This is a genomic window from Streptomyces omiyaensis, assembly GCF_014650895.1.
Taxonomy (GTDB): Bacteria; Actinomycetota; Actinomycetes; order Streptomycetales; family Streptomycetaceae; genus Streptomyces; species Streptomyces omiyaensis.
Map to the genome: position 1 here is coordinate 1 of NZ_BMVV01000011.1, position 53,297 is coordinate 53,297.

Sequence of the window (53,297 nt, forward strand, 5' to 3'; positions counted from 1 at the left end):
CCCCCCCCCCCCCCCCCCCCCCCCCCTCGTCACGATCGATCCGAGGAGCCCGGCGTGCCACTGCGCCGCGGAACGAACCCCGGCAGACGACGGCGAGCTCCCTTCCCGTGGAACCGGAGCGGGCGCCCCTCCGCGCGCTCCGGGGCGAGCCTCGCACGTCGACGCGCCGGACGCCCCGAACACCTGGCAGTCGGCGCGGGAGGTGGCGCGGGCGGCGTGACCTTCGTGCCGGGCGGTTCTCCGCCCCCTTCCGCGACGGCGGCGAACCGCCCGCCGGCACGGCGTCACCACCATCGGATCCCGATCGTGCCGGGGTCACCGCGAGGCGCGGCTCACCGGGGCGGCAGCCGGTCGGGAAGGGCGTGCGCGAGCAGGAACTCGGTCGCGCCCGCGATGGCCTCCGCGTAGCTGCCGTGGACCGGCGCGGACTCCGTCTCCTGCTGGTCCGCGGCGGTGGCGGTGTACCACCAGCCGTCGGACTCGGCGTCGTGGTGCACGACGGCCGTGCCGCCCGCGTAGTGGAGCGGGATGGACTCGCTGGCCGACTTCCTGACCACCGCGTGGGGCCACTTGAGCCGGGCCGACTGCCGCTTGATGCCGCCCCAGGCCGCCCCGAGCTGCGCGTAGTTCGCCCCGCTGCGCCCGGCGACGGTGGCGGCGGACTCGGCCAGCCGGTCGACGGACAGCTTGGCCTCGTACAGGGCCCGCAGCAGCGCCAGCTGCACGTCGGGCGCCGCCATCAGCACGGGGTCGAAGGACTTGCCGGCGTCCCGGTAGGCCAGCAGGCGGGTCGAGATCCCCTCCGCCAGCACGCGCACCGCGTCGTGCACCCGCTCGTCCATCGTGAAGCCGTCGTCCTGGGTGGGCTCGCGCCAGGGCGGCTCCACCAGGTTCGAGACGGCGGTCCAGAAGTCGTCGTCGCCCTTGTCGGGCGTGGGAACACGTGCCACGTCACTCATGCGACAACCATAACTGTCACAGATGAAGAGCGACAGTTTTTTCTGTCGAAGGAGTGTCGGCTCGGCGCCCTGGCCGGAACCGGGGCCGACGACGGGGCCGGGGCCGGGCGTGGAGGGGAGGCGCGGTCTGCGACGATGCGGGGCATGGACGAAGCGGTCATCCCGGTGCTCCGGGTGAGGGAAGCGGCGGTGGCCGTCGCCTGGTACGAGCGGCTCGGATTCGCCGAGCGGTGGGTGCACCGGTTCGAACCGGGGTTCCCCGCCTTCGTGGAGGTGGCGCGCGGGGACGTCCGCCTGTTCCTGTCGGAGCACGAGGGCGACGCCCGGCCCGACACCCTGGTCTACCTGCGCGTACGCGACGTCGACGCCGTCGCGGCCGAGTTCGGCGTGACGGTGGAGGAGGCTCCGTGGGCCCGCGAGGTCGAGCTGCGCGATCCCGACGGGAACCGGATCCGGGCCGGCACGCCCACGGACTGACCCGCGGACGCGCCGGGGAGCGCTCCCTCTCCGGTTCCCGCACGCGCGGGCGGGCTCAGGCGGGCGTCGTCCCGGCGACCGTCAGCCGGTCGAACGCGCCGGCCTTCGCCTGCGCCACCAGGTCGGCGAACTGGTCCTCGCTCATCTGGACCCGCTGCCCGAAGTCGTCGGTGATGCGCACCCTCCTGTCCTCCGGGGCGTCGGCGTCCACGAACAGCTGCGGGCATCCGCAGTCGCACTTTCCGCAGAAGGTCGCGATCGGTTCCGGACTCGTGTCGGGCATCGGGGCCACCTCGTCTCGTCGGGGCTCGGACCGTTCCGGCAGTGGTGCACTGCCCAGCCGCCCCGGCGCGTCAAACGCCCCGCCCTCCCGCGTGCTCACGCGCTCACGCGCCGGAAGGGGTGCCCTCGCCGTCCCGCTCCCCGGCCAGGATCGTCCGCAGCGCGGCGAGATCGGCCGCCTCGCTGCGGCGGAGCCTTCCGCGCCCGTCCGCGTCGAGGTCCGCGGGCCGGACCACCACGAGCCGCAGCCCGTGCGCCGGGATCTCGCTCTCCCGCCGCGCGTCGTACAGGGCGCGCTGCTCGCCCCGGTGCACCCCGCTGACCGTGAGCCGGTCCGGCTTGTCGAAGTGCGGCACCGGCCGGTCGTGCTGGAGCTCGCGGTACTCGACGACCAGACCGCGACCGGGCCAGTAGGCGTCGACCGGCAGCCGGACCCGCCGTCCGCTCGCCCCGGCGTCCCCGAGAAGCCAGTCGAACCGGTGCTGCCGCAAAGCCACTTCGCCCAGCACCCGGTCGCACAGCCCGACCACGTACGCCTCGTCGCTGTCGTCCCTCGTTCCCATGACCCCGCATCATGCCCCCTCCGGGCGGGGCGCCGTAGGATCCGGGGCATGAGCCTCCCCCGTACCCCCGTCGAGATGAACGAGACCGTGCGCCGCCTGCTCGACGCGCCCCTTCCGGCGGTCCTGGGCACCCTCAACCCCGACGGGGCGCCGCAGAGTTCGGTGGTCTGGGTGAGCCGCGACGGGGACGAGGTGCTGATCTCCACCGAGCGGGGGCGGCGCAAGGAGCGGAACGTGCTCCGCGACCCCCGGGTGAGCCTGACCGTCTTCGACCTCTCCGATCCCGAGCTGTACGTCGAGATCCGCGGCACCGCGGCCGTCACCGAGGACACCGGCCGGGCGGTGGCCGTCCGGATCGCCGAGGAGTACCTGGGTCCGGGTGCCGGCACGGACTACCTGGAGGCCCCGGCGGAGCGGGTCCGCGTGGTCCTCCGCGTCACCCCGAGGAAGATCCTCGGCCGCGCCGCCGGGACCACCGGACCGTAGAGGTCCCCGAAGGCCCCCGGAGGCTCCGGGAGTGTCCGTCGCCCCCCTCCGGTGCGCGGCGGGTCGCGGACGTCCGCGTCCTGCGCGGGGCGGGGGCCCGGTGTGGGACGGTGAGGGCATGCCGGTTCCCGTGATCCTCGACTGCGACCCCGGGCACGACGACGCCTTCGCCATCATGCTGGCCGCCGCGCACCCCGGGATCGACCTCCTCGCCGTCACCACCGTGGCGGGCAACCAGACCCTGGAGAAGACCACGCTCAACGCCCGCCGGGTGTGCGCGGCGGCCGGGATCCGGGGCGTGCCGGTCGCCGCCGGCCGGGACCGTCCCCTGCGCGGTCCGCGCAGGACCGCCGCGGACATCCACGGCGACTCCGGCCTGGACGGGCCCGGCTTCGGCGCGGACGAGCCGGACGTGCCGCAGGATCCGCGCGACGCCCTCACCCTGGCCCGCGACGTGCTCCTCGCGCACCCGGTGCCGGTGACGCTGGTGCCGACCGGGCCGCTCACCAACATCGCGGCCCTCCTGCTCGCCCACCCGGAGCTCGCCGGACACATCGAACGGATCGTGCTGATGGGCGGGTCGACGGAGCGGGGCAACACGACGCCCGCGGCCGAGTTCAACATCCTGTGCGATCCGGAGGCGGCGGACGTCGTCTTCCGCAGCGGCCTGCCGGTGACGATGCTCGGCCTCAACGTGACCCACCAGGTGCGGGCCACCCCCGACGTCGTCGCCCGGATCGCCGCGCTCGGGACCCCGCTCGGCGCGCTCTGCGTCGACCTCCTCACCTACTTCGCCTCCACGTACCGCGAGGTGTTCGGCTTCGACGCTCCTCCGCTGCACGATCCGCTGACCGTCGCCCACCTGATCGACCCTTCGCTGGTCGGCCTGGTCAGGGCGGCGGTGGCGGTCGAGCTGGACGGCACGCACACCCGGGGCGCGACCGTCGTGGACCTGCACGGGGTGACGGGCCTGCCGGCCGACGTCGAGGTGGGCGTGGACGTCGACACCGGCCGCTTCTGGGACCTGATCGTGGAGGCCGTACGGACCCTGGGCGGCCCTCCGGGCACCTGAGCCCGGATTCCCGCCCGTCCCCGCCCGCCCCGCAGCTCCGCCCCCGCGCTCCGCCCGCCCCCTGGCCGTCCCGTCAGGCCCGGCCCGCGGCCTTCTGGCTGCGGCGGGAGAGGGAGTCGACGACCACGGCGGCCAGCAGGACCGCACCGGTGATCATGAACTGGACGGCGTTGCTGACGCCCATGATGTTCATGCCGGACTGGATCGAGCCGATGACGAGGGCGCCGAGCAGCGCGGACCAGACCGTGCCGCGCCCGCCGAAGAGGCTCGTGCCGCCGATGACGGCGGCCGCGATCACGTTCATGAGGAGGTTGCCGCCGCCGGAGGTCTGGCTGGCGGACTGGATCTGTCCGGCGAGGAAGAGGCCGCCGACGGCCGCCATGGTGCCGGAGATCGTGAAGACGCTCATGCGGACGAAGGCCACGCTGATGCCGGCCCGCCGGGCACCTTCGATGTTGCCGCCGACGGCGAAGATCCGGCGCCCGTAGCCGGTGCGCCGCAGGACGAAGTCCAGGACCACCAGCACCAGCAGGAAGATCAGCAGCGCGAGCGGCAGTCCCTGGTACCGGTTGAGGACGACGGCCGCGGCGAAGGCGATCGCCGCGAGGACGACGGTCCGCAGCACGATCTCGGCGATCGGCCGGTACGGCACCCGCGCGGCGCGGCGCCGGCGGGCGTCGAGCAGCGAGGCGAGCAGGAAGAGCCCGACGCCCACCGCCGCGGCCGCGTAGGCGGCGACGGGGCTCTCGAAGACGGTGGAGTAGAGCTCGGAGACGATGCTGTCGCCGGGGATGTTGACCGTGCCGCTGGTGCCCAGCACCTGGAGCATCAGCCCGTTCCAGGCGAGGTTGCCCGCCAGGGTGACGACGAAGGCGGGCACGCCCACCTTGGCGAAGAAGAAGCCGTGGAGGAGACCGACGGCCGCTCCCCCGGCGAGGGCGACGAGCAGCGCCAGCCATTCGTTCATGCCGTTGATGACGTTCAGCACGGCGAAGATCGCCGCGCACAGTCCGCTGACGGAGCCGACGGACAGGTCGATCTCGCCGAGCAGCAGGACGAAGACGATGCCGACGGCGATCATGCCGGTGCCGACGATCTGCTGGCTGAGGTCGGACAGGTTCTGGGCGGACAGGAAGGCGCTGTCGAGGCTGCCGAAGACCGTCCAGATGACGACGACGGCGATGACGACGGGCAGCGAGCCGAGTTCGCCGCTGCGCAGCTTGCGCCGGAACTCTCCGGCGTACCCGCGGAAGCCCTCCTCGCGGACGATCAGCCGGCTGTCGACGGCGGGCACCGACTCGGGTGCCGGTTCCTGGGCGGCCGCGTCGCCGGTGCCCGGCCCGCCGGGCCTGTCGTCGCGGTCCCTGGCGCCCCTCATGGCGTCTCCTCCCCGCTCGCCTCCCGCTGCTCGCGCTTGCGGGCCTGGCGCCGGGTCACGGCGCTGTCGGTGGCTCCGGTGATGGCGGAGATGATCTCCTCGGTGGTGGTGGCGCGCTTGTCGAAGAACCCGTTGTTGCGGCCGAGCCGCAGCACCGCGATCCGGTCGGCGACCGCCATCACGTCCACCATGTTGTGGCTGATCAGGATGGTGCCGAGCCCGTGCTCGCGGAGCCGTTCGACGAGGTCGAGGACTTCGGCGGTCTGTTCCACGCCCAGGGCGGCGGTCGGCTCGTCCAGGATGACGATCCGCGGTTCGCCGATCAGCGAGCGGGCGATGGCCACGGTCTGCCGCTGGCCGCCGGAGAGCGAGGCGACGGGGATCCGCACCGACGGGATCCGGATGGAGAGCGTGTCGAGCAGTTCGCGGGACCGCTGCTCCATGCGGACCTCGTCGAGCACGCCGAACCGGCGCAGCTCCCGGCCGAGGAAGAGGTTGCCGACGACGTCGAGGTTGTCGCAGAGCGCGAGGTCCTGGTAGACGGTGGCGATGCCCAGGTTCTGGGCGTCGTGGGGCCGGTTGATGGAGACCGGCCGGCCCTGCCACTCGATGACGCCGTCGTCCGGCGGGTTGACCCCCGCGATCGCCTTGACGGCGGTCGACTTGCCGGCGCCGTTGTCGCCGACGAGGGCGACGACCTCACCGGCGTGGACCTCCAGCTCGAAGTCCGACAGGGCCTGGACCGCGCCGAACCTCTTGGACACCCCCCGCAGGCTGAGCACAGGTGCATCCGTCACCTTCGACCGCCTCCTCGGCGGGAGCGGGCGGTACGGGTCGGGTCACGCGGGTGGCGTCACTCCAGCCCGGCTTCCTTGCAGGCGTCGGCGTAGGCCGGCGTGCAGATCTCCTGGACGGTGTACAGCCCGTCCTTGACGACCGTGTCCTTGATGTTCTCCTTGTCCACCACGACCGGGGTGAGCAGCGTGGCCGGGACCTTCTGGCCGCTGCCGCTGGTGACGGTGGTGGGGGTCAGGTCCTCGGGGAGCGGCTTGCCCTGGGCGAGGTTCACGGCCATGGTGGCGGCGATGTCCGCCTCGGGCTTGTAGGGCTTCTCGATGGTGATGGTCTGCGTGCCGAGCAGGATCCGCTGGATGGCGTCGAGCTGGGCGTCCTGGCCGGTCAGCGGCACGTTCATGCCCGCCGCTTCGAGGGCGGTGGCGATGCCGGCGGCGAGTCCGTCGTTGGCCGAGTAGACGCCGACGATGTTCCCCTTGCCGAGGGCGCTGATGGCGCCGGACATCTGCTGGTTGGCGTTGTTCGGGTCCCAGTTGGGGGTGTCGTACTCCTTGCCGATCTTCACCTTGCCGTCGAGGACGGAGTGGGCGCCGGCCTTGAACTCGGCCGCGTTCGGGTCGGTGGGCGAGCCGTTGTGCATGACGATCTGGCCGCTCTCCGCCTTGTCGCCGAGGGCGTCGAGCAGCGCCTTGCCCTGGAGCTCGCCGACCTTGCGGTTGTCGTACGAGACGTAGGCGTCGACCGGGCCCTGGGCGAGGCGGTCGTAGGCCACGATCTTCACGCCGGCCTTGTTCGCCTTCTCCACGGAGGACTGGATCGACTTCGCGTCCACGGCGTCCAGGATGAGCACCTGGTCGCCCTTGGCGAGCGCCGTGTTGACCTGCTGCTGCTGGGTGGTCGCGCTCTCGGCCGCGTTGTAGTAGTCGATCTGGGCGTCGGGGACGAGCTCCTTGATCTTCTGCTCGATGTACGGCCGGTCGAACTTCTCGTACCGCGTCGTCTTGCTCTCCGGCAGCAGCAGTCCGATCTTGACGTCCTGTCTCGCCTGCCCGGGCGACGCGCCCGTCGTCGTCGCCACCACGCCCAGGGAGAGGGCCACGGTCGAGGCCACCGCTATCGCGCCTCGCAATGTACGGGTCATGGAAGGCTCCTTTCGCGCGCCCCGCCCCACCCGCGCGCTTCGGGGTCGCGCGGGCCGCGGGCGCACCCTAGGCCTATCTCGACACTAGACCCGGGACGCGGAGCGGACCATTCACACCGGACCCCCACCTCGCGGGGGCACGCCGATTCCGCAGGTCGGAGGCGGTGAGGACGCCCTGCGCACAGCGGCCGGGCCGACCGGGCGCGGGGGTCAGGCCTCGCGCCGCGCGTCGATCTCGGCGACGAGGCCCTCGATGAGCGTCCCGATCTCGTCGCGGATGGGCCGGACGGCTTCGACCCCCTGGCCGGCCGGGTCCTCCAGGACCCAGTCGAGGTAGGTCTTGCCGGGGAAGTAGGGGCAGGCGTCGCCGCAGCCCATGGTGATGATGTAGTCCGACGCCTGGGCGGCCTCGACGGTGAGGACCTTCGGCCGCTGGTCGGAGATGTCGATGCCGAGCTCGGCCATGGCGGCGACGGCGGCCGGGTTGACCCGGTCGCCCGGGAGGGAGCCGGCGGACCGGACCTCGACGCGGTCGCCCGCGAGGTGCCGGAGGAACCCGGCGGCCATCTGGGACCGGCCCGCGTTGTGGACGCAGACGAACAGCACGGACGCGAGCGGGGACGCGGACATCGGTTCTTCCTTCGCGACAGACGGGCATCAGCCCGGACTGGCATCACCCTTCACTGATGTGACAGTATCAGCCCATGCTGACGTCAGTCGACACTGAGCTGTTGAAGGTCCTCGCCGACCCGCTGCGGCTCCAGATCGTGACCCTGCTCGCCCGCGAGACCCTGTGCACCACGCACCTGGTCGAAGAGACCGGAGCCAGACAGACCAACCTCTCGAACCACCTCAAGGTGCTGCGGGAGGCGGGCGTGGTGGAGACGGAGCCGTGCGGTCGGTTCACGTACTACCGGCTGCGGCCCGACGTCATCGAGCAGCTCGCCGGCCAGTTCGCCGGTCTCGCCGCCACCGCCCGCGCCCACGCCGACTCCAAGAGGTCCTGCCCGTGACCCCCGCCGCCCCCGCGACCGCCGCCGAGGAGACCTCGGTCGTCGCGAAGCTGTCGACCCTCGACCGCTTCCTCGCCGTCTGGATCCTCCTCGCCATGGGCCTCGGCCTCGGCCTGGGGCGGCTCATCCCCGGCCTGGACGACGCGCTCGCGAAGGTCGAGATCGGCGGCATCTCGCTCCCGATCGCCGTCGGGCTGCTGATCATGATGTACCCGGTTCTCGCCAAGGTCCGCTACGACAGGCTCGACGCCGTGACCGGCGACCGCCGACTGATGGTCTCCTCGCTGGTCGTCAACTGGGTCCTCGGCCCGGCGGTCATGTTCGCCCTGGCCTGGATCTTCCTGCCCGACCTGCCCGAGTACCGCACCGGCCTGATCATCGTCGGCCTCGCCCGCTGCATCGCCATGGTCATCATCTGGAACGACCTCGCGTGCGGAGACCGTGAGGCCGCCGCCGTCCTGGTCGCCCTGAACTCGGTCTTCCAGGTGATCGCGTTCGGCCTGCTCGGCTGGTTCTACCTCGACATCCTGCCCGGCTGGCTCGGCCTCGGAGAAGGCGAGACCCTCGACATCTCCATGGGGAAGATCGCGCTCAACGTGGTCGTCTTCCTCGGCGTCCCGCTGCTGGCCGGCTTCCTCACCCGCCGCATCGGGGAGAGGAAGCTGGGCCGCGAGAGCTACGAGAGCAACTTCCTCCCGAAGATCGGCCCCTGGGCCCTCTACGGCCTGCTCTTCACGATCGTCATCCTCTTCGCCCTCCAGGGAAAGACGATCACCTCGCAGCCGCTCGACGTCGCCCGCATCGCCCTCCCGCTGCTCGTCTACTTCGCGATCATGTGGTTCGGCACCTTCGCCCTCGGCAAGGCCATCGGCCTGAACTACGACCGCACCGCCACCCTCGCCTTCACGGCCGCGGGCAACAACTTCGAGCTCGCCATCGCCGTCGCCATCGCCACCTTCGGCGTCACCAGCGGCCAGGCCCTCTCCGGCGTCGTCGGCCCGCTCATCGAGGTCCCCGTCCTCGTCGCGCTCGTGTACGTGTCGCTGGCCTGGCGCAGGAAGTTCGCCCCGGCCCAGCGGTAGGCACCGCCCCGCATCACCACCGAGGTGCCCCGCCCCGCCTCCGTGCGGGCCGGGGCACCGCCGTCGAGAAGGGAAACCCGGGCATGACCGAACACCAGGCCGTCGACGTGGTCGTCATCGGCGGCGGCCAGGCCGGACTCGCCGCCGGCTACCACCTCCGCCGGGCCGGCCTCGACTTCGCGATCCTCGACGCGGACTCCGCCCCCGGCGGCGCCTGGCGGCACACCTGGGACTCCCTCCACCTCTTCTCCCCCGCCGCCTACTCCTCCCTCCCCGGCCGGCTCATGCCCCCGCAGCCGGGCGAGACCTACCCGGACGCCGCCCACGTCGTCGACTACCTCACCGACTACGAACAGCGCTACGACCTGCCGGTCCACCGCCCCGTACGCGTCTCGGGCGTCCACCGCGACGGCGCACTCCTCCGCGTCGAGAGCGACTCCGGCACCTGGCGGGCCCGCGCGGTCGTCAGCGCCACCGGCACCTGGTCCCGCCCCTTCATCCCGGCCGTCCCCGGCCGCACGGAGTACCGGGGCACCCAGCTCCACACGGTCGAGTACCGGAGCCCGTCCGACTTCGCCGGCCGGAAGGTCATCGTGGTCGGCGGCGGCAACTCCGGGGCCCAGATCGCCGCCGACCTCGCGTACGGCTCCGACCTGACCTGGGTCACCCTGCGCGAACCCCGCTACCTCGCCGACGACATCGACGGCCGCGCCCTCTTCGACCACGCCACCGCACGACGCAAGGCCCTCGACGCAGGCCGCACCGACACCGGCGGCGTCGCCTCCCTCGGAGACATCGTCGCCGTCCCGCCCGTGCGCGCCGCCCGCGACGCCGGACTCCTCAAGGCCCAGCCGGTGTTCACCCGCCTCACCGACACCGGCGCGGAATGGCCCGACGGCACGAGGACGGACGCCGACGCGGTCATCTGGTGCACGGGCTTCCGCCCCGCCCTCTCCCACCTCGCCCCGCTCGGCCTGCGCGGCCCCCGGGGCCACGTCCCCACCACCGGCACCCAGGCCCTCGCCGAACCCCGCCTCCACCTCCTCGGCTACGGCGACTGGACCGGCCCCGCCTCCGCCACCCTCATCGGCGTCGGCCGCCCCGCCCGCGACGCCGCCCGCGCCCTCGCCGCGCTCCTGCGGTGAGGGCGGCGCGGGCCGACGGGCCCGGGCCGGGTCGCGGACCGGCGGGGACGGATCACGGGTGCCGGGTGTCCCCCTGGACACCGGTCCCCCGCGCGTCCGCGCAGGTGTCCGCCTGCGGACAGGCGTGGGAGCGGGGCGGGTTCGGGAGCGGGGCGCCGTTGGCGCGCAGCACCTTCCGCACGTCGAGGATGAGCGGGAAGACCTCCTGGTTCCAGTCGCCGCCCTGCTCGTCCCACGCCCGCTGCTCGGCCTCGACGGCCATCCTGTCCTGGGCGAAGACGCGTTCGGTGAAACGGCGGATCAGCGGCCAGGCCAGGTGGAGGGCGCCCGGAAGGGCGGGCTTCGCGATCGAGAGCAGCCCGAACACGCGGCTGACCCGCTGGTCGGGGTCTTCCGGCACGTAGGCGGCCCAGAGGGAGAACGCGGCCGAGCCCGACGACTCGGGGACGTCCCGGAGGGTCTGGTACGGGTACTCGGTGCGGATGGTGACGACGTCGGGCGTGTCCGCGCCGCCCCGGCCCTCGCCGGACAGCAGCCCCGCGCCCCGGTCCTTCCGCCCGCCGGACGGGACGAACAGGTACCGGGCCTCCACGGAGGCCGGCCCCGTCTCGTAGCCGAGGAGCTCGGGACGGATCCGGCCGAGGACGCCCCGGTGCAGGAACTGGTGGTTCATGTCCAGCAGGTTCTCGTGCAGGAACGAGTAGTGGCAGCGCACCGTGCGCTCGAACATCATGGTCCGGTGCCGGGGCGACTCCGCCTCGGGGAGCACGGGCAGGGGTGCGGCCTCCGCCAGGGCGGGGTCGCCCGGGAACACGAAGACGAGGCCGTACCGCTCGCGGACGGGGTAGGAGCGCACCCCGCGCGGCGGCCGGTCGGCGCCCTTGGGCAGGTACGGGATCCGGGAGACGCGGCCGTTCCCCCGGTAGGCCCAGGCGTGGTAGCAGCAGCGGAGCGTCTCGCCCTCCACCACTCCCAGGCTGAGCGGCACCTGACGGTGCGCGCAGCGGTCCTCCAGGGCGTACGCGGTGCCCTCGGCGCCCCGGTAGAGCGCGATGCGCCGGCCGGCGAAGGAGGCCGCGAGGACCTTGCCCCTGGGCAGCCGGGCGGACCGGGCGACCGGGTACCAGAAGTCCGGGTCGATGCCGACGCGCCGCAGATCGACCTCGTCCGCCGCGTGGTCGCCGGGCAGCTGCTCCGGCCCCCGGGTGACGTTCGCCTCCTCGGTCATCCGCCTCTCCCTGCTCGCACCGGACCTTCGCCCCACGGGCATGCCGGGTCCAGGGGAACACGGCCGGGACCCGCTCGCGATTCGTCGTCCGGCCGCCGCCCCGGGGACGATCGACGGCGCGGCCCGGGCGGTGCCCCGGGCACGGGGCGCCGTGGGGGGCGGCCGCGGCCGGCCGCCGGATGGGGCGTTCGGGTGAACCGCCGGGATCACGCGTCACGGCGGCGGCATGCGGATTGTCACACCGGTATGACAACCACGCACCAGCTCTTCCCCCGTCAGGTTCTCCGTCCCGCCGCCTGGGCCTCCCCGCACCGTCCCGGGGAGCTGCCCGAGCCCGGCGAGCGGCGCCGGCTGCGCGAGCAGTGGGGGCTGTCGACCCGCCAGGTCGCCCTGGCGTTCGGGGTCACCCCGGCCACGGTCCGTTCCTGGGAGTGCGGGCGTTCGACGCCCCGGGGCGGGCGCCGGGAGGCGTACCGCCGCTTTCTCGCGGGGCTGGCCCAGCACGGTGCCGCCGGGGGCCCGGCCGTCGTCCCGTCCGGGTCCGCGCGCCGGGGGCGACGGCCCGAGGTGCGCGCCCCACGGCGCGCGGGGACGCCGTCGGCCGCCGTCACGGCCCTCCCCCGGGGCGGCGGACGGCCCGACGGCGCCTCCCCGCGTCCGGCGGGGCCCGCCGGGGCGGGGGCGCCGCGGGTGAGGCGCGTCGGCCGGGGCGGGACCGATCCGGTGTCGCCCGCGCGGGTCCGGCGCCTGCGGCTGCTGGGGGCCGCGGCCTGCGTGTGGTCGCTCGCCTGGTGGGTGATCCTCACCTGCCCGCCACCGGTCTAGGCCGTCCCTCACGGCCTGGCGGCGGGGCCCCGCGCCGTGCCGCGGGTGGTCACACGATGCCGGTGACGTTCACCCGTACCGCTTCCGGTGGGACCGCGGCGGCGGCGGCCGCCGCCGCCCGTACCGCCCGGGCCGTGGAGGCGGCCTGATGCCGCGCCCGTACGACGACGTCGACGCGGAGGCCGCTCACCGCCCCGCCCGGGCCGAAGGAGACGAGCACCGCGCCGCGCGCTCCGGCGCCGTGGCCGCCGGCCGGGCCGGTCGGTACGGTCGCGGAGGACCGCAGCAGTCCGCGCAGGCCCGGGCGGAGGCACGCCACGCCCGGCACGTCCAGGACGGCCTCGGCGACCGCGTCGGAGAGGTTCTGCGCCTGTCGGGTCCTCATGTCCTGTGCTCCTGCGGCCGGTCGGGCGGATCGTGGAGGTCGGTGACCGTGACGTCGAGGGCGTCGACGGCCAGTCCGAGGCGTTCCCGGGCGGCGCGGGCGAGGCCGTCGCGCACCGCCCGGGAGGTGGACCGCAGGTCGCGGCCGTACTCGACGGTGATGTCGATGCGGACGCCGACGGGGCCCCGCGCGGGGCTCGTACGGCTGCCGGGCGGGGTGACGCGGCAGCTGCCGGCGCGGACGCCGGGGACCTCCTCGGCGGCCGCGCGCAGGGTGCGGGCGGCGACGGACTCGTAGATCCAGCTGTCCTCGTCGTCCTCGCCGAGCGGCAGGTCGCGTCCCGGGCGCAGCTCCAGCCGGACCACCTCCATGACGCGGCGCACCAGGGCGGAGGTGTCGAGGTCCGCCGGCGGCGCGGGCGCGACGGGCAGGGCGGCGGCCCGCAGGTGCTCCAGGTCCGCCACGGCCTGCCGGCAGTAGGCGCAGGCGAGGGTGTGGGGGTCGTCGGCGGGGGCGAGGGCCGCCCGCTCCCACACCTCGGCCAGATCCCGGCCGCAGGCCAGGACTTCGAGGTCCTCGTCGTCGTCGGGGGCTTCGCGGGGGTGGGGGGTGCTCATCGCCATGCGGCCATCGCCTCCGTCAGCACGCGCCGGGCCCGGAAGACGCGGGCGCGGACCGCCTCGGGCCGGATCCCCACCGCCTGGCCGATCGCCTCGTAGGGCTGCCCCTCGATCTCCCGCAGGACCCAGCAGACCCGCTGCTCGGCGGAGAGCGCCTCCATGGCCTGGGCGAGGTCGCGCACGGCGGCGTGCGACTCGGCGGCGCGGGCGGGCGAGGAGCGGTGGTCGGGAGCGGCCGGTTCCGCGACCGCGTCGAGGTCGGCGGCGGGCCGCCGGGCCCGCAGCAGGGTCAGGCACCGGTTGGTGACGATGCGGTGCAGCCAGGTCGCGAACCCGGCCTCGCCCCGGTACTCGGGAAGGCTGCGCCAGGCGCTGACGAAGGCGTCCTGGACGGCGTCCTCGGCTTCCGCTCGACTGCCCATCAGACGCTCGGCGAGCTGGAGCATCGCGCCGGAGTGGCCCCGTACGAGCATCTCGAACGCCTCCTCGTCCCCCTCCGCCGCCCTGACGGCGAGCAGCCGGCCTCCGGGGTCGGCCGTGTCCTCCTGCCCGTCCGGGCCCCACCGAGCACTCACGCGCGGGCTCCTTCCAGCCTCCACCGCATTGACAGCGCTCGCGGGGGTTTCGTTACGCCCCGCCGATTCGCACTGTTGTCCACCGCCTCCACGGAAGAGGGCCGTAACGAATCGCCACACGGCGGTGTCAAAGCAGTGCGGTCGCGCAAGGACCGGCTCGAGAACCAGTTCAGGGAGCAGAGATGACCACCACGCAGGAGAAGACCCCGGCCCGTCACGAGCACGCGAACGGCACGGGGACGGGGGTCGGGACCGGGGTCGGGACCGGGGTGGGGACAGGGGCCGGCATCGGTACCGGGCGGGGGACGGGACGCACCGAGGTCACCGAGCCCGCGGGGACGCGCGGCAGGACGGCGATCGCGGACGCGGTGGTCGTCAAGATCGCCGGCACGGCGGCGCGGGAGGTCCCCGGCGTCCACGACATGGGCGGGGGCCTGTCGCGGACGCTGGGGGCGGTCCGCGACCGGGTCCCGGGCGGGCGCCCCCACGTGGGACGCGGGGTGAAGGTCGAGGTCGGCGAACGCCAGGCGGCCATCGACGTCGAACTGGTCGTGGAGTACGGGGTCCCCGTGCCCGACGTCGCCCGCGACGTGCGCGAGAACGTGATCGGCGCCGTGGAGCGGATCACCGGGCTGGAGGTGGTGGAGGTGAACATCGCCGTCACCGACGTCCACCTGCCCGGCGACGAGCGGGACGAGCCCGCCGACACGCGGGTGGCGTGACCTCGGCGCGGCAGGTCCGCGCGCACCTCATCGACGGGAGCCCTCCCGGGGGCTCCCCGGGAGGTCCCGGGAGAGCTCCGGGAAGTGCCCTGGGGGCTCAGGGAAGTGCCCGGGAGATCGACGGGAATCGACGGGAAGGGAGGCAGCCGTGGGCAAGGACGCCCTGGGGCTGTTGGGCGGGATGACGCTGGGATGCGCGGGCTGGTTCGGAGGTTTCGGGGCGTTCCTGCTGGTCGCCGCCCTCGGCGGGCTCGGCTACGCGGTCGGCGGGTTCCTGGAGCGGGGCGGCGACCTCCGCGACCTGCGCGACCTGCGTGATCTGCGCGACCTGCGCGGTCCTCAGGTCCCCGCACGCGGGCGACGGTGACCGGCGCCCAGCGGGGCGTCACCACCGTGACCGACCGCGTCACGGCCCGGATCGCCCGGCAGGCCGCCGCCGAGGCCACGGCCCCGCTCGGCGGGCGGGCGGTGCGCGGCGCCGCGTCCCGGACCGGGCGCTCCGTCGAGGTGACGGTGGAGGTGGAACTGCCGCTGCGGGCACCCGCCGACGTGGGCGGGATGACCCGTCTCCGCGGCCATGTCGCCGACCGGACGCGGTACTTGACCGGGCAGACCGTCGCATCGGCGGACGTCCGGATCCGCGCGCTCGGCATCGCCCCGCCCCACCCGCAGCCACCGCCGGGCGACGCGCCGGCCGTGCCGGAGGCCGTACGCAGGCCCTGGTCCCGGCGGCGTCGCGCCGTCGTCCTCCCCGCCCTCGTCCTGACCGCCCTGTCCGGCCTGCTGCTGTGGAGCGCGCTGTCGTCACGCCTTCCCGGCGCGACCGCGCCCGCACGGGCCCAGGTGGAACAGGCGGAGCAGGACGGGCGGAGGGAGCGGGTGCTGCGGGACGTCGGCGGCCTGTCCGTCGTGCGCCACGGGGCGGTCCCGGCGGCCGCCCTGGCGGGCGGGTGGCTGATCCTCCTGGCGCTCACCCCGGGTGACCGCCGCGCGCTCGCGCTCGGCTGCGCGCCCCCCGTCCGGGCCCGGACGACCCGCGCGAGCGCCGCCCGTCTCGTGCGCGGGGCGCTCGGCTCCGTCCCCGGACTCCGCGTGCACGGCGTGCGCTTCACCCGCCGCCGCGTCACGGTGCGGGCCGAGGCCGCCTTCGGGTCGCCGGAGGCCCTCCGGAGGACGGCGACCGACGTCGTCGGCGCCACCGTCGCGTCCCTGCCCCTGGGGCGGAGACCCACGGTGCGACTGGTCCTGAGGGAGACACCGAACCGGCGGGCGGGGAGGGAGACCGATGCCCGGCAAGACGGGACGGACACCGGTGCCTAGCGGGTCGGGAGGGACGCCGATGCCCGACGGGTCGGGACGGGCGCCGATGCCCGGCGGCGCACCCGTGGTCGTGGCCGTGGCCGTGGTCAACCGCGTGGTGCTCGCGCTCGCCGGGGCCGTGCTCCTCGCGGGTGCGGCGAGCGCGGCCCGGTGGGGCGGGGACCGCGTCCTCCACGCCGGGCTCCGGCAACTGGAGCAGGCGGGAGGCGGGTTCGCGGCCCTGGCGGGCGCGCTGGGGGCGGCCGCCGGGCTGGCGCTGCTGGCCGCGCAGCCGCCCCGGCGGCCACCCCGGCGGCTGCGCCTCGCGGCCCCCGGATGCTCCCTGGACGGCCGGGCCCTCCGCCAGGCCGTCCGGGCCGGCTGCTCCGGCGTCCCGGGGGTCGTCCGGACCGGCTGCCGGCTGGCGCGCCGGGGGAGGGACCTGGAGCTCTCCCTGACCCTCCGCATCGCCTGCGGGACGGATCCGGGCGAAGTCCTCGCCCGTGTCTCCACCGGGGTGCTGCCTCCGTTCGAAGAGCTCCTCGCGCCCCGCCGTCTCGCCACCCGGATCCGATTGACGGTCCGTCACCCCGGCCCGCGCCCTCGCTCCCGGTTCCGGTTCCGCAAGGCCGTCTGAGACGGCCCCGCGCTCCGGGAGCCGCGTTCCGCTCAGGAAGGGGGTACGGCCTGTTCGGCCCAGATCGTCTTGCCGCGCGCCCCGTAGCGGCAGCCCCAGCGGGAGGCGAGCTGGGCGATCAGGAAGAGGCCCCGGCCGCCCTCGTCGGTGGTCAGGGCGCGCCGCAGCCTCGGCTGGGTGTTGCTGGGGTCCGAGACCTCGCACACCAGCGCCCGGCCCCGGATCAGGCGGAGGCCGATGGGCCCGCCCGCGTACCGGATGGCGTTGGTGACGAGTTCGCTGACGATGAGCTCGGTGGAGAACATCAGCTCGTCCAGACCCCACGCCTCCAGCCGGGCGTTGACGTCGTGGCGGGCCTCGTACACGGCCGCCGGGTCGACCGGGTACTCCCAGTGGGCGGTGTCCGTGTCGGCGACGGCCCGCGTCCGGGCGAGCAGCAGGGTGACGTCGTCGGCCGGACGCTCCTGGTGGGGGTGGCCGGCCATCAGGTCGTGCCCCATGGCCTCCAGGGAGCGGTCGGTGCCGTGGAACCGCCGCAGGTTCCGCAGGAGTTCCTCGCCGCCCCGGGTGATGTCGTGGTCGTAGTCCACCAGACCGTCGGTGTAGAGGGCGAGGACGGAGCCGGGCTCCAGCGTGACCTCGGAGATCTCGAAGGGGTTGTCGCCGACGCCGAGCGGGGGGCCCGGGACGACGGGGACGAAGTCCGCGGTGCCGTCGGGGAGGAGCACCGCGGGGGCGGGATGCCCGGCGGACGCCATCCGGCAGACCCGGGTGACCGGGTCGTAGACGGCGAACAGGCAGGAGGCGCCGACGGCGTCCGGCTGTTCCGACTCGGCCTGCATGCGCTGTACGAGGTCGTCGAGGTGGATGAGGAGCTCGTCCGGCGGCAGGTCCAGGTCCGCGAGGGTCTGGACCGCCGTGCGGAGCCGGGCCATGGTGGCCGTGGCCTGGAGTCCGTGCCCGATGACGTCGCCGACGACGAGGCCGATCCTCATCGACGACAGGGGCAGGGCGTCGAACCAGTCGCCGCCGACGCTGAGGGTCCCGCTGGCCGGCAGGTAGATGCCGGAGGTCTCGGCGGCCTGGCTCTCGGTCACGGCCGGCGGCAGGAGGCTGCGCTGGAGGACGAGGGCGGTGCGGTGCTCCCGGGTGTAGCGGTGGGCGTTGTCCAGGGCCATGGCGGTCCGGTCGCACAGGTCCTGGAGGAGCCGGGTCTCGTCGTCGCCGAACGGTTCGGGGGTCCTGGTGCGCCACACGAGCACGTAGCCGAACAGGCGCGACCGGTGGTAGAGCGGGCAGCCGAGCGCGCTGTGCGTGCCCTCGGGCAGCATGCGGGCGATCAGCCCGGGGTCGTGGCCGAACATCGCGCGGGCGGCCTCCGCGTCCGCCTTGATCACCCCGCCGACGGCGACGGCCGAGTCCACGGTCTCCGCGGGCGGGGCCGGCACCGGCTCCCCCGGCTGCACCAGGGCGGCGGGCCACGTGCCGTCCGCCGACTTGACCGCCACCCGACGCGGGCGGGACGCCTCGTGGCCGGGGTATCCGAGCCCGGGATCGCGCCCCTGGAGCACGTCGTCGGGGAAGTCGACGCAGGCCAGGTCGCCGAGGGCCGGCACCAGGAGGTCGACGAGGTCGCGCGCCGCGCGGACGACGTCGAGCGACTCGCCGATCTCGAACGCCCTCCGGTACGCGTCGGTGAGCCGGTGGTGGGCGCGCAGCCGCGCGGCGGGCTCGGTCGCCACCACGGCCACCCCCGTACGCGTGCCGTCCTCGTCCTCCAGGGGGAAGCAGGCGAGGCTCAGCACCGGGTCCGAGCCCGTCGCCACGGCCCGGAAGTCGGCCCCGACGACCGGCATCCCCGTCGACGCGACCTGCTGGAGGATCTCCCGCACCGTCCGGTCGCCGTCCGCGTCGGTCAGGCCGTACAGCCATTCCGCGCCCGTGTCCGCACCCGCGGGCCGCAGCGTCTCCAGGGCCGCGTTGCTGCGCACCATGCGGAGCTCGGCGTCGAACTCGGCGACGCCGAGCCTCCGCTGGTTCAGCAGCGAGCGCGCCAGGGTCCGGTCCGGGTCCGCGTCGTGGGCCGGCGCTCCGGCGCGGGCCGGGTGGCCGGTCCGGGCCGTCGTGGACCACCGTCCGGCCAGCAGCCACGTACCGCCGTCCGGTCCGGGGAGGAGGACCACGTCGACGTCGACGAACCCGTCATCGGACCCGCCGGTTTCACCTGTACCGCCCGTTCCGCCGGTTCCGGTGCGCAGTCGTACGCGGTGGACGGCGGTGGCGGGACCGGGCGCCGTCCCGGGGAGCGGCGTCCCCAGCACCTCGGGGGCGGGCCGGCCGGCGATCTCCGGGCCCGGCCGCCCCAGCAGCTCCTCGGCCGCCCGCGACCACCAGGTCACGTGCCCGCGCGCGTCGACGAGGAGGGCGGCCGGCCCTTCGGACCCGCCGCTCACGGACGTGTCCCGCTCCGAGGGATGCACGTCGCTCCTCCCTCACCGGGGATGTGGGGGTGCCCCACGGGAATGTTCCTGCCTGCCAGGATGCGCCCGCCCGGCCCGGAAGGCACGCACAGCCCGGCCGAACGGGTGGCGGAGCCGGCGACGCACGGGCCTGGGGGCCGGGCCGCCGGTCCGCCGCTCGATGCCCTCAATACCCTCAATGCCACCCATATCGGGCATGTCGTCGATGTGGGCCCCCTCTCATCGGTTCCTCTCCGTGCCGCCGGCGAGGGGCGCGAGCAGATGCCGTTCGACGGACGCCTCCGGGTCGGCGCCGGGCGGCAGCGTCGGCGGGTCCCCCGTCACCGCCCGGGCCGCGAACCCCCCGTCCAGATGGGGCATCCGTACGTCGACGACGCGGACGCCCCGGGCCCGCTGTTCCCTGCCCACCACACCGAGCCACGTGGCGAGCGCCGTCTTGGCGGCCGCGTAGTCGGCCATGCCCCGCGGAGGCGCGTCGACGATCACGCCGGTGACGACCCCGACCGTTCCTCCCGCCTCCAGGAGCGGAAGGGCCCCGCGGACGACGGCCATGGGCGCCAGGGCGTTCACGGTCATGAGGTGCTCGGCGGCCGCGTCGCCGACGAGCTCGGCGCGCCCGAAGCCCGCCACTCCGACGGCCACGACGACGCAGTCCAGCCGGCCCAGGGAGCGCGCGGCCCACGGCGCGAGCCCGGCGCAGCCGTCGAGGTCGTAGGCGTCGAAGGCACGGTGGGGGCGGTCGCCGAGCAGCCGTGCGCGGTCGGCGAGTCGCTCCGCGTTCCTGCCGGCCAGGGCGACCGAGGCCCCCCGCCGGTGCAGCGCCCGGGCCGCGAGGCCCCCGATCATCCCCGTCGCCCCCACGACCAGCACATGCGCCGGGGCCGTCTCCGCGTCGCGGCCGGAGACCCCGGCGGCCTCCCCCGGACCGCCGCTCACCGCCGAGGCCCTTCCGGGATCGCCGGGGAGGACGTCCCGGCGGGCGTCGGCGGCGTGGTGCGTCCGGCACGGGCCGGGGCCTCGGCGGCGGCCCGGCGCCGCGCGAGCGACTCCGCGGCGGCCTGGCGCGGGTGCCGCCTGCGCCAGTAGGGGTTGTCGTGGGACAGCTTGCTGGACACCCGCCCGTACATTCCGAAGGTGACGATCAGCAGCCCCATGACGAAGCTGAACATCACGTTGGTCATGCCGAAGTCGAGGAAGTTGGCCGGCCGGTCGAGCACGAAGAGGTGGAAGAAGCCGCTGAGCAGGAACGCGCCGCCCACGACCATGTTCACGGTGGAGGCGGTGTTCCCTCCCACGGCCGCACCTGCCAGCAGCACGAGCCCGACCACCACCGAGATCACGCTCAGGGCGGTGTTGGTGGTCATCCCCGCGATCCGGTCGCCGGAGGTGCCGAAGGGAGTGAGCGCGTCGGCGAAGCCGAGGCAACCGAACACGAGCAGGATGCACCCGCAGAGGGCGGCGCCCCAGCGGTACACCGCCGCGAGGTGGTGGTCCACAGGAAGTTCGTCCTTGAGCTGCACGGTCTTCCCCTGTCCGTCGGTTCGTCCGTCCGTCTGTCCGTCGGTTCGTCCGTCGGTCATCCGTCCGCTTTCGTGCGGTACACGGGGATTCCCCGCCGCATCGCCGTCCGGATGCGCCCCCGGCGCCCCGCACCCGAGCGGACGGCCGCGTCGCGCACGGAGCCGGCGGTCCGGGAGCCCGCGTCGCATCCGCGGGCCGGCCCGCCGGAGAAGAGCTGCGGGAGAAGGACGGCGGACGCGCGTCCGCACGCGTCGGCGGAACAGGACCAGGGACGGGACGAGGGCGGTCTGATGAACGACACGGACGACGTACCGGGCGGCGCCCGGACCCCCGCACCCTCCGGGCCGCGGCCGACGGAGTCGGTCTGGGACTACCCGCGGCCCCCGGGACTGACGGGTGACGACCGCCGGGTGACGGTCGCGGTGGGATCCCGGGTCGTGGCGGACACGCATACGAGCCTGCGGGTCCTGGAGACGAGCCACCCGCCGGTGTTCTACGTGCCCCGCCACGACGTGCGCACCGAGTTCCTGCGCCCCCGGCCGGGCCGTACCCACTGCGAGTGGAAGGGCACGGCGTCCTACTGGGACGTCGTCGCCGGAGACGTCGTGGTCCCCCGGGCCGCCTGGAGCTACGAGCAGCCCCTCGGCCCCTACGAAGCCCTCCGCGGCCACCTGGCCTTCTACCCGTCCGCGGTGCGCTGCACGGTCGACGGGGAGGTGGTGGTCGCCCAGGAGGGCGACTTCTACGGCGGGTGGATCACCCGCGAGATCGAGGGTCCCTTCAAGGGCGGCCCCGGCACGTGGGGCTGGTGACCCGCCCGCCGGCCCGGCCGGCGTCCACGCCGGGCTCGGCGGCGCCGCCCCCGCGCCCGCCGGGTCACTCCGGCACGCGGCTCCCTCCCGGGGCCGTGCGCTCCTCCCCCCGCGCCGTGCGCTCGGCGTCGCGGAGCCAGTCGAGGTACCAGTCCCCGAAGGCCAGCGGTCTTCCGTCGGGGCCGGGACGCGGTGCGAGGTCGGCGTCGTCCACCCGGTGGTCCGACCAGATCGTGCCCCGGTGGCTGCCGCTGACGACCAGCCACTCCCGCTGGGCGCACCCCAGGTGGCAGATCACGATCGCACCGGCCGTGCGGCCGGGGGCGAACATGACGTCCTCCCACCGCTCGTCCCACGCCTCGAAGGCGTTCTCGAACTCTTCGACCTCGTCGAAATCCTCTTCCTCGGGGCGTTCGGCGAGGAGCGCGTCGACGGCATCGGGGTCCGGGCCCCGCTCGGGGAAGGGCTCGGCCAGCCGGGACAGGTCCGCCATGTCCGCCCCGTCGCCCTCCCAGCCCCAGCGGCCCCGCACCCGCCGCACCGGGAACACGCCGTACGCGGGGCCGGCACCTCCGGCGCCGACCCGGAGGAGGAACGTGCGGAACTCCTCGGGCAGCCGCACCCCCACCTGCGCCTCCAGCTCCGCGAGCTCGGCCTGGCCGAGCGGCTGTTCCAGGACCCACCGGTGGCCCGACGCCCCGAACACCTCGTCGGCCGCGGGGAAAGCCCGCAGAGCCTCGACCCGTCGCCGGACGTCTGCCCATCTCTGCTCCGTCATGCGGCAAAGGTAGGCGCCACCACCGACACCGAGGCCACCGGCCGCTGCGGAGCCGGGCCGGCCGGTCCGGCAGCCGGCACCGCCTTCCCACCCGGGCGGGAAGACGGAAAGACGGGCCGGCTCTCTCGCGTCCTCGCGCTCAGCCGCGGCCGAGGACGGCGGCCGCCAGGCGGACGAACGAGCGGGCCAGGGGGTTCGGATCGCCGGCGCGCGACGCCACCACCAGACGGCTCGGCCCCATGTCGGTCAGCGGTACCACGGTGAGCCCGGCGCCCGGGTCGTGGCCGGTGAGCGTGATGCCGACCGTGCCGTTCCGCAGCACGGCCTGCCTGCACTCCCGGACGACCGGACCCTCGCGCGGTTCGCCGCCGTTCCAGTACCCCTGCCAGGCGGGGTCGGTCCCGGACGGGAACGGGAACCACCGGCGGTCCGCCAGGTCCGCCAGCCGCAGGCGGTCGCGCCCGGCCAGCGGGTCGTCGGCCCGCGACAGGGCACCCACCGGGTCGGCGCGCAGCGTCCGCACGTCCAGGCCGGACGGGTCGAACGGCCCGCGGGTCAGGGCGACGTCGACCAGTCCGGCGTGGAGCCCGCAGGTCGGATCCGTCAGATCGGTCTCGCGGATGCGGACGTCGACGTCCGGATGCCGGCGGCGGAAGGCGTCGGCCAGACGGATCGCGTCGGGGTCGGCGCCGTCGCCCAGGATGCCCACGACGAGGGCGGCGGAGCCGGCCGCCACCGCCACCCGCTCCCGCAGCAGATCGGCCCGGTCCGGCAGGGCGCGCGCCTCGCCGAGCAGCACCTCCCCCACCTCGGTGAGCGTGACGCCGGCCGGCTTCCGGTCGAAGAGCGCGGCACCCGTCTCGGACTCCAGGCGCCGGATCGCCCGGCTCAGCGGAGGCTGGCTCATGTGCAGCCGGGAGGCGGCCCGGCCGAAGTGGAGTTCCCCGGCGACGGCCACGAAATAGCGCAGGGTCCGCAGCTCCACGCTGCGACGATACCCCTGCGGTATCGGGGCGGCGGAACAGGTCTTGGACGGCTCCCGCGCCCCGGCCGTGCAAGGGCTCCATGACCACCACGTACTGGATCGCCGCCGTCCCGCTCGCCCTCTTCTCCCTGCACGGAGGGGGGGCTGAAAGCTGCTCCGCGACCGGGAGGACCTGCTCCCGGTCATGGCCTGGGCGGACACGATGCCCATGGTCCGGGTCCGCGCGCTCGGGGCCGTCGAGGTGCTCGGAGCGGTGGGCCTGCTCCTGCCGCCCCTGACCGGCGTCGCCCCCGGCCTGGCCGTGGCGGCAGCGCTCGGCTTCGTGGTGCTGCAGCTCGGCGCGACCCGCGTCCACCTCCGCCGCGGGGACCGCGCCGTCGCCCTCAACATCGCGCTGCTCCTGGTGGCCGCCGTGGCGGCCCGGGCCGGGGCGGCGGGCCGCGGGTAGCGGAGCCTCGGGAGGAGGAGCCGCAGGTGGAGGGGGTGTGGAGGGGGTGCGGGCAGGAGTCGGGGCGGGGGGCGAAGTCCGGGTGCTTCAGGGGTTCCGCGCCCGACCGGCGTTCCGGAACGCGGCGAAACCGGAGGCCTGGTGTCTGATCCGTCCCGTTCGGGGTACCCGCGTGATCACGCGACGGCCCACTGCGCGGCCGTCGTCATGGATCAGCGGACGAGGACGGGAGGTCCCTGTCGTGTCGACCATCCAGTCACCCCCTGGCGGCCGTGGGAGCCCGCACACCGACCCATCGGTGAGCGAGCTGGTGCAGCGCGCCTCGCAGCAGCTGACCGAGCTGGTGCGCGGCGAGATGAGGCTGGCGCAGGCGGAGATGAAGGAGAAGGGCAGGCGCTACGGAAAGGGCGGAGGCCTGTTCGGCGGCGCCGGCGTGGCCGGTTTCCTGATGCTCCAGGCCGCGGTGGCCGCCGCGATCGCCGGACTGGCGGTGGCGTTGCCGGTGTGGGCGGCGGCGCTGATCGTCACCGCGGTGCTGGGCGTGATCGCCGCCGTCATGGCCCTGATCGGCAGGAAGCAGATCAGGGCGGGCACGCCGCTCGCGCCCGAGCGGACGATCGAGAACGTGAAGGCCGACGTGGCCGAGATCAAGGAGAGTGCACACCGATGACCCAGCCGTCCCACGACGAACGCGACGCCACCGGCCCCGAGGAACTGCGCGAGCAGGTGGAGCACACCCGTGAGGAACTCGGGCGGACGGTCGAGGAACTGGCGGCCAAGGCCGACGTCAAGACCCGCGCCCAGGACAAGGCGGCCGAGGTCAGGCAGCAGGCGGCCGCCAAGACCGAGGAGCTGAAGGCCAAGGCGGCGCGGACCACGGCCCAGGTGCAGGAGAGGATCCCCGGCCCGGTCAGGGACAAGGCCGCGTCCGCCGCCGAGCACACCCGGGCCACGGCCGCACAGACCGCCCATCTCCTCCACGAGAAGACGCCCGAACCGGTACGGCAGAAGGCGGCCCAGGGGGTCCACGCCGCCCGGGAACACCGCACCCTGCTGCTCGCGGCCGCCGGGCTCGCCGTCCTGCTGTGGATGGCCTCCCGCCGTACGAAGGGGTGAGCGGATGAAAGCCTCGAAGATCGCCTACAAGCCGGTCGGCCTCGCCTTGGGGGCCCTGAGCGGCATGCTCGCCGGCGCCTTGTTCAAGCAGGCGTGGAAGGCGTTCGGCCACGACGAGGAGGCACCCGACGCCACCGACGAGAACCGCACCTGGAGCGAGGTCCTGATCGCCGCCGCCCTGCAGGGGGCGATCTTCGCCGGCGTCAAGGCCGCCGTCGACCGCGCCGGAGCCGTCACCACGCGCCGCGTGACCGGCACCTGGCCGGGCTGACGCCCCGGCGCGGCAGCATCCCCGCCGCGGCTCCTTCCGGCTCCCCCGCGCCCGTCCGGGCGCAGGGGAGCCGGAAGGTCTTGCCGACGGGCACCGGACCCGGCCGTCGGCCCCACACCGGTGACAGCGGGCTTCGGGCGTCCGGGAACCGTCTCGGTGCCGGTGACAGCGGGCTTCGGGCGTCCGGGAACCGTCTCGGTGCCGGTGGCAGCGGGTTTCAGGCGTCCGGGAACCGTCTCGGCGCCGGTGACAGCGGGCTTCGGGCGTCCGGGAACCGTCTCGGTGCCCGGGCGCCCGCCCTCGTGCACGGGCACGGCGCGGACCTCCGTCAGGAGCCGGACCCTTCCGACGGCGACGCCCGCCCGCGCGAACGGGCAGACGGGCAGACGGGCAGACGGGCAGACGGCGGGCCGGATCCTCCCGGCGCCCCCTACCCTCGCGCGCGGGCCGTCACCGAGGAGGAAGGGGCCTGATGGCCGCCGCTCGCCAGCATGCGGACGTCTCCGTGCTCGCTGATCTCCGCCCGCACGATGCCCGTGTCGTCCTCGTAGACCGGGCTGCCTCCCGGCCCGGCGCGCTCCGTGCGGCGGACCACGACCGTGTCGTCGGCGACCGCCGACGCCTGGAAGACCAGTTCGTAGCTCTCGGGATACTCCATCGATGCCACCACCCTCCTCCATCGTGACCCGTGTGCCGGCCGCGCGCCTCTCCACACCCGGGTGGACGGGTCAGATGCCGAACTCCGCCGCCGACAGACCGAGCGCGGCGCACGCCTCGCGGATGATCTGCTCCTCGGCGGGCTCGATGTAACCGTCCGCACCCGCCACCACGATGCCGGTCTGGATGACGGCCCGCGCCTCGGCGGGCTTCTTCGCCACCTTGGCGACCTCCTGGAGCACCGTCGCCTTGCCCATCACGAAACCGGCCGAAAGCTGGTCGACGTGCTTGTTGAAGCGCTGGCGGAGCTGGTCGGCGGGGAAGTTCTGCAGGACGTCGTTGGTGAGGATGAGCGACTCGACGTGCCGGCGCTCGGACGGGTCGATCCGCCCGTCGGCCGCGGCCACCAACGCGCACATGGCCATGCTGGCGTCCCGGAAAGCACCGCTCTTCAGCTCCGTCTTCAGCGACGTGAGCTGCACCTTCAGCGCGCTCACGAGCTCGGCCCTGGAACCGCCGCCGGACCGCGCGCCGGACGGCCCGTGGCCTCCGGAGCCGCCGCGCGCCCCCTGGGCCTGCTGGAGGCCCCTGGTCGCCTGGTCCTTGATCCGATCCCACATCGCCACTCGTGCCACCCCGGCTTCTGCCATGTCGTCCGTCGTCGGACACGCGTCGTCGCGCACCACCCTGCCAACGACTTCCGCATGCCGTGAAGTTCCGCCGCCGCACCCGGCACGACGCCCACGGCCCGGGCCGTCCCCTCCGGCAGGAGGGGACGGCCCCGGGGATCCGGGGTCCTGGGTCAGCCCGGTTCGTCCCCGGGCGGGGCCGGCAGGTCGTCGCCCGCGTCCGCCGCCGTGTCGACGTGCACCGCGGCCTCCTCGGCGGGCGCGGTCCCGTCGTCCGGACCCACGTCGCGGGCGACCCCGTGGTCGTCACCACCGGGGGGCGTGCCGATCGGCGCGAGCCGTCCTGCCCGCCTCGCACCCGCCTGTTCGTCGACGGGTTCCCCGTCGCCTCCCGGGAGATCGCCGATCCCGTCGTCGCCCGGCGGCGGTTCCTCCGGAGCGTCGGGGATCTCCTGCGCGAGCCGCTCGTCGAGCGACTCGCCCTCCTGCTGCTCCCGCCGGGTGGTGCCGTGCCGGGTGGCGCCCCGGGGGCGCTCGGGCGGGGAGTAGCCGGGGACGGCCATGTCGTCGACCGGATCCGTCATGAGGGCGTTGTCGGGGTCGGGATCGCCGGCGGGGTCCGCCGCGCCGGAGGGGGCGGGCTGGTAGACGTCGTCGCCGCGGGCGTCGTTCACGCCCGGACGGTCGCTCCCGGTGGTGGGGTGGGACTCCTGGTGGACCATGGACTTTCCTCTCGCGGGGGCGCCACCGGCGCCGGGCGGGGCCTGCGCATCGCGGGGCTCGGTGGCGGATGGGGAGCGCCGCTCAGCCGGCCAGGGCGGGCAGGACCTTCTCGCGGTAGGCGGTGAAGAAGGCCTCCTGCCCCTGCCCGATCTGGCCCACGTACACCTCGTCGAATCCGGCGTCCACGTAGGCACGGACGGCATCGACGTGCTCCTCGACGTCCGCGCCGCACGGCACGGAGTCGGCCACCTGCTGCCGGGTGACGAGTTCGGTGGCCTGCTCGAAGTGGGCGGGCGTGGGGAGGATCTGGTTCAGTTCACCGGGCAGCTGCTCGGTCGGCCACATCCGGTGCGCCGTGTCGACGGCCACGTCCCGGTCCTGGTCCCAGCAGACCTTCAGGCCGCCGATGACGGGCTTGCCGGTTCCGCCCGCCTCGCGGAACGACGCGATGGCGTCGTCGTCGGGGCCCATGGTGACGAAGCCGTCGCCGATGCGCCCCGCGAGCGCGGCGGCCTTGGGGCCGAAGCCGGAGACCAGGATGGCGGGCGGTGCCTCCGGAATGGTGTAGAGGCGGGCGTTGTCGACCGTGTAGTGCCGGCCGTGATGGCTCACCTCCCGGCCCGTGAACAGCTGCCGCATCACCGCGACCGCCTCCTCCAGCATGTCCGCCCGCTCGTCGAACGAGGGCCACCGGTCACCGAGCACGTGCTCGTTGAGCGCCTCACCGGTGCCCACGCCCAGGGCGAACCGGCCGCCGAGGAGTACGCCGGAGGTCGCCGCCGCCTGGGCGGTCACCGCCGGGTGCAACCGCACGGTGGGGCAGGTCACGAGCGTGGTGACGGGGAGATCCACCGTCTGGGAGAGGGCACCGATCATCGACCACACGAAGGGGCTGCTGCCCTGGGCGGAGGTCCACGGATGGTAGTGGTCGGAGATGGCGAGGCGGGTGAAGCCCGCGTCCGCGGCCAGGCGCGCCTGGCGCAGGAGCTGGTCGGGGGTGAACTCCTCGCAGGACAGGAAGTACCCGAAGGACGTCATGTGCGCGGTTCCCTTCACGTCGTCGGTCCCCCCTTGATCCGGCTACCCGGACCGGGTGGGTCGATGCGCCTTCAGGACGGAGGGGAGGTCCGGCAGCCGGTCGCGGGCGCCGTGGCGGGCGGAGAGGGCGGGCGGCTCGCCCGGGGGCGCGCCCGGGCGTTCCGGTGGCGGTACCCCCTTGCGCACCGGGGCGGGCGTAGGAGGGGCCGGCGCGGGTAGCCGCCTGGGCACACGAGGGAGGTTCGGGAATGAGCAGTGACGGCTCGTACGAGCGCGACCGCGCGTACATCGGGACGCGGATCACCGCCGACGGGCGGGACGGCTACCCCGTGGAGCCCGGGCGCTACCGCCTGATCATCGCCCGTGCCTGTCCGTGGGCGAACCGTAGCGCGATCGTGCGGCGCCTGATGGGTCTGGAGGGCGTGCTCTCGATGGGGATCGCCGGCCCCTTGCACGACGAGCGCAGTTGGCTCTTCCACCTGGATCCCGGTGGCCGGGACCCCGTCCTCGGCATCGAGGGACTGCGGGAGGCGTTCCTGAGGCGCGAACCGGGTTATTCGCGCGGCGTCACCGTGCCTGCGATCGTCGACGTCCCCACCGGCCGGGTGGTGACCAACGACTTCGAGCAGGTGACGCTCGACCTGGGCAGCGAATGGGCGGCTCATCAGCGCGACGGTGCCCCGGAGCTCTACCCGGAGAGGTGGCGCGACGAGATCGACGACGTCGCCGGCGCGATCTACCGGGACGTCAACAACGGCGTCTACCAGTGCGGATTCGCCGGAAGCCAGAGGGCGTACGACGCGGCGTACCGAAGGCTGTGGGAACGGCTCGACTGGCTGGAGGCGCGGCTCGAAGGCCGGCGCTATCTCGTCGGCGACACCGTCACCGAGGCCGACGTGCGCCTCTTCCCGACCCTCGTGCGCTTCGACGCCGTCTACCACGGGCACTTCAAGTGCAACCGGCAGAAACTGACCGAACTGCCGGCCCTGTGGGCCTACGCGCGGGACCTGTTCCAGACGCCCGGATTCGGTGACACGATCGACTTCGCGCAGATCAAGGCGCACTACTACGTCGTCCACGACGCCATCAATCCGACCGGCGTCGTCCCCCTCGGCCCGGACCCCTCCGGCTGGCTGACGCCGCACGGTCGGGAAGAGCTCGGCGGCCGTCCGTTCGGCGACGGCACCCCGCCCGGGCCACCGCCCCCGTCGGAGCGCGTGCCCCCGCTCGGCTCGGCTGCGATCGAGGTGTGACCGCGTCGGCGGGGGGACTTCGGCCGACGGCGGACTCCGGTCCACGGCGGACGGGCGGCTCCGGTCGGCGGCGGAACCCGAACGGGCGGGGTGCCGTGCGGCTCCGGTCCGCGGGCGCCGGACCGGCGGCCGGTGTCCGCCGCGTATCCCCAGACGTTCGCGTCACCCATCGCTCTCGCCCCGCTGCCCCTCGCCGTCCTTCGGACTGCTCCAGCGCCGCCGTCCCGACGCCCGGTCCCTTCGAGGTTCCGGGCGGTCGAGGCGGCTCGCCTCGTCCGTGTCGGCTGCGGCCGTGCGTTCCTCGTCACGCTGCGCGGTCACCCGCGCTTTGCGGGGTACGCCTCCGGCACCGCCCTGCTCGTCCATGACGGCCTCCTTGGACTGCCGTACGTCCTGCATCGCGCCTGCCCGGCGGCGCCGGCGCGAAACGGCGGCACCCCCCAGGGCCCCGGCGCGGACGCCCGGCTCCCCCGCACCGCCTGCTTCCCGGATGCCGGGCGCCCCGCCACGCCGCACACCGGAGCGTGCCCTGGACGTGCGGTCCGGGGGCCGCCCGGGCCCGGACCGCACGGTGTCGTGTCCACATGACCGCCCGGCTCGCCGCGGGGCTGCCCGCGGCACGGTCATGAACGATCACCATGATCCCGGTCCCGGGCCGGGGCCGGGGCCGGGCCCTTGTACGGGTTCGGGTTCGGGGCGGTGGCTACCAGGCCCGCCCCTCCGGCAGGTCCCCCAGGCCGGGCGCGGACAGGTGCAGCACCTCGTAGCGCTCGGTCGCGTCCTCGTCCCGCGCGGCGGAGTCCGCCCACACCACGAAGCGCAGCAGCTGCCAGTGGTGGGGGTCGACGGCCAGCGCGGCGGTGTGCACGCCCTCCTGGCCGCAGAGCCGTTGCAGCTGCGCGGCCTCCCGCTCGATCAGTGCGGACAGGCCCGAGCCGGTGCCGTCCGGGTCGGCGTCGGAAGGGATCGCGGTGAGACGGCGCGAGGCCGCCCTGGGAGCTGCCGTGCGCGCGGGGCCGGCGTGGCAGGCGATGCCGGTCCAGTGCCGGGCGACGGGGCGGCCGAAGTCCCGGACGATGTTCTGGAACCCTCCGCCGCCGACGAGGAAACGGGCCATCGCGCCGGTGTCGTTCCAGAGGTAGAAGGGGGCGTACTGGTTGACGGGCGAGCCGTCGGTCCCGCGCTCTCGGATCACGTACGCCTTGAGGCCCAGCCCGGGCCGGCCGTCGAGGACGTGGCCGCCTGCGGCGACCCGCTGACGAATGGTCCTCATGTCGTAGTCGGCGGGCAGGGTGATCTCGTACTGCTTGGCGTACACGGGCGAATCCACCTTTCTCCGTGGGGCGTTCAGCGGGCGGGCAGGCAGGCCGGTGCGGCGTGGGGCCTCGGCCGGGCGAGAAGACAGGCCTGCGAGGGGGCGAAGCAGAGCGGTGCGGGCGGACGCCCGGCACGGAGCGAACCCCGCCGGCCCGGAGGCGTGCCGTCCCCGCCGGGACGGCGGTCCCGTCGAGCCGTGCGACGCCGGACGCCGGCTCAAGCGCGCGGGACGGGCGGCCCCTCGTCCGTGGGGGCGGCGGAGACGTGTGCGGCCAGGAGTCCCAGCACCCCCGCGATCGCCTGGTCGAAGGGGTGTACGGAGTCGGCGGCGCGGGCCAGGACATAACCGCCCTGCAGGGTCGCGACGACCGTCGCGGCGGTCGTCGGCGGGTCCAGCGCGGCGTCCAGTTCACCGCGTTCGCGCCCCTCGGTCATCAGCTCGGCGAGACGGGTCCGCAGCCAGGCGAGGGTTTCGTCGACGGGGGCCCGCAGCACGGGGTCCGCCATGACGTCAGGGTCCTGGGTGAGGCGCCCTATCGGGCAGCCCTTGAGGACCTCCCGCTCCCGGCGCAGGTACGCGGCGATGCGGTCCGCCGCGGTCCCCGGCGCGGAGAACTGCGCCTCGGCCTTGGCCCGCATCTCGTCGGCGGTGCGCCGGATCGCGGCGAGCGCCAGATCCGGCTTTCCGGCGAAGTGGTGGTACATGCTGCCCTGCCCGACGCCGGCCCGCTGCTGGATCGCCTTGGGGCTGGTTCCGGTGTAGCCGCGCTCCCACAGCAGTTCGCGCGTGCTCTCGACGAGACGTTCCGCAGCATCCATGCGAGCAGTGTACATACCAGTAGGTACAGGAACGCGCCCGGGCTCTGCCCGGCCCGCTCGGCACGCCGCCCGCCGGGACGTGCTGCGCGTTCCGGCAGCCGTGGCCCTGCCGGAGGCCGGAGCCCGGACGCCTCGTGGCGCTCGGGTTCGGTCCCGCCTGCGGAGAGCAGGTGGCGGGGTGGTCTCCGTGGCGTCTCCGGGGAGCCGGACCAGTGCTCACCGCGCCCTCGCGTCCGGGTGGATCGGGTGAGCGGCACCGCCACCACGGGCTGGTTCACGCGGAACGCCGCACGCCGGCCGAACGCCGCGACCAGCAGTCCGCCGACCGCCGGTCCGGCCCCGAAGGGCGACCGTCGAGGGCGGCGCCGACGGCCTGGCGGTCGCCTCCGGCCCGCACCCGGTGGACTGACCGGCCCACCGGACCACCGTTTCACCGGACCACCGGCCCATCGGGCGATCGGGCGATCGGGCGATCGGGCGGGCATCACGCGTGCTCGACCGGTGGGCGCAGGTGAGGCAGGCGCCCCACAGGCCGGTGCCCGCACCTCCGGGGCCCGTCCCGGGGCCCCCGGGGACGGGCTCACTCCTCCGGGGGGACGCAGAGGACGGGGACCGTGGACATGTGCAGGAGTTTGTGGGGGGTCGAGCCGAGGAGGGCGCCGCGCATCGGGCTCTCGCCCCAGCTGCCGACCACGATGACGCGCGCGGCGTGGCGGTCCGCCGCTTCGATCAGGGCCTGGGCGGGCTTCGCGTCGATCACCTCGACGACGGTCGGCACGCCCGCCCGGTCGGCCTCCGTGACCGCGTGTTCCAGGCCGCTGCGGCCGGCCTGCCGGATGGCCTCGTAGTGGGACGCGTACTCCTCGCCCGTCGGGCCGGGGGCCGCGGCACCGTAGACCAGGACGAGCCGCTCGCCGAAGGCGGCGGCCACCTCCACCGCGATGCGCAACGCCCGGGCGGCTCCGGGGGATTCGTCATAGCCCAGGACGATCGACATCTCAGGACTCCTCGCCGTGACCACGCCCCTGGCCCCGCCCTCGCCCCGGGCCCGAGCCCTGGACGTGACCGTGGACGAGGTCGGGGTCGGCCACGCCCGGGCGCTCGCGCCAGAACGCGGGGGACCTCAGGCGCCAGACGAACATGATGAGCACGCCGGTGACGGCGATGCCGATGCCGATGACGAGCGGCGGGCCGAGCCCGAACCACGACGTGCCGCTGTACGAGTTCTCCGGGTCGGCCATGTCGGAGACCGACCGCACCAGGAGCCAGGCCAGCAGTCCCGCACCGGCCAGGGGACCGAGCCCGATCAGCAGGAAGTTGTGGACGCTCTCGAGGAGATGGTGCCGGTAGTAGACGGCGCAGGCCAGGCCGGTGAGCGCGTAGTAGAAGGAGATCAGGAGCGACAGCGCGGTGAGCGAGTCGAAGAGGGCGTTCTCGCTGATCCGGCTCACCACGAGGTACCAGGCGATGGCGATGCCGGCGACCCACCACGTACTGACGTCGGGGGTGCGGAAGCGCGGGCTGATGTGGCTGTAGTGCGCGGGGAGCGCCCGGCGGCGCGCCATGGACAGCGCGGTGCGCGAGGCCGGGATGATGGTGGTCTGGGTGGAGGCGATGGCGGAGGTGGAGACGGCGAGCAGCAGGATCCAGTCCCAGCCGCCCAGGACGTCCCCGGCGAGCTGGGCGAAGACGAACTCCTCCTCGCCGGCGTTCTCCGACAGGAACGCCGGACCCGCGTACGCCACGACCGCGAACCCCACGGACACGTAGGTCACGAGGAGGACGACGGTCGACCAGAGTCCCGCCTTGCCGGGCGCGCTCGCGGAGTCCTCGACCTCTTCGGTGAGGTTGACCGCCGATTCCCATCCCCAGTAGATGAAGACGCCGAGCAGCAGCCCGCCGGTCAGTGCGGCGCCGCCGGCGCCGAACGGATTGAGCCAGCCCAATTCCGGTTCGGCCGATGGGTACTTGCTCGTGCCGTTGTAGACGGCGTAGAGCGCCACGACGACGAAGACCAGCAGGCAGGCGACCTGGGCCAGGATGAGGACGTTCTGCACCTTGGCCGACAGCTCGGTGCCGATGACGCACACGGCCGTCATCACCAGGATGAGCAGCACGGTGAGCAGTTGGCGCACGAAGGTGTTGTCCACCCAGCCGTCGAGGCCGAAGGCGAGCAGCGCGAAGCTCACGGCCACGTCGGCGAGCGAGCCGACGACCAGGACGCCGGTCATCGCGATGGCCCATCCGCCCAGCCAGCCGGCCCAGGGGCCCATGGCGCGGGTGACCCAGGAGAAGGTCGTGCCGCAGTCCTGGTCGACCTTGTTGAGGTAGTAGAACGCCGAGGCGATCAGCAGCATCGGCACGAAGGACGCGACCATCACGCCCGGCGCGTAGATGCCGACGAGGGCGACGATCGGGCCGATGACGGCGGCGAGCGAGTACGCGGGGGAGGTCGAGTTGAGCCCGATGACGAGCGCGTCCACAAAACCGATCGCGTTGGACTTGAGGCCCACGGGGCGCCCGGTGGGCGCGGCATCCTCGGCGGCCATGTTCCCTCGCTCTCGACGAGCCGGACAGCACAGCGAGACCTACGCCTTCATCGTAGGGAGGCTCGACCTGGCGTGCACGCGCAGACGGCCACCGGGGTCACCGTCCGCGCGTGCGCGGTGCCCCCGGCGGCCGGAGGAACTCGCGCGAGACGCGCCGGCCCACCTGGACGGCATCGGTGGGAGCCTCGGCGTGCCGCCCGGACGGTTCGGGGACGGCGATGAACCCGACACCGGGGGCGAGGGGAGGGGCAGGTCCGTCCTCCCCGGGTCCGAACGGTCTCGGCACGGTTCCCCCGGCGGCTCCGTCAAGGTGCGCGGCCTCGGCCCTTCGGGACCTGGCGCCCGCACGTGGGGTCATGCGGGCCGAGGGTGCCGCGGAGCGCAACGACGCGGTCGGGGTCACTCGGGCTGCGTGACGGTCAGGGCCCAGCGGATGTCGTCGCCGGAGGCGTCGACGTCTATCGTGAAGGAACCGGACTTCACCACACCCGGCTCCATGGTCACCGAACCCACGCCCGCGCTGCCGACGGGGCAGTCCACGGCGAAGGCGGCCACCTGCGCCTGCTGCCGCATCGTCACCCGCACGCCGCCGTCAGCTTCGCCTTCGCCTTCGCAGGCCACGGTGAGCACGGTCGGCAGCCCCTCCCACGCCCCACCCGACGCGACGCCGCCGTCCCCCCTCATCTCCTCGACCCACACCAGGCCCTCGGGCCCGGGATGAGGGAGAAGCACCGACGCCGCAGCGGCGGGTACGGCGCTCGTTCCCGCCAGTGCGCATGCGGCCAGCATCACGGCGGTCATGGTCTTCTTCGCGCGCATCACAACTGCTCCTGTTCCAGGTGGACATGGAGAAGGCAGCCTCACAGGAAGCGGGTGTCCCGTCATGAGTACGGGTACTCATGACGGGATCGTCGACCCGTGTACGGAGGGCGCCGTTCCGTGCCTCCGGCCGCCCCGCGCGGTCAGCGCGGTCAGCGCGGGTTCGGGAAAAGGCCGTCGAGTTCGGGGAAGGAGAGGGTGTCGGCGGGCGGGTGGTGGGCCCCGGTGCCGTACAGCTGCCGCGCGGCGTGGCGGGTGGCCGTGTAGGCGGCCTGGGCGACGCCCGGTCCGAGGCTGACGCGGGCGACGCCGAGGGCGGCCAGTTCGGTGACGTTCGGCGCTCCGGGACCGGCCATGACGTTCAGGGGGACGGAGATGCCCGAGGCGAGCTCCGCGAGGGTGGCGGGGTCGGTGACGCCGGGGACGAAGATGCCGTCGGCGCCGGCGTCCGCGTACGCGCGTGCCCGCTCCAGGGTGTGCTGCAGACGGGTGGCGGGGTCGCCGAGGCCGAACAGGTAGGTGTCGGTGCGGGCGTTGACGAAGAGCGGTACGCCGGCTCGTTCCGCCGCGGTCCGTGCGGCCGTGATCCGCGCCCCGAGTTCGGCGGGCGGCCGGGTCCCGTCCTCGATGTTGATGCCGACGGCTCCCGCTTCGAGGACCCGCGTGACGGTCTCGGCGACACCGGACGCGTCCTTGCCGTATCCGCCTTCGATGTCGGCGGTGACCGGCACCTCGACCGCCGCGGCGATGCGGGCGATCGTGTCCACCACGAGGTCGGGAGGGAGGGTCTCCCCGTCCGGGTGGCCGAGCGACCAGGCGACGCCGGCGCTGGTGGTGGCGACCGCGGGCGCCCCCGCGGCCTCGATGAGGCGGGCGCTGGCCACGTCCCAGGCGTTGGCGAGCGCGAGGGGGCGTGCGGCGCTGTGGAGGGAGCGGAAGAGCCGGGCCTTGTCCTTGTGCGTGGTGATCATGTCCTCAGCCAACCAGCTGTCCTTCCTCGTGTCCGGCAGAAATCCGACACGGTCGTCGTCCGCCCGGCAGATCCGGCAGACCCGGTCCCAGCCGCAGCCGCACCCCGGCCGCATCCGCATGCGTCTCCGTGTGCGGATCCGGCATCGGCGCGGAGGGTCAGCTCCTGGACGTGCTCCAGCCGTTGGTCGTCGTGACGAGGAGGGCGCCTTGGTGGAGGTCGAGGGTGCGGGCGGACCCGGGGATGCCGGTACGGGTGAACGGGCCGGGCCCGCGGAACGCTTCGGTGCGGAGGTGGAAGGAGTTCGGCTCGACGCATTCGACCGTGCGCACGCGCCAGGCCTGCGAGGGGTCGCGTCCGTGGGGCGGGAGGGCGAACTGGAGCTGGGCGGTGGCGTGGCGTTCGGTCCGGTGGTCGAGGTGTGCCGCTGTCCAGGAGGCCATGAGGAGGGCCGCCCGTGGTGCTGTCTCGGGCGCGGGCGGGAGCACGGTGGCGGCTGTGGTGCCGAGGTGGGAGGGGGGTGCGGAGGTGGAGGAGGGGATGGAGGGGGACGGGCGGTCGGGGGGTAAAGAAGTCTCAATAATGTCCGGGCGGCCTGCTCGTTCTTCGAGGACGGCGGAGAACCAGCGGGCGGCGTTCGGGCCGCCCTGGTCGGCCCAGGTCCGGATCAGGTCCCGGAAGGCCGCTTCGCGGTGGCGGGTGCCGCGCCGGGAGCCGGCGGCCAGGATCGCCGCGCCCGCTCCCGAGAACGCCCGGCACAGTGTCCGTACGGGAACGCGGTCCGCGCGAGCGGCGTAACGTACCGAGCGGAGCTCCAGCATGGAGTGATGGAGAAGAACGGCGGCGGCACGGGCGTCGGGGCCCGGCTCTCCGCCCGGCGGCCCGCTCGGGCGGCCCGGCCGGGGGGTACGGGGAGGGGTGACCGCGTCCGCGCGCCGGCCGGCGGCCGACAGGTGCCAGGAGCGGTCGTCCAGGCGGTACTCGCCGCCGGCGGCGCGGAGTCGGCCGTTCGGGCCCAGGGAGACGTCGGTCCGCCCCGGTCCGGCGGTCAGGACGACGCCCTGCGCGTCGGCGAGGTCGAAGGCGACGGCGGTGACGTCGTCCAGCCATACGCCCAGCAGGGCGGGCGGCGCGGGCGCGTCGACGGCGAACGTCCGGCCGACGACCAGCTGGAGGAAGGCGGTCAGGCGCGTACCGGCGCGCTCCACCCGCAGGTGGCGGACGGTCGCCGATGCCAGGTCGTAGTCGGGGGCCAGCTCGTCCACGGTCCGGGGCGTGATCCGGTGCTGCGGCGCCATGACGTGTCCGAGATGGTCACGGCCCGGCGGGTGCGGTGCGGCCGGTGGCAGGTGTGCTTCGACGTCGTACCCGGCGATCGCGGCCTGCTCGGCCATCCACCCGCGGCGTCGCTCGCCGAACGCGGCCATCCAGCGCAGCACGGTCGTCGCGCGCCTCTCGCGTTCACCGGCATCGGACGTGCTTGCGGCCCAGAACAGCGGAAACAGGTTGTTGTCCCACACGTCCGACGCCGCGCGGATGGTCTCGCGGTCGAACAGCCGGGCGTCTGCCGCCGCTTCCGCCATCTGGTGCAGTGAGCGGTCCAGCAGGGCCGCCAGGAGGGACATCGCCGACGTGGGGTGCGCGGGCGGGCGCGGGGCGTCGGGCGGGAGAGGAGGGGTGGGTAGGGCCACGTGGTGATCGTCGCACGTTCTTGGACGGCGGCTGATGGCTGATGGCTAGTGTCTGGTGGCTGACGGCCGGCGGGGCGCGGGAGGCGTGGTGCCGCTGCCGTCTCCGGCGGGTGCGGGGCGTCCGGGTGGGTGTCCTCCGTTGGGGCCGTCCGTGGGACGGGTGGGATGGGCGGGGGAAGGGCTAGTGGGGCATCCGAGCGCCACCGTCGTCGAGGAGTCCGCGTATGGTCCGCACGCTCGCCCTTGTCCTGGCCGGCGCCACCGCGCTCGCCGTGCCTCCCCCGGCCGCCGGGTCCGGTCCCGGCAGGGCGGCGGTGGACAGGGCGGTCACCTATCGGGCGACCGCTCCGTACCAGCAGCACGCCACCGGAGTGCGGGCCGGTTACCGGCCCGACCGGTACTGCGTGTTCGACCGGGTGGGCGGTACGGGTGCGCTGGGCTACCCGCACTTCAACCACGCCTACGACAACTCGACGGACCCGGCGAAGCCCACCGCCCTCCTCTACGAGGACGACGGCAGGGGCGGCAAGCGGCTCGTCGGGGTGCAGTGGACGGTGTACGACCGTGACCAGGACCCGCGGACGGACGGGGACCGGCCGACCATGTTCGGGGTGCCGTTCAAGGGTCCCCATCGCGGCAACTTTCCCGGGCAGCCCGTCCACTACGCGCTGCACCTGTGGCTGTGGAAGAAGAACCCGAAGGGTCGGTTCACGACGTACAACCCGGCGGTCACCTGCCTCCCGGGGACGACCCGTCCCTAGCCGCGCCCGCCTCCCCGAGGCGGGCGCGCGCCGGGCACGGGCACCGGATCGACCTCCCGATCCGCCGGGGCGGGGACGGGGAAGGAGCCGAGCCGGGGTCAGGGGCGGCGTCAGGACCGGGAGCCCGTGCGGTCCCGTGGACGCCTGGTCACGGCGTTCCCGGGTGGGGGCGGTCGGGGGCAGCGGCTTCGAGGGCGTCGATGCTGCCGGACATGACGGTGCGGATGTGTGCGGTGAGGTGTTCGAGGGGCCAGTCCCACCAGGCCAGTGCGAGGAGCCGTGCGACGTCGGCGTCGCCGAAGCGGCGGCGGAGCAGGCGGGCGGGATTGCCGCCGACGACGCCGTAGTCGGGGACGTCGTCGACGACGACGGAGCCGGAGGCGACGATCGCGCCGTGTCCGATGCGGACGCCGGGCATCACCAGGGCCCCGTACCCGATCCAGACGTCGTTCCCGACGACGGTGTCGCCGCGTCCGGGCAGTCCGGTGATGAGGTCGGCGTGCTCGGCCCAGGATCCGCCCATGATCGGGAAGGGGAAGGTGGAGGGACCGTCCATGCGGTGGTTGGCGCCGTTCATGAGGAACCGCACGCCTTCGCCGAGGGCGCAGAACTTCCCGATGACCAGCTTCTCGGGGCCGTAGTGGTAGAGGACGTTCTTCGTCTCGAAGGCGGTCGGATCGTCCGGGTCGTCGTAGTACGTGAACTCGCCGGCTTCGATCAGGGGCGAGGTCAGCAGGGGTTTGAGGAGCACGACGCGGGGCTGTCCGGGGATCGGGTGGAGCCGGGTCGGGTCGGCGGGGTGGAGCGGCACGGGCGGTGCCTCCTTCCTTCTACGGCACGACACGTACCGTTCCGTCAGGAAAGTGCACGGGTCCGCCTCCCGTCAAAACGACACGTGCCGTGCCGTGTCGTGTCGTGTCGTGTCGTGTCGACAAGCGGGCGGCATCGACCCGTCGGCACGCAGGGCGTTCTCCCAGGCGCCGTCCGCAGCCCAGCGCCGATGTTGAACGCGTTCAATAGATCTGGCAAGGTATCTCTCCACGGCCCGCTCCTCCCAGTCGGCCGATGCGGACCGAGGGCGGGAGGTCCTGGTGACGGGCATCAGCAGACGGCGCGGGCGGGTGGCGGCGCCCCTGGCCGGCCTGGTGGCGGTCCTGGCTGCTCTGACCGCGTGCGCCGGCCCCTTCCAGTACTACGAGGGAACAGGGGTCCACGACGCCACGGCAGCGGAAGTCGCCGGACACTGGGAAAACGTCGAGGGAACCCGCGTGGTGCTCCACGAGGGCGGCACGGCTCTTCTCGAAAAGCTCGACGAGCAGGACTTCGCCTTCGAGGACGGCCGGCGCCTCTCCGGTACGGGGACCTGGCAACTGACCGACGAAGAGGGCGGACAGGTCGTCCGGCTCGCGCTGACGGCCCGGACCCGGGTGGAGAGCCGTTCCTCCGCGGCGACCACCGCCGCCTCGGCTCCTGAGCCCCCGTCGGCGTACACGTGGTCCTTCCACGTGGACCGCGATCGGCACGACGGGTTGAGGCTGTTCTTCTTCTACGGCGATCCCGACCTCGGGAACACCTACGTGATGACACGCGAGACGGGGCCGTAGCCATGCGGCGATCGCGACGACCGGCGCCGGCGACGCCAAGCGGTCGCCCGTCGCGCCGGCGAGGGCTGCTCGCCGGCGACCACCCCCCGACCGCCCTGCCGGGGTATCGGCAGCGGCCCGGCAGCGTCGTCACGTACGGCACGAGTCCCTTCCGTCCGCTCCACTCCAGCCGGCCGACGAAACCCACAGGGCAGACGGAGGGACCCTGCCGAAGTGCCGGGCGGGTGTCCCGTTTCGATCGATCCGGCGGGTCCGGCCGGCCGGCGGACGTCTGGACGGCCCCGTGCAGAGTCTGCTGTCCTGGGGCGAGGGGGAATTCCATGAAGAGCGACGAGCACGAGACACCGTCGGAGCAGGAAGCCGACAGGCGGCCCCATCCCGCGCCGGGCGGGCTCGACGTGCACGCCGTCGTCGGCGTGGCCGAGGTCACCGGCGCGCTCGTCACCGCCGGCATCGACTGGATGGCCGCCACCGTCTTCCAGGAAGCCCTCCAACGCGCCGCGAGCGACGGCTACGACAGCGCCCGCTCCTTCTTCACCTCCCTGCGCACGCGGCTGACAGCGACTCACCGTGCCCCAGGCCGCTCGGAGAGCATGTGCGGGGCAGTCCTCAGAGCGGTGTCGGGGGCGCGTCGCGGTGCCGGTCCGGTGGGGCGAGCAGGGCGCGCCAGCGGGGCTGTTCGGCGATCAGGCTTGCCGCGGCCAGTACCGTCACGGCGACGGCCGCCCACGTCGGCCAGGCCGTCCAGGAGGAGACGACCGCCGCGGCCAGGTGGAGCAGCACCACGGCGACGGTCACCGCGCCCGGGACCGGTACGAGGATCTTCTCCCTGTCCATCCCGTGGTCGCCGGGGGTGGCGAAGAGCGCCAGCGCGGCGACCAGGAGGAGCACCGATGCCACGGCCAGGAGGACGGAGTGCGGGGCGAGCGCCCAGGGGGTGGCGACCCACGCGGCCAGCATGACGAGGAAGCGGAGCGGGTCCGCCAGATGTATCACGTGGAGACCATCCCACAACTGGCTTCTCTTTGAGGAGAGTTGGGCTGGTGGACCGATGGTGGCGGGGTGCCCTTCGGCGGTCGCCGGGCAGAGTCGGGGCCGGGGCCGATCCCTTGCTTTCCGTGTCGGGGTGCGGGGTGCCGAGGTGGGGGTGGGGGCGGCGTCGGTTTCCGTGTCCGGGTGCGCGTCCGTACTTGCGGCCGTATCCGTATCTGTCCCCGTGCCCGTACCCGCGCCCGTACCCGCGCCTGTGCCTGTGCCTGTGCCTGTGCCGAAGGCTGCGGCCGTGAGGGCCAGGGCGGCCAGGAGGGCGAAGAGTCGGGGGGTGCCGCCGAGGGGTGGGGCGAGGAGGGCGGCGGCGAAGGGAGCGAGGGCGGAGGCCGCCATGGCGGGGGCGTTGAGGGTGCCGGAAAGGCGGCCGTAGTGGGTGGCGCCCCAGCGGTCGGTGACCGCGGTGGCCTGGAGGAGGGTGAGGTTGCCGCGTACGACTCCGGCGACGACCGATACGGCGACCAGCAGTGCGTACGGCCCCGGGACGACCGCGAACGCGGCGGTGGTCAGGCCGCCGAGGGCGGTGAGGGCGACCGTGCGGGCGGTGGCGCCGGTGCGGCGGGCGAGGGTGGCGTAGAGGGTGCGGCCGAGGGTCTGGCCCGCTCCGCCGAGGCCCAGGGCCCACGCGGCCTGGCTGGTGGTGTAGCCGCGTTCGACGAGGAGCGGGACGAGGGTGACGACGACGGCGTACATCGCGAACGCCGAGAGCGCGAGGGCCAGGGAGAGCAGCAGGAAGGGGCGGCTGCGCACGACGGCCCGGGGCGTCGCGTCCGTGTCGGCGGGTGCGGGCGGGGCCGGGGGCCAGGGGGCGCGCAGGGCGAGTGCGTGGGCGGGGACGGTGACGGCGGCCAGGACGCCCGCGAGGACCAGGTAGGTGGTGCGCCAGGTGAGGTGGTCGGCGAGCACGGCGGTGAGCGGGGCGAAGACGGTGGAGGCGAGGCCGCCGGCGAGCGTGACGATCGTGAGGGCGCGGACGTGGTCGGGGGCGTACCAGCGGGTGAGGGCGGCGAAGGCGGGCTGGTAGAAGGTGGACGCCATCGCGAACCCGGCCAGGACCCAGCCGGCGAAGAACACCGGCAGGTTCGGGGCCGCGGCGATGGTCGCCAGGCCGACGGCGCCCGCGACCGATCCCGCGGTCATGACCGCGCGGGGGCCGCGGCGGTCGATGATGCGGCCGACCTGCATGCCGGCGACGCCGGAGACGATCAGGGCGAGGGAGAACGCGGCCATGGTGGCGGTGCCGGACCAGCCGGTCGCGGCGGTGATCTCGGGATTGAGGACCGGGAAGGCGTAGTAGAGGACGCCCCAGCCGGCGATCTGGGTCGCGCACAGGGCGGGGAGTACGGCACGGGGCCGGGAGGGCGGTCGGGGCTGGGGCTGGGACCGGGGGCGTCGCCTCGTCCCGGTCGGGGGCGTGGGCACGGGTCCAGCCCCGGTCCCGGCCTCGGCTCCCTCCCCGGTCCCGGTTCCCGTCGTGGGGGTGTTGCGGTCGGTCACGGGGTGCGGGACGGCGCCGGGGCCGGAGGCCGGGCCGAGGCCGGGCCGTCGAGTCGGATCAGGGGCCGGGCCGGGGCGCAGCAGCCTCCGTCGCCGGTGGAGACCGGGGTGTCGGTGGCCGGGGCGTCGGTGGCCGGGATGTCGGTGGCCGGGGTGTCGGTGGCCGGCTGGTCGAAGAGGCCGGCGCCGCCGCACACGCCCGTCTCGGGCAGGACCAGTTCGACGCGCTCGGCGGCCTCGTGGTCGCCGGCGAGGGCGGCGGCGACGGAGCGGACCTGCTCGTAGCCGGTGAGGGCGAGGAAGGTCGGAGCGCGGCCGTAGGACTTCATGCCGACAAGGTAGAGGCCCTGCTCCGGGTGGGACAGCTCCTTCGCGCCGTGCGGGTAGACGGTGCCGCAGGAGTGCTGGTTGGGGTCGATGAGCGGGGCGAGGGCGGTCGGGGCCTGAAGGCGCTCGTCGAGGCCGAGGCGGAGTTCTCCGAGGAAGGACAGGTCGGGGCGGAAGCCGGTGAGGACCACGACCTCGTCGACCGGGTCGAGGCGCCGGCCGTCCTCGGCCACCAGGACGAGACGCCCGTCGGCGTCACGTTCCACCGTGTGCGTACGGAAGCCGGTGACGGCGTCGGCGTGGCCCTCGTCGACGGCGGCCTTGGCGGCGAGACCGAGGGCGCCCCGGGCCGGGAGCTGGTCGGCGGTGCCGCCGCCGAAGGTGGATCCGGAGACGCCCCGGCGCAGGATCCACGTGGCGTGCGTGCCGGCGCCGTCGTCGGACTTCGCCAGGTCGGCCAGCAGGGCGAGGGCGGTGAAGGCGGAGGCGCCGGAGCCGATGACCGCGGTGCGCCTGCCGGCGTGGCGGGCCCGGGCCGCGGGGTCGGCGAGGTCGGGGACGCGGTAGGAGATCCGGTCCGCGGCGGCGCGCTCGCCGAGGGCGGGCAGGCCGTCCCCGCCGATGGGGCCGGGAGTGGCCCAGGTGCCGGAGGCGTCGACGACGGCGCGGGCGAGGATCCGCTCCTCGCGCCCGTCGGCGTACGCGACGTGCACGGTGAAGGGCTGGGCCTCGCGGTCGGTGTCGACGATCCGGTCCCGGCCGGCGCGGGAGACGCCGGTGACGCGGGCGCCGGTGCGGACCTTGTCCCCGAGGGCGTCGGCGAGGGGCTGGAGGTAGCACTCGGCCCAGTCCCCGCCGGTGGGGTACGTCGCCGGGTCCGGCTTCGTCCAGCCGGTGGGGGCGAGGAGCTTCTCGGCGGCCGGGTCGACGACCTCGGCCCAGGGGGAGAAGAGCCGGACGTGGGCCCACTCGCGCACCGCGGCACCCGCCTGCGCCCCGGCCTCCAGGACGAGGGGGTCCAGGCCGCGTCCGACGAGGTGCGCGGCGGCGGCGAGACCGGCCGGGCCTGCTCCGACGACCACGACGGGCAGCCGCCCGGGGACGTCGGGAACGGGGACGTCGGGAACGGGGACGTCGAAGGCGGTGGTGGTGGAGGCGGTGGTGGCGGCGTTCATGGCGGGTCCCTCTGTTTCGACATTCATCGATCTCTTACACGCGCAGCATGACCCTTGATTAGACGCCTGTCAACATAGACGTTCGTCGATAAATGAGGGAGGGGCGAGAGGTGCGGAAAGGAGCCGCCCCCCCACCCCGGACATCATCCGCGCCGCCCGCCGACACTGGGCTGCTGCTTCGACATGTGTCAACATAGACGTATGTCGAATGCGAAGGCGCTGCCACTGCTTCAACCCGCGGTGGAGCCGTGCTGCCCGCCGCTCACCGAGCGGCCCCTGACGGGTGAGGAGGCCGAGCGGGCCGCGGCCATGTTCAAGGCCCTCGGCGACCCGGTCCGGCTGCGGCTCTTCTCCGCCGTCGCCTCGCACGAGAACGGCGAGGCGTGCGTCTGCGACATCTCCGACGTGGGCGTCTCCCAGCCCACCGTCTCCCACCACCTGAAGAAGCTGAAGGAGGCGGGACTGCTGTCCTCCGAGCGGCGCGGCACCTGGGTCTTCTACCGCGTCGAGCCCGCCGTCCTCGCGACCATGGGAGCCGTCCTCACCAAGGCCGCCGCCTCGTGAGCGCGCCGGTGGGCGTCGTGCCGCTCACGGACGCCCACGCCGACGAGGTCCTCGCGATCTACCAGGCCGGCATCGACGAGGGCAACGCCACGTTCGAGACCTCCGCGCCGTCCTGGGAGGAGTTCGACGCGGCGAAGACGCCCGGGCACCGCTTCGCCGCGGTGGACGCGTCCGGGCGGGTACTGGGCTGGGTCGCCGCCTCGAAGGTCTCCGACCGGTGCGCGTACACGGGCGTGGTCGAGCACTCCGTCTACGTGCATCCCGAGGCCCGCGGCAGGGGTGTGGCCTCCGCTCTGCTGGAGGCGCTGATCGCCTCGACGGAGGCGGCGGGGATCTGGACGATCCAGTCCGGCGTCTTCCCCGAGAACACCGCGAGCCTCGCCGTCCACGCGCGGGCCGGATTCCGGGTCATCGGCACCCGCGAGCGGATCGGCCGCCACCACGGCGTGTGGCGCGACACGGTCCTCGTCGAGCGCCGCAGCCCTCTGATCGTCTGACCGCTCGCGTCCGGACCGCCGCCCTCCGTCCGCCGCCCTCCGGGGGATGACGGACGGCCGTGGCGCCTCACGCCGTGCGGTAGGCGGCGGGCGTGATGCCGTAGGTGTGGGTGAACCAGCGGGTGAGAGGGGCCTGGCCGGCGAAACCGGCCTCCGCGGCCGCCGTCGCCGGCGCCCCGGCCGGGCGGGGCGCGTTGCCGGCGACCGCCGCGTGCGGGCGGGCGCCGGCCCGGGCCGGCGCCGGTTCGTCCACGACCGGGGCCGCGAAGAGCGGCGGCCCGGCCGCCCCGGGCGCCGCGTCGCCCCACGCGTCCCGGACGTGCGCTTCGCCGAGGTGGAGCATCCGGTAGCGGTCGCCGTCGCGTACGGCCGACCGCCCGTCGTGAGGGTCGTCCGGGTCGAGCACCATGACCGGACCGGCCGCGCTGACGTGCCGCCCGCCCCGGCACACGAACGACTGCGCCCCGTGATCGGTCACCCCGAACGCGTACGTGTCGCGGGCGTGCGTCGGGTGCGCGTACCGGTCGAAGCGCGCGTCCATGGCTTCCAGCCCGAACGTCGACGGGACGCAGAGGGTGCGCCCGGCCGTCCACCGGGGATTCGCCCGCACCGGACGCGCGCCGGGCGTGCCGGAGCTCTCCGCGCCCACCGCCCTCGGCCCCGACCGGGTGCGCCGGGGGCTGCGCACCCTCCACGCGCGCCACGGCCTGGTCCTCGACCCGCACGACGAGGACCGGATCGTGACGGCCCACCCCTCCGCCTCCGTACCGCTCGGCTTCTCCGTCACGGGGACGCGCACCCTGGGGTGGGGCGGCTGCGGCCGGGACCCGTTCGCCCTACCTCATCTGCTCGGGGAGGAGCCCGGCGTCCTGGTCGCCACCCGCTGCCCGGCCTGCGACGCCCCGCACGCCTGGGTCGTCGGCCGGGAGGCGCCCCCCGGAGGACGAGCGGGCGGCCCCGTACGCCGGCGCCGCCGTCGCGGCGGTGCCGGTGCCGATGCCGGTGTGCGGGCATACGCTGAAGCCATGGCCATGGTGCGGGTCGAGGGAGTGGAGGTCGTCCACGACCGCGTGGGCGAGGGACCTCCCCTGGTGTTCCTGCACGGTGCCGCGTCGGACGCCCGCCTCTGGTGGCCCCAACTCGACGCGCTGGCGGACGCTTTCACGGTGGTGGCGTGGGACGAGCCCGGCGCGGGCCGCTCCTCCGACCTGCCGGAGTCCTACGGGCTCGCGGACTACGCCCACTGCCTGGCAGCGGTCGTGGAGTCGCTGCGGCTCGGTCCGGCGCACGTCGCCGGTCTGTCCTGGGGCGGCACGCTCGCCCTGGAGTTCTACCGCCACCACGCGGACCTCGTGAGGACCCTGATCCTCGCCGACACCTACGCGGGCTGGAAGGGTTCCCTGCCGGCGGAGGAGGTGCGGGCCCGGGTCGAGGGCGCGCGCCGGATGCTCGCCGTACCACCCGACGCGTTCGATCCGACCCTGCCCGGGCTGTTCGCCGGCGAACGGCCCGCCACGTACCTGCCGCTGCTGGGCGCGATGGGGGCCGCCGTCCGCCCGGACACCCTGCGGAGGCAGTTGTCCCTCATGGCCGAGGCGGACCAGCGGGATCTCCTGCCCGCCGTCTCCGTGCCCACCCTGCTGGTCTGGGGAGAGCAGGACGCGCGCTCGCCGCTGACCGTCGCCCGGCAGTTCCAGGAGTCCGTCCCGGGCGCGGAACTGGTCGTGATCCCGGGCGCGGGACACGTCAGCAACCTGGAACGGCCGGAGGAGTTCAACCGGGCCGTGCGCGGCTTCTGCCGGGCCCACGCCCCCGTCTGAAGCCGGACGGCAGCCTGTTGGAACCGCGCGTACCGCTCTGCGCACGGAAAGCCACGCGCGGAGCGGTACGCGCGGATGCGTACGTCCCCGCGTGCGGCGCCTGGCTCCCGCGGCCGTGCGACGGGGGCCGGTCGCCCGGCAGGCGGGGCGCCGGGGATCTTAGACTCGCCCGTCATGGAAGAGACGTTCGAGCTGGGCACCGTCCGTTGCCCGTCAGGCGTCCTGGTGCTCATCGACGGCGGCCATCTGGGGCTGTGGAGCGGGGAGCGGTCACCGGCGGACATCGATCCGGTTCTCCTGGGCATCGAGGACCCCGACGTGGCCGCCGACGTCGCGGGCGCCGTCGACTTCGCGGTCACCGGGCCGGACGCCGCCACCGCCGTCCGCACCTTCGGGCGGCAGCCGGGCTCCAGGCTCCACGACATCCCGGCCTCACAGGCCGCCGGCGTCCAGGCGGCTTTCGAGGTGCACTGCGGCGCCGCCGGCCTGGAGGCGCGGCTGGAGGCGGTGCCGGGCCGCGAAGCCCATGCCCACAGGGCCCGTCGGACGGCCGAAGAGGGCGGGGGCGGCTTCCTGGTGTTCGGGGTGCCCGTCGTCGCGGTGGGCGGCGTCCCCCGCGACCGGCAGCTGCCCGTGCTGGCCGCACGGGTCGGCCACGGCGAGGGGGCCGGAGAGCGGTGGTCCGAGATCTCGATCCGGACGGGCGAGGGCCCGGTGGCTTCCTCGGTCCCCCTGGGCGACATCGGGGTGGACTGGGCCCGCGTGCTGTTCGGCGACGTCGACGCCCTGAGCGTCTGGCAGCACGACGAGCCGGTGGACGGCCTGGCCGACGTGGCGTTCTGGGGTGCCGCGGCGGACGAGGCGGCCGCGCTGTTCGCCGCGCCCGAACTGGGCGAGGCCGGCGAGGAGGGTGTCCGCGGGTGGACCGGCCTGCCCCTCCCCGAGGCACTCCACCGGGCACGCGCCCTGTCCCGGTGGAAGGACGGGACCGGATGGCGCATGGCGGTGGACTTCCGGCCGCACTCCCCTCACTGGCGGATCATGCGCGAGGTGCGGGCCTCGCAGGTGGGGGCAGGCTCCGTGGACCTCGGCGAGGCCCGGGTGCTCTGCGCGATGACGGGCCGGGGCGACGGCTTCTTCCCGGTGACCGCCGATCTGGACGCGTCGGGGTGCCTCCTCGCCGTGAGGGTCCGCCTCTCCCCCACGTCCTGAGCAGCCGGTTCCGCAAGGCCCGTCCCCGCGAGGACCGTCCCGGCGGGGACGGTGCCGGCGGGGACCGTCCCGGTCGGGACCCTGCCCGCGACGCCCGCCCCTGCGGGGGTCGCCCCCGCTGCGTCCGCCCCTGCGGCGTCCGGCCCTGCGGGGATCGCCCCGGCGGCGTCCGGCCCTCGGTGGTCAGGCGGCGGGGTTCTTGAGGCTCTCGATGATCCGGGCGAAGCCCTCCGTGCCGTGGCCGGCGTCCACCTGGCGCTGGATGAGCCGCTGGACCATGGCGATCGGCTCGGCGCTCACCCCCTGCTCCGCGCTCGCCTCGACGAACAGCCCGAGGTTCGAGAACTCCAGGCTCTGCTGCCCCGCGACCGTGTAGTCCCCGCCGTCGACGACCTCGGCGAATCCCGCGAACCCGCCGGTCATCGCGGTCAGCCACGGCGCGGCCATCTGCGCGAACCGGCCCGCGGACACCCCCGCCGGCGCGAGCAGGGCCGCACCGTGCAGGAACCCCGCGAACATCACGTACATCGACGAGAGCAGCGCGAAGTCGTACAGCGACGCCAGCCCCGCGTCCTCGCCGTAGTAGGTGCCGGTCGCCCACAGGCCGAACAGCGCCTCGTGCCGGCGGAAGACCTCTTCCGAACCGCTGTACAGGATCGAGGCCTCCGGCCGGCCGATCATGGACGGCACCGCCATGATGCCGCCGTCCAGGTAGGCGACCCCGGCCTCGGCGGCCCAGGCGGCGAGCTGCCGGGCCTGCTCGGGCTTGGTCGTGGTCAGGTTGACCAGGGTCCGCCCGGCCAGGTCGCCGACGAGCGGGTCGAGCACCTCGTGCACCGAGTCGTGGTCGAAGAGGCAGACGACCACCAGCCGGCTCGCCCGGACCGCCTCCGCGGCCGAGGCCGCCTCCACCGCCCCGTGCGCGACGAGCGCGTCGGCCTTCCCCGCCGAGCGGTTCCACACCGTGGTCCGAAGCCCGGCCTTCACCAGGGCCTCGGCGAGCGCGCCGCCCATCGCGCCGAGTCCGAGGAGACTCACGCGGGTGTCGCCGCCCTCCGCGTTCCCCGTGCCCTCCGCGTTCCCCTTGTTCTGCGTGTTCCGCACGTTCTCCGTGTTCTCCGTGTTCTGCGTGCCCTGCGCGTTCTCCGCCATGTCGCTGCTCCGTGCTCCGTCGAGTCGTCCGTGGGAATGCGCCGGTGCGCCGCTGCTCCGGTACTCCGGTGCGCTGATCCCCCGATGCCTCAATCCTCGGCTCGGTCAGTAGAGTTGACCAGTACGGACTCATAAGTGCGGTACTCACCCCGAGGTGAGTGCCACCGGGACGGCACGGAGGCGCACATGGCGACGTCGGCACGGCAAGGGCCCTACTTCTGCGGGATCGACGCGGCGATGGACGTCGTCACCGGCAAGTGGAAGTCCCTGATCCTCTGGGAGCTCCACGAGCACGGCACGCGCCGCTTCGCGGAACTGCGGCGCGGCCTGCCGGGCGTCAGCGAGAAGATGCTCGTCCAGCACCTGCGGGAGATGGAGGAGGACGGCCTCGTGCACCGCGAGGTGTACCCCGTGGTGCCGCCCAAGGTCGAGTACTCCCTGACGGAGCACGGCGTCTCCCTCAACACCGCGCTGGAGTCCCTGGCGGCGTGGGGGACGGAACGGATGCGGCGGATCGGCGCGAAGAAGGTCGCCACCGACGCCGCCTGAAGCTCCGGCTCGGGCCCCCGTCCGTTCCGGCGTCAGCCGTCGCGCCGGGCCCCGGGGGCCTGGGCGTCGGGGGCCTGGGCGTCGGGGGTCTGGGCGTCGGGGTCGTACGCGCTGTCGGCGAGGTAGCGCCGAACGGCCTTGCCCAGCAGTTCCCCCGGAGAGAGGCGCTCCCTGTAGGCGGCGCGGCGGAACGCCTCGTACTCCGCGTCCGTCAGGGCGGTGTTCATCCACTTGGCGTCGGGGTGCATGTGTCCGCAGCACATCAGGCGGACGCAGAGGTCGGCCTGCGTGTCGCGCACCTTGGGCGTGTGCCACGGACGGTGGGGGTAGCCCCGCAGTTCCTCCTTGCACCGCTCCAGGGCCTGGAGCGTCTCGGCCTTTCCCTTGTGGCGGCCCAGGTCGTAGTGGTGCCGGAACCAGTCGCGCCGGTCCGGGTCGGCCAGCTCCCGCTGGGTGCGCTCGACCCGCCGGAGGATGCCCGCGTACACGCGGGCGGGCATCGCCCTCTTCGAGAAGCGCAGTTCCGGGTAGCGGGTGTGGAGGTCCATGTCCCGGACCCATTCCCTCGCGCTGCGGCCGTTCTTCCACCGGTTGCAGCGCGCGCAGGAGGGCATGAAGTTCCACCAGATGTCGGCGCCCCGGGCGGCGACGGGGATCTCGTGGTCGATCGTGGTGGAGGCCGAACCGCCGCAGTAGACGCACAGGCCCTGGTGGGCCGTGAGGACCATCAGCCAGACCGAGACGTCCTGGTCGCCCCTGCCGCCCCGCTCCAGCGCCGTGGACACGCCCTGCTCCTTTCCCCCGCTCCCGCCCGGTCCCGCCCGGTCCTGGAGTGCACGTTACGGGCAGGCCCGACACCCCCGTCGCGCGCCCCGCTCGGCCGGGGCGGTCGAGCGGGTGCGGTCGAGCGGTTGAGGGAATATGTAGATCGGTCTACTGTGGAGGCCATGGGACTGAAGGGCGCCGAGACGCGGGACCGACTGCTGGACGCGACGCAGGAGTTGATCGAGGCCGGGGGGTATCCCGGCGCCGGACTCAACCAGGTGATCGCGGCCAGCGGCGCACCCCGCGGCTCGCTGTACTTCCACTTCCCCGGCGGCAAGGACCAGTTGGTCGGCGAGTCCGTCCGGCGGGCCGGGCGGGCGATCGGGGGCGCGCTGGAGGACCTGGCGGATTCCGCTTCCTCCGCCGCGGAGTTCGCCGAGGCGGTGCTGCGCCATCTGGGCGACCGGCTGGAGGAGTCGGGGTGGCGCAAGGGATGCCCGGTGGCCACCGTCGCACTGGAGACCGCCGGCACCAACGACCCGTTGCAGGAGGCGTGTTCGGAGGTCTACGCCTCGTGGGAGGCGGCCCTGCGCGCACGGCTGGCGGGCCGTCCGGACGCCGACGACCTCGCGGTCACGGTCCTGGCCCTCGTCGAGGGCGCGCTCCTGCTGGCCCGGGCGCACCGCAGCAGGGACCCCCTGGACCGGGTCGCCCGCCGGATCGGCGTCCTGGTCGGCTGACACGACCCGCCGTCACCGGCGGGTCTTCTGTCGCCCAAAAAATATGTAGACCGGTCTATTCAGAAATGGGGAGTCACATGACCGCGACGGATGCGACGGGCTCGACGGACACGACAGATGCGACGGACACGACGGACACGACGGAGGCGATGGGCGCGACAGACGCGGCAGACGCGGCAGACGCGGCAGACACCATGGACGCGATCGTCTTCGGCGCAACCGGCTTCATCGGCCGCTTCCTCGTCGCCGAACTGCTCGGCCGGGGGCAGCGGGTGGCGGCGGCCGTGCGCAACGACACGCTCACCCCCTGGCTGGTCTCCCGGGGTGTCGACCTCGGCGGGCTGGAGATCGTCACCGCCGACGTCACCCGGCCGCTGGCGGAACTGCCCGAGGTGCGCGACGTCTACAACGCCGCCGGCCGCTTCGCCTTCGGGCTCGGCGAGCGGGAGGCGCGGTCGGTCAACGTCACCGGGGCGCTCCACGTCCTCGAATGGGCCGCCACGCTGCCGAGGCTGCGCCGGCTGGTGCACATCAGCGGGTACCGGGTGAGCACGGCCGAAGACCCCCTCGACCCGGCCGAGGCGGGAGCCTACGAGGCGTCGAAGTCCGAGGCCGATCTCGCGGTACGGGCCCGGGCCGAGGCGCTGTCGGTCCCGCTGACCGTCGCCAATCCCAGCACCGTGATCGGGCCCGGCCAGTACATCGGCCTGGCCTCGCTCGTCGAGGACGTGTGGAACGGGCGGCTGCCCGCCCTGCCCGGAGGCCGCGACACCTTCCTGCCGGTCACCACGGTGGACCACCTCGCGCGGTTCCTGGCGGAGATCCCCGCCGCGCCGGTGGGCGAGCACTACTGGGTGCTCGACGACGACACCCCCCTGCTGCCCGAACTGATCGGCACGATGGCCGCCCACATGGGCGTGCGGGCACCGCGGCGGACCGTTCCCGTCGGCCTGCTGAGGCGTCTGCCGCGCCGGCTGACCGGCGCCGATCCCGAGACTCTGTCCTTCCTGTCGTCCGACCGCTACCCGACCGCCTCCGCCCGCGCCCTCGCCGAGCGCGCCGGCCTGGAGGCGCCCCCGGCGGCCGACGCCCTGCGCACCTGGGCCGACGACCTGGTGGCCGCCCGCTTCGGTTCCGCATCGCCCTGGCTCAGCCCGTACGGCTTCCACACCGTGGCGGGCGTCCCGACCTGGGTGACCGGGGACCGCGAGCGGCCCTCCCACGTCCTGCTCCACGGGCTGCCGATGAACGCCGACCTCTGGGCGCCCGTCGCCGCCCGGCTGACCGGCCCGGTCCTCGCCCCCGACCTTCCGGGGCTGGGGCGCTCGGCCGCCACGAACCGGCCGCTCGACGCGTGGCTGGCCGATCTGATGGACCCGGTGCGCACCCGCCCCGTACTGGTCGCGCACTCCCTGGCCTGCGGTCCCGCGCTCCGCTTCGCCGCCGCCCGTCCGCACCGGGTCGGCGGGCTCGTCCTCGTCTCCCCCGCGTTCCTGCAGGCGCCCGCCCCGCGGTTCGCCCGCTCGGGCCTGGCCGCGCCGGTGCTGCGCCGGATGCCGGCCGCCCGGCTGGCCCGGGCGCTCGGCGTCCCCGAGGGACCGGAGGTGCGCAGCGCCGTGGCCGACCTGCGGCGCCCCGGAGCGGCGCGGCGCGTGACCGCGGCCCTGCGCGCGGACGTCGCCGCACGCCCGCGGTGGCGGGCCCTGCTGGACCGGGTGGACGTCCCGGTCCGGGTCCTCGTGGGCTCGGCGGACCCGCTGACCGAGGCCGTCGGCCTCCCGGTGACCGAGATCGCCGGGGCCGGGCACTACCCCCAGCTGACGCACCCCTCGCAGGTCGCCCGCCACCTCGACGCCGCCTCCGCCCCGGCCGGCGGGTGACGGGCGCCTTCCGCCGGGCGCCCCGGACCCGGCGGCGCCCCGACGGCCGCCGCGAGGACGTCGCCGAGGCGCCGCCGCGGACCGGTGGCGAGGACGAGCAGGACCGTGCCGTGAGCCGGGCGCAGGGCGAGGCCGGCGGCGGAGGAG

58 protein-coding genes and 2 pseudogenes are annotated in these 53,297 nt (G+C 74.4%); 26 read left to right on the top strand and 34 right to left on the bottom strand.

Translation table 11 applies throughout. The annotated features are described in order from the left end of the window. Positions 1 to 332: 332 nt before the first annotated feature. Complete coding sequence (locus tag IE287_RS19500; protein ID WP_189850381.1) at positions 333 to 959, bottom strand: hypothetical protein; 627 nt, start codon at positions 957 to 959, stop codon at positions 333 to 335. Positions 960 to 1,103: 144 nt separating this feature from the next. Here IE287_RS19500 and IE287_RS19505 point away from each other — a divergent pair, with 144 nt between their 5' ends. Further along, positions 1,104 to 1,436: a glyoxalase superfamily protein gene (locus IE287_RS19505; RefSeq protein WP_189850382.1), complete on the top strand. Its 333-nt coding sequence runs from the start codon at positions 1,104 to 1,106 to the stop codon at positions 1,434 to 1,436. A 55-nt stretch (positions 1,437 to 1,491) separates the two neighbouring features. On the opposite strand, the gene IE287_RS19510 is transcribed toward IE287_RS19505, so the two are convergent. Together IE287_RS19510 and IE287_RS19515 are read right to left on the bottom strand one after the other, a co-directional pair. Beyond that, complete coding sequence (locus IE287_RS19510) at positions 1,492 to 1,719, bottom strand: hypothetical protein (protein ID WP_189850383.1); 228 nt, start codon at positions 1,717 to 1,719, stop codon at positions 1,492 to 1,494. A gap of 103 nt (positions 1,720 to 1,822) precedes the next feature. Next, positions 1,823 to 2,281: a hypothetical protein gene (locus tag IE287_RS19515; protein WP_189850384.1), complete on the bottom strand. Its 459-nt coding sequence runs from the start codon at positions 2,279 to 2,281 to the stop codon at positions 1,823 to 1,825. A gap of 48 nt (positions 2,282 to 2,329) precedes the next feature. On the opposite strand from IE287_RS19515, the gene IE287_RS19520 reads away from it, so the two are divergent. After that, a complete protein-coding gene (locus tag IE287_RS19520; RefSeq protein ID WP_229883590.1) occupies positions 2,330 to 2,767 on the top strand; it encodes a PPOX class F420-dependent oxidoreductase in 438 nt (145 codons plus the stop codon). A gap of 118 nt (positions 2,768 to 2,885) precedes the next feature. Then, positions 2,886 to 3,839 carry a nucleoside hydrolase gene (locus IE287_RS19525; protein ID WP_189850385.1) on the top strand — a complete coding sequence of 318 codons (954 nt, stop codon included), beginning with the start codon at positions 2,886 to 2,888 and terminating at the stop codon, positions 3,837 to 3,839. Between the two features lie 73 nt (positions 3,840 to 3,912). Here IE287_RS19525 and IE287_RS19530 read toward each other — a convergent pair whose 3' ends face one another. The 4 genes from IE287_RS19530 to IE287_RS19545 all read right to left on the bottom strand — a co-directional run bounded on the left by IE287_RS19530 (position 3,913) and on the right by IE287_RS19545 (position 7,783). Continuing rightward, positions 3,913 to 5,217: a sugar ABC transporter permease gene (locus tag IE287_RS19530; protein WP_189850386.1), complete on the bottom strand. Its 1,305-nt coding sequence runs from the start codon at positions 5,215 to 5,217 to the stop codon at positions 3,913 to 3,915. Continuing rightward, positions 5,214 to 6,014, bottom strand: coding sequence for an ATP-binding cassette domain-containing protein (locus IE287_RS19535; protein ID WP_189850387.1), 801 nt, complete (start codon positions 6,012 to 6,014; stop codon positions 5,214 to 5,216). The genes IE287_RS19530 and IE287_RS19535 overlap by 4 nt, the downstream gene beginning before the upstream one ends. Positions 6,015 to 6,070: 56 nt before the next feature. Beyond that, on the bottom strand, positions 6,071 to 7,153 hold the full coding sequence (locus IE287_RS19540; RefSeq protein WP_189850388.1) for a substrate-binding domain-containing protein: 1,083 nt from the start codon (positions 7,151 to 7,153) through the stop codon (positions 6,071 to 6,073). A gap of 210 nt (positions 7,154 to 7,363) precedes the next feature. Then, the gene (locus IE287_RS19545) at positions 7,364 to 7,783 is read right to left on the bottom strand and encodes an arsenate reductase ArsC (protein WP_189850389.1); all 420 of its coding nucleotides are present in this window, start codon (positions 7,781 to 7,783) and stop codon (positions 7,364 to 7,366) included. A 74-nt stretch (positions 7,784 to 7,857) separates the two neighbouring features. Between IE287_RS19545 and IE287_RS19550 the strand changes: the two genes are divergently transcribed. The 3 genes from IE287_RS19550 to IE287_RS19560 all read left to right on the top strand — a co-directional run bounded on the left by IE287_RS19550 (position 7,858) and on the right by IE287_RS19560 (position 10,393). Further along, complete coding sequence (locus tag IE287_RS19550) at positions 7,858 to 8,166, top strand: ArsR/SmtB family transcription factor (RefSeq protein WP_189850390.1); 309 nt, start codon at positions 7,858 to 7,860, stop codon at positions 8,164 to 8,166. Continuing rightward, positions 8,163 to 9,248, top strand: coding sequence for an ACR3 family arsenite efflux transporter (gene arsB, locus IE287_RS19555; RefSeq protein WP_189850391.1), 1,086 nt, complete (start codon positions 8,163 to 8,165; stop codon positions 9,246 to 9,248). The genes IE287_RS19550 and arsB overlap by 4 nt, the downstream gene beginning before the upstream one ends. 83 nt (positions 9,249 to 9,331) lie before the next feature. Beyond that, the gene (locus tag IE287_RS19560) at positions 9,332 to 10,393 is read left to right on the top strand and encodes an ArsO family NAD(P)H-dependent flavin-containing monooxygenase (protein WP_189850392.1); all 1,062 of its coding nucleotides are present in this window, start codon (positions 9,332 to 9,334) and stop codon (positions 10,391 to 10,393) included. Between the two features lie 52 nt (positions 10,394 to 10,445). Here IE287_RS19560 and IE287_RS19565 read toward each other — a convergent pair whose 3' ends face one another. Continuing rightward, positions 10,446 to 11,621, bottom strand: a complete 1,176-nt coding sequence (locus tag IE287_RS19565; protein WP_189850393.1) for a Rieske 2Fe-2S domain-containing protein — start codon at positions 11,619 to 11,621, stop codon at positions 10,446 to 10,448. Between the two features lie 246 nt (positions 11,622 to 11,867). Here IE287_RS19565 and IE287_RS19570 point away from each other — a divergent pair, with 246 nt between their 5' ends. After that, positions 11,868 to 12,446: a helix-turn-helix domain-containing protein gene (locus tag IE287_RS19570; protein ID WP_189850394.1), complete on the top strand. Its 579-nt coding sequence runs from the start codon at positions 11,868 to 11,870 to the stop codon at positions 12,444 to 12,446. Between the two features lie 49 nt (positions 12,447 to 12,495). Here the strand turns inward: IE287_RS19570 and IE287_RS19575 are convergent, their stop codons facing one another. The 3 genes from IE287_RS19575 to IE287_RS19585 are packed head-to-tail and all read right to left on the bottom strand — an operon-like array spanning position 12,496 to position 13,924. Continuing rightward, complete coding sequence (locus IE287_RS19575) at positions 12,496 to 12,831, bottom strand: Asp23/Gls24 family envelope stress response protein (RefSeq protein WP_189850395.1); 336 nt, start codon at positions 12,829 to 12,831, stop codon at positions 12,496 to 12,498. Beyond that, a complete protein-coding gene (locus IE287_RS19580; protein WP_189850396.1) occupies positions 12,828 to 13,454 on the bottom strand; it encodes an Asp23/Gls24 family envelope stress response protein in 627 nt (208 codons plus the stop codon). Before IE287_RS19580 ends, IE287_RS19575 begins: the two co-directional genes overlap by 4 nt. Next, positions 13,445 to 13,924 (bottom strand): RNA polymerase sigma factor, encoded by a 480-nt coding sequence (locus IE287_RS19585; RefSeq protein ID WP_189850569.1) that lies wholly within the window; start codon positions 13,922 to 13,924, stop codon positions 13,445 to 13,447. Before IE287_RS19585 ends, IE287_RS19580 begins: the two co-directional genes overlap by 10 nt. A 284-nt stretch (positions 13,925 to 14,208) precedes the next feature. On the opposite strand from IE287_RS19585, the gene IE287_RS19590 reads away from it, so the two are divergent. The 4 genes from IE287_RS19590 to IE287_RS19605 all read left to right on the top strand — a co-directional run bounded on the left by IE287_RS19590 (position 14,209) and on the right by IE287_RS19605 (position 16,684). Then, positions 14,209 to 14,748 carry an Asp23/Gls24 family envelope stress response protein gene (locus tag IE287_RS19590; RefSeq protein ID WP_189850397.1) on the top strand — a complete coding sequence of 180 codons (540 nt, stop codon included), beginning with the start codon at positions 14,209 to 14,211 and terminating at the stop codon, positions 14,746 to 14,748. A gap of 181 nt (positions 14,749 to 14,929) precedes the next feature. Further along, positions 14,930 to 15,115 (top strand): hypothetical protein, encoded by a 186-nt coding sequence (locus IE287_RS19595; protein WP_189850570.1) that lies wholly within the window; start codon positions 14,930 to 14,932, stop codon positions 15,113 to 15,115. Beyond that, positions 15,112 to 16,068 (top strand): DUF6286 domain-containing protein, encoded by a 957-nt coding sequence (locus tag IE287_RS19600; protein WP_189850398.1) that lies wholly within the window; start codon positions 15,112 to 15,114, stop codon positions 16,066 to 16,068. The genes IE287_RS19595 and IE287_RS19600 overlap by 4 nt, the downstream gene beginning before the upstream one ends. Before the next feature lie 19 nt (positions 16,069 to 16,087). Next, positions 16,088 to 16,684 (top strand): hypothetical protein, encoded by a 597-nt coding sequence (locus tag IE287_RS19605; RefSeq protein WP_189850399.1) that lies wholly within the window; start codon positions 16,088 to 16,090, stop codon positions 16,682 to 16,684. A gap of 32 nt (positions 16,685 to 16,716) precedes the next feature. Here the strand turns inward: IE287_RS19605 and IE287_RS19610 are convergent, their stop codons facing one another. The 3 genes from IE287_RS19610 to IE287_RS19620 all read right to left on the bottom strand — a co-directional run bounded on the left by IE287_RS19610 (position 16,717) and on the right by IE287_RS19620 (position 20,684). Then, entirely contained in the window at positions 16,717 to 19,137 is a 2,421-nt protein-coding gene (locus tag IE287_RS19610; protein WP_189850400.1) for an ATP-binding SpoIIE family protein phosphatase, read from the bottom strand. A 246-nt stretch (positions 19,138 to 19,383) separates the two neighbouring features. Beyond that, positions 19,384 to 20,100 carry an SDR family NAD(P)-dependent oxidoreductase gene (locus tag IE287_RS19615; protein ID WP_229883591.1) on the bottom strand — a complete coding sequence of 239 codons (717 nt, stop codon included), beginning with the start codon at positions 20,098 to 20,100 and terminating at the stop codon, positions 19,384 to 19,386. Continuing rightward, positions 20,097 to 20,684 carry a DUF4383 domain-containing protein gene (locus IE287_RS19620; protein ID WP_189850572.1) on the bottom strand — a complete coding sequence of 196 codons (588 nt, stop codon included), beginning with the start codon at positions 20,682 to 20,684 and terminating at the stop codon, positions 20,097 to 20,099. Before IE287_RS19620 ends, IE287_RS19615 begins: the two co-directional genes overlap by 4 nt. Before the next feature lie 291 nt (positions 20,685 to 20,975). On the opposite strand from IE287_RS19620, the gene IE287_RS19625 reads away from it, so the two are divergent. Continuing rightward, positions 20,976 to 21,497: a DUF427 domain-containing protein gene (locus IE287_RS19625; protein WP_189850401.1), complete on the top strand. Its 522-nt coding sequence runs from the start codon at positions 20,976 to 20,978 to the stop codon at positions 21,495 to 21,497. Between the two features lie 64 nt (positions 21,498 to 21,561). Here IE287_RS19625 and IE287_RS19630 read toward each other — a convergent pair whose 3' ends face one another. Together IE287_RS19630 and IE287_RS19635 are read right to left on the bottom strand one after the other, a co-directional pair. Beyond that, positions 21,562 to 22,275: an SMI1/KNR4 family protein gene (locus IE287_RS19630; RefSeq protein ID WP_189850402.1), complete on the bottom strand. Its 714-nt coding sequence runs from the start codon at positions 22,273 to 22,275 to the stop codon at positions 21,562 to 21,564. 139 nt (positions 22,276 to 22,414) lie between these two features. After that, positions 22,415 to 23,260: a LysR family transcriptional regulator gene (locus IE287_RS19635; protein ID WP_189850403.1), complete on the bottom strand. Its 846-nt coding sequence runs from the start codon at positions 23,258 to 23,260 to the stop codon at positions 22,415 to 22,417. A gap of 80 nt (positions 23,261 to 23,340) precedes the next feature. Here IE287_RS19635 and IE287_RS19640 point away from each other — a divergent pair. The 4 genes and pseudogenes from IE287_RS19640 to IE287_RS19655 all read left to right on the top strand — a co-directional run bounded on the left by IE287_RS19640 (position 23,341) and on the right by IE287_RS19655 (position 25,095). After that, positions 23,341 to 23,708 (top strand): annotated as a pseudogene (locus IE287_RS19640) (DoxX family protein). A gap of 298 nt (positions 23,709 to 24,006) precedes the next feature. Next, positions 24,007 to 24,378: a phage holin family protein gene (locus IE287_RS19645; protein WP_189850404.1), complete on the top strand. Its 372-nt coding sequence runs from the start codon at positions 24,007 to 24,009 to the stop codon at positions 24,376 to 24,378. After that, positions 24,375 to 24,824, top strand: a complete 450-nt coding sequence (locus tag IE287_RS19650; protein ID WP_189850405.1) for a DUF3618 domain-containing protein — start codon at positions 24,375 to 24,377, stop codon at positions 24,822 to 24,824. Before IE287_RS19645 ends, IE287_RS19650 begins: the two co-directional genes overlap by 4 nt. 4 nt (positions 24,825 to 24,828) lie before the next feature. Then, entirely contained in the window at positions 24,829 to 25,095 is a 267-nt protein-coding gene (locus IE287_RS19655; RefSeq protein ID WP_189850406.1) for a DUF4235 domain-containing protein, read from the top strand. Positions 25,096 to 25,525: 430 nt separating this feature from the next. On the opposite strand, the gene IE287_RS19660 is transcribed toward IE287_RS19655, so the two are convergent. From IE287_RS19660 to IE287_RS19675, 4 genes are all read right to left on the bottom strand, one after another. Further along, the gene (locus tag IE287_RS19660) at positions 25,526 to 25,753 is read right to left on the bottom strand and encodes a DUF6296 family protein (RefSeq protein ID WP_189850407.1); all 228 of its coding nucleotides are present in this window, start codon (positions 25,751 to 25,753) and stop codon (positions 25,526 to 25,528) included. A 70-nt stretch (positions 25,754 to 25,823) separates the two neighbouring features. Beyond that, complete coding sequence (locus tag IE287_RS19665) at positions 25,824 to 26,378, bottom strand: tellurite resistance TerB family protein (protein WP_189850408.1); 555 nt, start codon at positions 26,376 to 26,378, stop codon at positions 25,824 to 25,826. A 176-nt stretch (positions 26,379 to 26,554) separates the two neighbouring features. After that, positions 26,555 to 27,103 carry a DUF5709 domain-containing protein gene (locus IE287_RS19670; protein ID WP_189850409.1) on the bottom strand — a complete coding sequence of 183 codons (549 nt, stop codon included), beginning with the start codon at positions 27,101 to 27,103 and terminating at the stop codon, positions 26,555 to 26,557. Positions 27,104 to 27,185: 82 nt separating this feature from the next. Continuing rightward, complete coding sequence (locus tag IE287_RS19675; protein ID WP_189850410.1) at positions 27,186 to 28,142, bottom strand: TIGR03557 family F420-dependent LLM class oxidoreductase; 957 nt, start codon at positions 28,140 to 28,142, stop codon at positions 27,186 to 27,188. A gap of 248 nt (positions 28,143 to 28,390) precedes the next feature. Here IE287_RS19675 and IE287_RS19680 point away from each other — a divergent pair, with 248 nt between their 5' ends. Then, positions 28,391 to 29,395 (top strand): glutathione S-transferase family protein, encoded by a 1,005-nt coding sequence (locus IE287_RS19680; protein ID WP_189850411.1) that lies wholly within the window; start codon positions 28,391 to 28,393, stop codon positions 29,393 to 29,395. Positions 29,396 to 29,557: 162 nt separating this feature from the next. Here IE287_RS19680 and IE287_RS19685 read toward each other — a convergent pair whose 3' ends face one another. From IE287_RS19685 to IE287_RS19720, 8 genes are all read right to left on the bottom strand, one after another. After that, the gene (locus IE287_RS19685; RefSeq protein WP_189850412.1) at positions 29,558 to 29,761 is read right to left on the bottom strand and encodes a hypothetical protein; all 204 of its coding nucleotides are present in this window, start codon (positions 29,759 to 29,761) and stop codon (positions 29,558 to 29,560) included. A 337-nt stretch (positions 29,762 to 30,098) separates the two neighbouring features. Beyond that, positions 30,099 to 30,713 carry a DUF4865 family protein gene (locus IE287_RS19690; RefSeq protein ID WP_189850413.1) on the bottom strand — a complete coding sequence of 205 codons (615 nt, stop codon included), beginning with the start codon at positions 30,711 to 30,713 and terminating at the stop codon, positions 30,099 to 30,101. A gap of 215 nt (positions 30,714 to 30,928) precedes the next feature. Continuing rightward, the gene (locus tag IE287_RS19695) at positions 30,929 to 31,531 is read right to left on the bottom strand and encodes a TetR/AcrR family transcriptional regulator (RefSeq protein ID WP_189850414.1); all 603 of its coding nucleotides are present in this window, start codon (positions 31,529 to 31,531) and stop codon (positions 30,929 to 30,931) included. Positions 31,532 to 32,111: 580 nt separating this feature from the next. Continuing rightward, positions 32,112 to 32,528, bottom strand: a complete 417-nt coding sequence (locus tag IE287_RS19700) for a universal stress protein (RefSeq protein WP_189850415.1) — start codon at positions 32,526 to 32,528, stop codon at positions 32,112 to 32,114. A 1-nt stretch (position 32,529) separates the two neighbouring features. Next, positions 32,530 to 34,080 carry an APC family permease gene (locus IE287_RS19705; RefSeq protein WP_189850416.1) on the bottom strand — a complete coding sequence of 517 codons (1,551 nt, stop codon included), beginning with the start codon at positions 34,078 to 34,080 and terminating at the stop codon, positions 32,530 to 32,532. A 399-nt stretch (positions 34,081 to 34,479) separates the two neighbouring features. After that, positions 34,480 to 34,899: a hypothetical protein gene (locus IE287_RS19710; RefSeq protein ID WP_229883593.1), complete on the bottom strand. Its 420-nt coding sequence runs from the start codon at positions 34,897 to 34,899 to the stop codon at positions 34,480 to 34,482. Between the two features lie 152 nt (positions 34,900 to 35,051). Then, complete coding sequence (locus IE287_RS19715; RefSeq protein WP_189850417.1) at positions 35,052 to 35,870, bottom strand: isocitrate lyase/PEP mutase family protein; 819 nt, start codon at positions 35,868 to 35,870, stop codon at positions 35,052 to 35,054. A gap of 157 nt (positions 35,871 to 36,027) precedes the next feature. Continuing rightward, positions 36,028 to 37,560, bottom strand: a complete 1,533-nt coding sequence (locus IE287_RS19720) for a hypothetical protein (RefSeq protein WP_189850418.1) — start codon at positions 37,558 to 37,560, stop codon at positions 36,028 to 36,030. Positions 37,561 to 37,784: 224 nt separating this feature from the next. Here IE287_RS19720 and IE287_RS19725 point away from each other — a divergent pair, with 224 nt between their 5' ends. Beyond that, complete coding sequence (locus IE287_RS19725; RefSeq protein WP_189850419.1) at positions 37,785 to 38,321, top strand: hypothetical protein; 537 nt, start codon at positions 37,785 to 37,787, stop codon at positions 38,319 to 38,321. Between the two features lie 148 nt (positions 38,322 to 38,469). Here IE287_RS19725 and IE287_RS19730 read toward each other — a convergent pair whose 3' ends face one another. Beyond that, a complete protein-coding gene (locus IE287_RS19730) occupies positions 38,470 to 39,132 on the bottom strand; it encodes a CatB-related O-acetyltransferase (RefSeq protein WP_189850420.1) in 663 nt (220 codons plus the stop codon). Between the two features lie 280 nt (positions 39,133 to 39,412). Here IE287_RS19730 and IE287_RS19735 point away from each other — a divergent pair, with 280 nt between their 5' ends. Further along, positions 39,413 to 39,925, top strand: coding sequence for a hypothetical protein (locus IE287_RS19735; protein WP_229883594.1), 513 nt, complete (start codon positions 39,413 to 39,415; stop codon positions 39,923 to 39,925). A 1,257-nt stretch (positions 39,926 to 41,182) separates the two neighbouring features. Here the strand turns inward: IE287_RS19735 and IE287_RS39470 are convergent. Both IE287_RS39470 and IE287_RS19745 read right to left on the bottom strand, forming a co-directional pair. After that, positions 41,183 to 42,304 (bottom strand): annotated as a pseudogene (locus tag IE287_RS39470) (MFS transporter); the annotation flags it as partial. 161 nt (positions 42,305 to 42,465) lie between these two features. Beyond that, entirely contained in the window at positions 42,466 to 43,971 is a 1,506-nt protein-coding gene (locus IE287_RS19745) for an NAD(P)-binding domain-containing protein (protein WP_189850422.1), read from the bottom strand. Between the two features lie 201 nt (positions 43,972 to 44,172). Here IE287_RS19745 and IE287_RS19750 point away from each other — a divergent pair, with 201 nt between their 5' ends. Next, positions 44,173 to 44,535 (top strand): ArsR/SmtB family transcription factor, encoded by a 363-nt coding sequence (locus IE287_RS19750; RefSeq protein ID WP_189850423.1) that lies wholly within the window; start codon positions 44,173 to 44,175, stop codon positions 44,533 to 44,535. Continuing rightward, positions 44,532 to 45,032, top strand: coding sequence for a GNAT family N-acetyltransferase (locus IE287_RS19755; protein ID WP_189850424.1), 501 nt, complete (start codon positions 44,532 to 44,534; stop codon positions 45,030 to 45,032). The genes IE287_RS19750 and IE287_RS19755 overlap by 4 nt, the downstream gene beginning before the upstream one ends. A gap of 67 nt (positions 45,033 to 45,099) precedes the next feature. Here IE287_RS19755 and IE287_RS19760 read toward each other — a convergent pair whose 3' ends face one another. Beyond that, positions 45,100 to 45,573, bottom strand: coding sequence for an AraC family ligand binding domain-containing protein (locus IE287_RS19760; RefSeq protein ID WP_189850425.1), 474 nt, complete (start codon positions 45,571 to 45,573; stop codon positions 45,100 to 45,102). Between IE287_RS19760 and IE287_RS38605 the strand changes: the two genes are divergently transcribed. Both IE287_RS38605 and IE287_RS19770 read left to right on the top strand, forming a co-directional pair. Further along, positions 45,572 to 46,852: an alpha/beta fold hydrolase gene (locus IE287_RS38605; RefSeq protein ID WP_229883595.1), complete on the top strand. Its 1,281-nt coding sequence runs from the start codon at positions 45,572 to 45,574 to the stop codon at positions 46,850 to 46,852. The two genes, IE287_RS19760 and IE287_RS38605, sit on opposite strands and share 2 nt — an antisense overlap. 174 nt (positions 46,853 to 47,026) lie before the next feature. Further along, entirely contained in the window at positions 47,027 to 48,064 is a 1,038-nt protein-coding gene (locus IE287_RS19770) for a hypothetical protein (protein ID WP_189850426.1), read from the top strand. Positions 48,065 to 48,247: 183 nt separating this feature from the next. On the opposite strand, the gene IE287_RS19775 is transcribed toward IE287_RS19770, so the two are convergent. Beyond that, on the bottom strand, positions 48,248 to 49,216 hold the full coding sequence (locus IE287_RS19775; protein ID WP_189850427.1) for an NAD(P)-dependent oxidoreductase: 969 nt from the start codon (positions 49,214 to 49,216) through the stop codon (positions 48,248 to 48,250). 186 nt (positions 49,217 to 49,402) lie between these two features. Here IE287_RS19775 and IE287_RS19780 point away from each other — a divergent pair, with 186 nt between their 5' ends. Further along, positions 49,403 to 49,765 (top strand): winged helix-turn-helix transcriptional regulator, encoded by a 363-nt coding sequence (locus tag IE287_RS19780; RefSeq protein ID WP_189850428.1) that lies wholly within the window; start codon positions 49,403 to 49,405, stop codon positions 49,763 to 49,765. Between the two features lie 32 nt (positions 49,766 to 49,797). On the opposite strand, the gene IE287_RS19785 is transcribed toward IE287_RS19780, so the two are convergent. Next, positions 49,798 to 50,550, bottom strand: a complete 753-nt coding sequence (locus tag IE287_RS19785) for an HNH endonuclease signature motif containing protein (protein WP_189850429.1) — start codon at positions 50,548 to 50,550, stop codon at positions 49,798 to 49,800. Positions 50,551 to 50,712: 162 nt separating this feature from the next. On the opposite strand from IE287_RS19785, the gene IE287_RS19790 reads away from it, so the two are divergent. Beyond that, a complete protein-coding gene (locus tag IE287_RS19790) occupies positions 50,713 to 51,270 on the top strand; it encodes a TetR/AcrR family transcriptional regulator (protein ID WP_189850430.1) in 558 nt (185 codons plus the stop codon). 77 nt (positions 51,271 to 51,347) lie between these two features. Then, positions 51,348 to 53,150: an alpha/beta fold hydrolase gene (locus tag IE287_RS19795; RefSeq protein WP_229883596.1), complete on the top strand. Its 1,803-nt coding sequence runs from the start codon at positions 51,348 to 51,350 to the stop codon at positions 53,148 to 53,150. Positions 53,151 to 53,297 lie beyond the last annotated feature (147 nt).

What these genes read in the sequence shown, in the direction of transcription:
- IE287_RS19500 (WP_189850381.1), bottom strand. Translation starts at nt 959, where the DNA reads ATGAGTGACGTGGCACGTGTTCCCACGCCCGACAAGGGCGACGACGAC.
- IE287_RS19505 (WP_189850382.1), top strand. Translation starts at nt 1,104, where the DNA reads ATGGACGAAGCGGTCATCCCGGTGCTCCGGGTGAGGGAAGCGGCGGTG.
- IE287_RS19510 (WP_189850383.1), bottom strand. Translation starts at nt 1,719, where the DNA reads ATGCCCGACACGAGTCCGGAACCGATCGCGACCTTCTGCGGAAAGTGC.
- IE287_RS19515 (WP_189850384.1), bottom strand. Translation starts at nt 2,281, where the DNA reads ATGGGAACGAGGGACGACAGCGACGAGGCGTACGTGGTCGGGCTGTGC.
- IE287_RS19520 (WP_229883590.1), top strand. Translation starts at nt 2,330, where the DNA reads ATGAGCCTCCCCCGTACCCCCGTCGAGATGAACGAGACCGTGCGCCGC.
- IE287_RS19525 (WP_189850385.1), top strand. Translation starts at nt 2,886, where the DNA reads ATGCCGGTTCCCGTGATCCTCGACTGCGACCCCGGGCACGACGACGCC.
- IE287_RS19530 (WP_189850386.1), bottom strand. Translation starts at nt 5,217, where the DNA reads ATGAGGGGCGCCAGGGACCGCGACGACAGGCCCGGCGGGCCGGGCACC.
- IE287_RS19540 (WP_189850388.1), bottom strand. Translation starts at nt 7,153, where the DNA reads ATGACCCGTACATTGCGAGGCGCGATAGCGGTGGCCTCGACCGTGGCC.
- IE287_RS19545 (WP_189850389.1), bottom strand. Translation starts at nt 7,783, where the DNA reads ATGTCCGCGTCCCCGCTCGCGTCCGTGCTGTTCGTCTGCGTCCACAAC.
- IE287_RS19550 (WP_189850390.1), top strand. Translation starts at nt 7,858, where the DNA reads ATGCTGACGTCAGTCGACACTGAGCTGTTGAAGGTCCTCGCCGACCCG.
- IE287_RS19560 (WP_189850392.1), top strand. Translation starts at nt 9,332, where the DNA reads ATGACCGAACACCAGGCCGTCGACGTGGTCGTCATCGGCGGCGGCCAG.
- IE287_RS19565 (WP_189850393.1), bottom strand. Translation starts at nt 11,621, where the DNA reads ATGACCGAGGAGGCGAACGTCACCCGGGGGCCGGAGCAGCTGCCCGGC.
- IE287_RS19570 (WP_189850394.1), top strand. Translation starts at nt 11,868, where the DNA reads ATGACAACCACGCACCAGCTCTTCCCCCGTCAGGTTCTCCGTCCCGCC.
- IE287_RS19575 (WP_189850395.1), bottom strand. Translation starts at nt 12,831, where the DNA reads ATGAGGACCCGACAGGCGCAGAACCTCTCCGACGCGGTCGCCGAGGCC.
- IE287_RS19580 (WP_189850396.1), bottom strand. Translation starts at nt 13,454, where the DNA reads ATGGCGATGAGCACCCCCCACCCCCGCGAAGCCCCCGACGACGACGAG.
- IE287_RS19585 (WP_189850569.1), bottom strand. Translation starts at nt 13,924, where the DNA reads ATGCTCGTACGGGGCCACTCCGGCGCGATGCTCCAGCTCGCCGAGCGT.
- IE287_RS19590 (WP_189850397.1), top strand. Translation starts at nt 14,209, where the DNA reads ATGACCACCACGCAGGAGAAGACCCCGGCCCGTCACGAGCACGCGAAC.
- IE287_RS19595 (WP_189850570.1), top strand. Translation starts at nt 14,930, where the DNA reads ATGACGCTGGGATGCGCGGGCTGGTTCGGAGGTTTCGGGGCGTTCCTG.
- IE287_RS19605 (WP_189850399.1), top strand. Translation starts at nt 16,088, where the DNA reads ATGCCCGACGGGTCGGGACGGGCGCCGATGCCCGGCGGCGCACCCGTG.
- IE287_RS19625 (WP_189850401.1), top strand. Translation starts at nt 20,976, where the DNA reads ATGAACGACACGGACGACGTACCGGGCGGCGCCCGGACCCCCGCACCC.
- IE287_RS19630 (WP_189850402.1), bottom strand. Translation starts at nt 22,275, where the DNA reads ATGACGGAGCAGAGATGGGCAGACGTCCGGCGACGGGTCGAGGCTCTG.
- IE287_RS19650 (WP_189850405.1), top strand. Translation starts at nt 24,375, where the DNA reads ATGACCCAGCCGTCCCACGACGAACGCGACGCCACCGGCCCCGAGGAA.
- IE287_RS19655 (WP_189850406.1), top strand. Translation starts at nt 24,829, where the DNA reads ATGAAAGCCTCGAAGATCGCCTACAAGCCGGTCGGCCTCGCCTTGGGG.
- IE287_RS19660 (WP_189850407.1), bottom strand. Translation starts at nt 25,753, where the DNA reads ATGGAGTATCCCGAGAGCTACGAACTGGTCTTCCAGGCGTCGGCGGTC.
- IE287_RS19670 (WP_189850409.1), bottom strand. Translation starts at nt 27,103, where the DNA reads ATGGTCCACCAGGAGTCCCACCCCACCACCGGGAGCGACCGTCCGGGC.
- IE287_RS19675 (WP_189850410.1), bottom strand. Translation starts at nt 28,142, where the DNA reads ATGACGTCCTTCGGGTACTTCCTGTCCTGCGAGGAGTTCACCCCCGAC.
- IE287_RS19680 (WP_189850411.1), top strand. Translation starts at nt 28,391, where the DNA reads ATGAGCAGTGACGGCTCGTACGAGCGCGACCGCGCGTACATCGGGACG.
- IE287_RS19685 (WP_189850412.1), bottom strand. Translation starts at nt 29,761, where the DNA reads ATGGACGAGCAGGGCGGTGCCGGAGGCGTACCCCGCAAAGCGCGGGTG.
- IE287_RS19695 (WP_189850414.1), bottom strand. Translation starts at nt 31,531, where the DNA reads ATGGATGCTGCGGAACGTCTCGTCGAGAGCACGCGCGAACTGCTGTGG.
- IE287_RS19700 (WP_189850415.1), bottom strand. Translation starts at nt 32,528, where the DNA reads ATGTCGATCGTCCTGGGCTATGACGAATCCCCCGGAGCCGCCCGGGCG.
- IE287_RS19705 (WP_189850416.1), bottom strand. Translation starts at nt 34,080, where the DNA reads ATGGCCGCCGAGGATGCCGCGCCCACCGGGCGCCCCGTGGGCCTCAAG.
- IE287_RS19710 (WP_229883593.1), bottom strand. Translation starts at nt 34,899, where the DNA reads ATGCGCGCGAAGAAGACCATGACCGCCGTGATGCTGGCCGCATGCGCA.
- IE287_RS19715 (WP_189850417.1), bottom strand. Translation starts at nt 35,870, where the DNA reads ATGATCACCACGCACAAGGACAAGGCCCGGCTCTTCCGCTCCCTCCAC.
- IE287_RS19725 (WP_189850419.1), top strand. Translation starts at nt 37,785, where the DNA reads ATGGTCCGCACGCTCGCCCTTGTCCTGGCCGGCGCCACCGCGCTCGCC.
- IE287_RS19745 (WP_189850422.1), bottom strand. Translation starts at nt 43,971, where the DNA reads ATGAACGCCGCCACCACCGCCTCCACCACCACCGCCTTCGACGTCCCC.
- IE287_RS19750 (WP_189850423.1), top strand. Translation starts at nt 44,173, where the DNA reads ATGTCGAATGCGAAGGCGCTGCCACTGCTTCAACCCGCGGTGGAGCCG.
- IE287_RS38605 (WP_229883595.1), top strand. Translation starts at nt 45,572, where the DNA reads ATGGCTTCCAGCCCGAACGTCGACGGGACGCAGAGGGTGCGCCCGGCC.
- IE287_RS19760 (WP_189850425.1), bottom strand. Translation starts at nt 45,573, where the DNA reads ATGGACGCGCGCTTCGACCGGTACGCGCACCCGACGCACGCCCGCGAC.
- IE287_RS19770 (WP_189850426.1), top strand. Translation starts at nt 47,027, where the DNA reads ATGGAAGAGACGTTCGAGCTGGGCACCGTCCGTTGCCCGTCAGGCGTC.
- IE287_RS19775 (WP_189850427.1), bottom strand. Translation starts at nt 49,216, where the DNA reads ATGGCGGAGAACGCGCAGGGCACGCAGAACACGGAGAACACGGAGAAC.
- IE287_RS19780 (WP_189850428.1), top strand. Translation starts at nt 49,403, where the DNA reads ATGGCGACGTCGGCACGGCAAGGGCCCTACTTCTGCGGGATCGACGCG.
- IE287_RS19790 (WP_189850430.1), top strand. Translation starts at nt 50,713, where the DNA reads ATGGGACTGAAGGGCGCCGAGACGCGGGACCGACTGCTGGACGCGACG.
- IE287_RS19795 (WP_229883596.1), top strand. Translation starts at nt 51,348, where the DNA reads ATGACCGCGACGGATGCGACGGGCTCGACGGACACGACAGATGCGACG.